Consider the following 57,671-nt stretch of genomic DNA (forward strand, 5'->3'; position numbering starts at 1 on the left):
CGTCCATAATCTCGTTTGCCAGTCTCTCTTCCTGGGTCTTCTCGCCTCTCTTACGGGAGAACATGGTGATCCAGCGAAGTGCAAGAGTCTGACGTCTCTCCGGCTTAACCTCGATCGGCACCTGATAGGTAGCACCACCGATACGTTTTGCCTTAACCTCCAGAACAGGCATGATGTTGTTCATAGCCTCTTCGAAGACTTCCAGAGCCGGCTTGCCGCTCTTCTCTTCTACACGGTTAAATGCACCGTATACGATTTTCTGTGCAACACCCTTCTTACCATCAAGCATGATGTTGTTGATCAGCTTGGTTACAACCTTGTTGTTGTATAAAGGATCTGCTAATACATCTCTTTTCTGAATATGTCCTTTACGTGGCACGTTACTTCCCTCCTTAATTATAGAAATTAATTCATAGGTACTCACATGTTTCCATAAAAATGTGTTCGCGCACGGTTCTATCTATTCCTGCAACCACAGGCAATATCATCCCGGCACTAACTACTTTTACTTACGTTAGTGGTACTACTAGTGTAAGCTGTTACTTATTATTTCTTCTTAGCGTCTTTCGGTCTCTTAGCGCCGTACTTGGAACGAGCCTGCTTTCTGTTGGCTACGCCTGCGGTATCAAGAGTACCTCTGATGATGTGGTATCTGGTACCCGGAAGGTCCTTAACACGGCCACCACGAATTAATACTACGCTGTGCTCCTGTAAGTTGTGTCCCTCGCCCGGGATGTAGCTGGTTACCTCGATACCGTTAGAAAGACGTACTCTGGCGATTTTACGAAGTGCAGAGTTCGGCTTCTTCGGGGTTGCAGTCTTAACTGCGGTGCAGACACCTCTCTTCTGCGGAGAAGAAGTGTTGGTTGCACGCTTCTGTAAGGAGTTGTATCCTCTCTGCAGAGCCGGTGCGGTAGACTTCTTTTCTGCGGTCTGTCTTCCCTTTCTCACTAACTGGTTGAATGTTGGCATTCCTTTCACCTCCTGTGATATTGTCTGTTGGTTGCTGTAATTCTTTTCAGCTTTTTGCGCATCAAAAAATCCTGCGATTTTCGCACGCCATGTCATTATATCCGTTTGATGATAGCATGTCAAGGATATTTTTGCAATTTCTCGCCTGTTTTTCTTTATATTTAAGCCATTTGTTGTTACTGTTCACGCGTTGCGCAAACAGCAACGGATTTTTCCGATGCTTCGCATTCCAAATCGGCAAAATCTGCTGCCACCACGATATCATACGGCATTTTCAGTTCAGAAAATGCCTACCCGTGTACAGTAACCATTTGTTCCATTCATTTTCCCCACACATATTTTCGGACAGCCCGGAATAGAATAAAGCAATCAGAGTATTCCCTAAAGGAGAAGTTTTATGCTGCCATCCCGCCCGAAAGCTGTTCTGATCTCGCTTGTTGCGTCCTATCTTTTATCTGCCCTGCTTTTATTCATCCTGACCTTTGTTTTATACAGGCTGAAACTGAAGGAGTCGCAGATTGCACCCGCGGTCTATGCCCTCTATGCCATCTCCTGCTTCGCGGGCGGGCTGCTCTGCGGCAAAGCGCTGCGTACCCGGCGTTTTTTCTGGGGGCTTCTCACCGGAGTTCTGTATTTTCTGGCGCTCTTTACGGCATCCCTTCTGCTGCGCCACGGGCAGGTACCAGAGCTTTCCCGGATGCTTCCGGTACTGGCCTGCTGCGCGGCAGGAGGCATGGCAGGAGGAATTTTAAGCTGATGAAAAAGAAAGGGATGCAGCAAAGCTGAACCCGGTATGTTCCGGGACCAGTTTGCTGCATCCTCTTCTTTTTTACTGTTTTATTCGTGTTCTCCGTCTTTTTCCTTCTCTCCATCCTCCGACTCTTCCGGATGATGAATCTGAATGCGGATTTTTCCGATCCGGTTTTTATCCATCTCTTCTACTTTTAAATGAAGATTCTCGTAATCAACTTCCTCGCCTTCCTCCGGCAGATGGTCCAGCAGGCCGATCACCAGTCCGCCAATGGAATCATAATCCTCAGATTCCAGTTCCAGGCCCAAGCGGTCATTCAGATCGTCCAGTTTGGCTGAACCATTCACCAGATATTCATCCGGCGCAACTTCCTTTACGTCATCCTCCTCATCCTGATCGTACTCATCGCGGATCTCACCGACAATCTCCTCCAGCATATCCTCCAGAGTAATAAGACCGGCGGTGGCACCGTACTCATCCAGTACAATGACAATATTGTTGAAGGTTTTTCGCATCTCCAGCATCAGCTCGGCCGTCTTCTTGTATTCGTAGGTATAAAGCGGCTGGCGCAGATAATCACGGATGGAAAAATTCTTTTCCTTTTCATGATCAAACAGAATAAAATCCTTCATATTCACAATGCCGATGACATTGTCCGTATTTTCCTCGTAAACCGGGATACGGGTAAAGCGTTCATTCTGGAACAGCTCCATGAGCTCATCGAAGGTTGCGTTTACATCTACCATGACCATATCGATACGCGGCACCATAACATCCTTGGCCACAGCATCCCCGAAATCGAATACGTTGTTGATCATCTTCTTTTCTTCGCTCTCAATAACGCCTTCCTCATGGCTTACTTCCACGATCGTCCGGAGCTCATCCTCTGTTATGGGATCCTGCTTTTTGTTGGGGTCTACACGCAAAAGGAAGAGAACTCCCATGGACAGCTTATTGACAATGAAGATTACCGGAGTCAGAACCACCATCAGCACATGGATGGCACCTGCATAAGCAAAAGAGATTTTCTCCGCATACAGCGTGGACATAGTCTTTGGCGTGATCTCACCGAATACCAGGATCAGCAGCGTCAGCACGCCGGTGGCTACGCCAACCGCCGCATTGCCAAACACGCGCAGGGTCAGGGTTGTCATCAGGGAAGAGGCTGACAGATTCACAATGTTGTTGCCAATCAGAATGGTGCTGAGCATCTTGGCCGGATCTTCGATGACGGCCGCCACCATGGCTGCACGCTTGTCACCGCTCTCTGCCAGAGTACGCACCCGCATCTTGTTTACCGTAGTCAGGGCAGTCTCCGCCGAGGAGAAAAACGCTGACAGCATCAGCAGGATCAAAACCGCCGCCAGTTGTATGCCCGTACTGTCTCCAGAATCTAACATAGAAATATTTCGCTCCTTTTATATTTTCATTCGATTTTACATGGTTTCACGACTGCTGTCAACAGGAGTTTTTTCCGGCAGCATACCCCGGATTTCCTTTATGAACTCCGCTCCGAACAGGATGCCGGAGCCAAGAAATACAAAGATATCCCCAAGATTGAAGACTACCTTCTTCAGTTTTCCACACTGAATGCTGAAATAGTCCACCACATAGTGTCGGATCATGCGGTCATAAAGATTGCTGACCGCGCCGCCAAGAATAACAGCAATGCCGAATTTCTGTACGGTTTTTCCTTTCTGCGGAAGGATCGCAGCCAGAAAACCGGCCAGTCCTGAGATCACCGCCAGCGGCAGCATCCGCACAAGCTCTGCATGCTGCTCCAGAAAGCCGAAGGGAAAACCGGCGTTGTGATTCCGGTACAGCAGGATTTTTCCTTTTGTATGCGGCAGCGGCTTCGGGAAATTCTCCGGTTTTTCCCGGTCAATCAGCCATTTGATGCCAAGGTCCAGTGATGACAGCGCCGCGATGATTCCTGTATAAAGCATAGACACATTCCTCCTGATTTCCAGATATTCTCTCAATTGCGCAGGTGGCAAATTACTGCGCAGCTATTCTTATTGTACTATCAAAACGGAACGCCGTCAAACTGTAACCTGTTCGTAACTGTTCAGTACCATCACACTTACACCTGTTCTGATGTTCCTTCATATATTATCAGAAAAAAGTTCCGGGAGTTTTCATGATCCCCTGCAATGTTTCCCCTGCCTCGGAAGAGATTGCCGATTTCATCGTTCGGTATTCCCCGCGGGCTGTAGATTCCCTCTACGAGCTGGCCCAGACCCGGTGTGTCAATCTGGTGAGTCAGGAATACGCCATTGTCCACGCGCCCCTTTCCGGCGTCCTCCCTTTAAGTTTTACGCAGCACACCTACTCCGCCATTCCAAAACTTTACGGACTACAGGATACCACGGCCCTGGAAGCCACCGGAATCCTTCCGGTCTTTTCCCAGCCAAATCTCATGAGCACCGGCCAGGGCATCCTCATCGGGATGATTGACACCGGGATTGATTATACAAACCCGCTGTTTCAAAACCCGGACGGCACCAGCCGGATCCTGCGGCTCTGGGATCAGACTATTGAAAGTGAAAATACCCCGGAAGCTGTGGCCGGATTCCAGCCGTTTTACGGCACCGTCTACAGCCAGGAAGACTTAAACCGCGCCCTGGCCTCCGAACAGCCGCTGGAGCTTGTGCCCTCCACTGATACCAGCGGGCACGGAACCTTTCTGGCCGGAGTTGCCGCAGGCCGTCAGATTCAGAGTCCCACCACGTTTTCCGGTGCCGCCCCGGACGCCGCACTGGCAGTGGTACGGTTAAAGCCGGCCAAGCAATATCTGCGGGAGTTTTTTGCCGTTCCGCCAGATGCAGACGCTTATCAGGAAAATGACATCATGGCTGCCGCAGCTTTTCTTTTAGGCGTAGCCGGGCAGTACCAGATGCCGCTGGTGCTCTGCCTTGGCGTCGGCACCAGTCAGGGAAGCCACAGCGGAATCTCTCCCCTGGCCATGCAGCTGCAGGCCTTAAGCGGCACCCGCGGTTTTGCCTGTGTCACCGGTGCCGGAAACGAGACCGGATTCCGGCATCACTATTTTGGAAATCTTTCTCCTGATCAGGAATATGAGGATGTGGAGCTGCGCGTAGCGGATTCCACCTCCGGTTTTTCCATGGAGTTGTGGGCTGATGTTTCAGAACTTTACACGGTAGGCTTTGTCTCTCCCTCCGGAGAAGTGATTGAGCGGATTCCCATGACGGTAGGCCAGGAAACCACGATTTCCTTCCAGCTTGACGCCACCCGCATTTTGATCAGTTATCAGATTACCGAATCCTCCTCCGGACGTTTTTTAGCTTTTCTGCGTTTTACCGGCCCGGCCCCCGGCATCTGGCATATCCGGGTCTATCCCACGCTGTTTGTCGCCGGGCAGTTTCATATCTGGCTCCCCATGCAGGGATTTCTCACAGAGGACACCGGATTTCTCCGGCCGGACCCGGACATCACCATCACCGATCCCGGCAACGCGCCGCTGCTCTTAACCGTCAGCACATACAACCACGTTACCGGAAGCCTTTACATCCACAGCAGCCGCGGCTTCACCGCCACCGGACAGATCAAGCCGGATTTCGCCGCTCCCGGCGTGGAGGTGCAGGGACCAGGGATTCCGCCTGGCACTTCCCGCCTGTCCCGGCAGACCGGTTCCTCCGTGGCCACCGCCATCACCGCCGGAGCCGTGGCCTGTCTCTTCTCCTGGGGATTCACCCAGGGAAATGACACAACCCTCACCAGCATTTCCGTAAAATCCATCCTTATCCGCGGGGCAGAACGAAAAGAAGCGTTCCGCTATCCCAACCGGCAGTGGGGATATGGAACGCTAAATCTGTACCAGGCATTCCTGCTGATGCGGGAATAAAAATATTGAGACGGATTCAATAAAAGATCCGGAAGTGAAAGAGACCGCTTTCCTATATTTTCACATATCCGTTGTTTGCTTGCTCTCACAACACGTGTTCGCCTGCATCGGACTACATCCGCTGCATTCGGACACGTGTGTTCAAGAGGCAAACAACCAGATATGTGGAAAATACCGGAAAGCGGTCTCATTCACTTCCTGCTTCATTGGCTCCGCTAGAGATAAAAAACCACGCAAGCGCAATGTATTGGTTTAAACCTCTTACGTTTGCTTGCCATAGGATACCTGAAAAAACGGACACATCAAGGTTATAACAAGCGCTTACGCGACCTTGACGTGTCCGTTTTCTCCAGATATGGGCTAATCAAGCAATCATCCGAAGAGGCTCTGCAGGCACATAACTGCCGCCCTGGTCAGTATCCTTCCGGTCATAGCCTTTATTATCCTAACAAGACCAATACATGCCTGCAGCCACTATTCTTTTCGTAGCGCAGCCAATAAAGCAGGGCGTGCGGGGAATTGGATTCTGGAATTTTCCGCATATCCAGGTGTTTGCATCTTGAGCACACGTGTCCGAATGTGGCGGATGCTAATCCGACACAGGCGAACTCGTGTCAGCGAAAGCAAGCAAACAACGGATATGTGAAAATGTAAGAATTCAATTCCCCGTACGCCCGGACTCTTTATTAGTTCCGTCTCAATATTGTTGTTAGTTGGTTTCACCGGCCGGTTTGGTTCCCAGGGTAATCTGAACGGTACGCTCTACATACTGTCCATCCTCCAGGGACTGGACGGTTAAGTTCACAGTGTCACCGCCTTTGTAGTAGGTCAGCATATCTTTCAGATCTGCCATGGTGCGCACGGTCTGACCGTCAAACTTGGTGATGATATCTTTCTCTCTTAAATCGGACTTGGATGCTGCGCTGTCCTCTACAATCTTGTATACATAAATACCTCTCGGCATACCATACATACTTGCTGCGGTCTCATCAATATTCTGACCCTGGATTCCCAGATAACCCTGATCTGCCTCATCGACTGCGACACGGGTCTTCTTGTTCATCAGCTCGTTGATGATGTCCTGCGCCTGAGAGATCGGGATAGCGTAGCCCATTCCCTCTACCTCAGTGGAGGAATACTTGGCTGCGTTGATACCGATAACCTCACCCTTCATATTTAAAAGAGCGCCGCCACTGTTGCCAGGGTTGATGGCCGCATCGGTCTGGAGCAGGGTACGGCTGGTCTGATCCTCTGCCTTCACTTCACGATTTAATGCACTGACATAACCTACGGTTACGGACTGACCATAACCAAGGGCATTACCAATGGCAATGACGCCCTGACCAACCTTTAATGCGTCGGAATCACCGAGGGTTGCAACCTTGATCTGACTCATGGTGTCGGACGGGATATCCTTTAACGGGATGGCGATAACTGCCAGATCGGTTTCGGAATCAGTACCTTTGATGGCTGCACTGACCTGTGAATTATCAATAAAAGTAACCGTCAGCTCCTTAGAATCCTCAACTACATGATTATTGGTAACAATCAAAAGCTCTTCGTCGTTCTGGCCGACAATGATGCCGGAACCGCTGCTCGGAACCTCTACGGTCTGGCTCGGTCCAAACCAGGTCTGCTGCTGCATAACCATGGTGTTGTTAATGGCAACAACGGACGGCATAGCCTTCTCTACAATAGAAGAAACATCGGTCTGGATTGCGGAAGTAACCGGTGCTCCGGCTGTGGTACTGCTGTCTTCCTCATCAGACTGTGCTACCTTTACCTGGGCCTGCGTCTCAGTCTGGCCAATCGTGGTGTACTGACCCTTCAGGTACTCACCCGCCGTATCTACTGCAAACATGGTGCCACCGGCTACTGTACCAAAGAGGACTGCTGCCGCGGTAACACCGGCAATCTTTCCTGCCATGCTGCGGCCGCTTCGTTTTGTGTGTTCCGGTCTCTGGTGGGAAGCATGATGGAACTCCGGTCTGCGCGGTGCCCAGCCTCCGGTCGTATGATGCTGCTCCTGTGTCTGAGCATCTCCCTGACGGCTGCTGTCCTGAGCGGAAGCCTGAGCGTTCCAGGAAGCTGCTCTGTCCTTATCTGCAGTCTGGCTGTTCTGTGTGTTCCAGGCTGCTGCCCCATTCTCACCGGCTGCCCGGCCGCTGTTCTGCGGAGCGGACTGCCATGCGCTGCTGCTCTGGCTGCTTCCCTGCGGAGCGGACTGCCATGCGCCACTGCTCTGGCTGCTTCCCTGCGGAGCGGACTGCCATGCGCTGCTCTGGCTGTTATCCTGCGGAGCGGACTGCCATGCGCTGCTGCTCTGGCTGCTTTCCTGTGTCAGATGCTGCTCACTTCTGACCTCCTGGTTTTCTTCCTTACGGGATGCTTCACTGCGGTATTCCATATGTTCATCGTTGCGGTCATTGTAACCAGCTTCCGAATAATCGTTTCTGTTTTCTCTGTCGTTTTCGTACATAATGATGATCTCCTTTCCGTACTTCTTTTCCTTAACTCTGTAAAGAACTTTAGCAGAGAAATGTGTTGCAATTGTGTTCCCTTTTCAATTTAATTGTGAACTCCTCACCAAATAAAAAGAATATTCACGAAAGGTCCGAAGCAGGTCGGGGTGGTATCCCGCTGCGCAAAATATAAGTGCCGTGTTCGGACGATGTGGCTGACAGCCGTTTGCGGATAGTCGGACAAGATGTCCGCCTCCCGAAAACGTCAGTCGCCACATAGCCGGACACGTTGCACTTATATTTATGCTACGCAGGATACCGCCCCCGCCTGCTTCTGCTTTCCTGGCTATTTTACGGTAATAAAAAACACAGCCAGAATAGTACTGGTAAAAGCTGGAAATCATGGCTTTTATCAGTACCGTTCTGGCTGATTTTATTTCTCTCTTAGCGGAGGCAATACAGTAGAAGCCGGTTATCCCGGCATTCCGCGGAACATAAATATGGGTATACGTGTCCGGCTATGCAGCGACTGGTGTTTGAGGTAGGCGGACATCTTGTCCGACTATCCGCAAACATCTGTCAGCTGCATCGTCCGAACACAATACCCATATTTTGCGCAGCGGTATGCCGGGATTACCGGCTTCGGACCTATATTGCTATTACTTTTAAATTGTTATTTTTACTGTCCCGGTGCTGACACTGGTCCGGAGCCGGAAGAAGAGCTGCTTCCGTTTCCGCTTCCGGACGGTCCTCCGGATGAAACATTTCCGGAGCCTGCGCCGGTCGGCGTTGTGGAACTGCTTCCCGGATGAGATGCTGAGCTGGTCGGTGACGTACTGCTGCTTCCCGGATGAGATGCTGCTGTCGGTACCGTACTGCCGGAACCGGATGTCGTACTCTCACCGGTGCTGCCCGGATGAGATGCTGCCGTAGTCGGCGTTGTACTGCTTCCCGGATGACTTGCCGCGCTGGTCGGTGTCGTAGTGCCTGCATGGCCTGAGGAGGTGGTCTCCGTGCTGCTTCCCGGATGGGATGCAGAAGTGCTCTCCGTGCTGCTTCCCGGGCGGTCCGTTACCTTGGTATCCGCAATTCCGGATTCACTGGCCGAACTCTCATTATTCTTATGGTTATTGCGGCTTTCGGACTCTTTCAGATTTCCATCTTCATCCGTCTCCGCCCCTGTTGTAGCGCTGTGGCTGCTGGAAATGGTCTCACCCTTTACCAGGAAGCCGTCTGCGTCAGTCTCGTATTTCACATACTTGCCGTCCGCATCGGTCTCCATCTTAAGCTTTTTGCTGACCTTTTTGCCGTTTTTGTCATACTCGTATACGGTCTGGTACCCTTCCTCATCCTTGGATTTTTCTGAGGATTTTGTAGAAGCAGCGGTTGTCTTCTGCGGCTGTACCACACCGCCGCCAGTTCCGACATTACCGACAAACTGGCCTTCTTTGTAGATGCCGGTATCCGAAGAAATCTTTGCGCTGATCTTCTTTACCGTGTCGGACGGAGTATACGCCTCATCGCCAAAGAGAAATTTATGCAGTTCGATGACGTTGCTCTCCAGGGTAGCCGGAACAACCACTGCCCCCTTCTTACCCATGTTCGCGTCGCCGCGTGCCTGCGGGAATCCGGTAGTCTCACCCAGATGGAACTTACTGATATTCCGCGCGTTGCTTACCAGGTCATCTACACCAACACTGGTAGATACCTGCGGGAATACCGTTCCGATCAGGGTATACAGAGTCTGGAAGTCAGCCTTCTTGGATTTCTCAAAGGCCTGTGCAATAATCTTACGCTGACGCTCGGTACGCGCATAGTCGGTATCCATCAGTCGAAGTCGTCCGTACGCTACAGCCTGAACACCATCCAGATGGTTCATGCCTGCGTGGGTCAGCTGGCGGGAACCAATACCGGTTGCCTTTACGGTCTCTGTGATGAAGGAGTTAATATAGAAGAACTCCGCCTTGCTCAGCTCAATGTCCACACCGCCCAGAACATCAATGGCATTGGCTACTGCTTTCCAGTTAAAGGTCATGTAGTCCTGGATCTGCAGATCCAGGTTGCGGTTCAGGGCTTCGACGGCCTGCTTCGGTCCGCCTACAAAGTAAGCCTGGTTGATCTTGCTATAGGCCCCCTTATCGTTGATATTTAAGTAAGAATCACGGTATACCGATACCAGCTTGATCTCGCCGGTATCCCGGTTGATGTTGCAGAGGATGATAACATCCGAGTTCGTGGATTTCTCGATCGAGTTGTCACGGGCATCGACGCCGAAAATGGCGATGGTCCAGTAGCCCTTCATATTCTCTTCCGCGTCCACCGCAATGTCGTTTGTCTTGATCTCGCTGATCTGGAAATCTTCGGAGCGCTGGATCTTCGACATCATGCGGGCCATAAAGGCATAGCTGAAAATGGCTACCAACGCGATACACTCTGCCACAATCATGGCAATGATACGGCGTCTGCGCTTTTTCTTTGCCTCGCTCTGTCCAAAATCAGAACGGCCGCCGCGCCGGTCGTTTCCGCCGGTCGTTCTTCCGGCTGCTGCCTTCCGTACCGCACGGCTGCCTGCGGTTTCCCGCGCTGCACTGCTGCGTATATCGGAATCGCAAGCTCTGTTTCCGGTATTCTCCTGCCCCAGATCTGCACGTACTGCGCTGCCTCTGCGGCGGGAAGTGCCTCGCCCGCGTCCCATCTCCATCTCATCCAGCATATCCGGCGCATAGCTCCGGCTCACAGGCTCCTGACTGCTTTCCCTTTTCGGCTGCTTCGGGATCGCATGGATACGGGAATCTCCCATCACGTCCAGCTCCCGCTCTGCTGCTTCCTGGCGTTTTCTCTGGCGGCTCTCCCAACGCTCCCGCTCGGACGCGTATCCGCCCTCCTGCCCGGAAGAGCCATACGCTGCCGTATCCCGCATGCGTGGGTTGCGTCTGCTTCTCCGCTCTGTACTGCGCTCTAACTCATCGTCAAAATCGTGACTCATGTTTTGTACCTCATTCTCATTCCTGCCTGCTCCGGCGACCGGGTCAATAGGCGTTCTTATTAATAAAGCCTTTGAAAAATGTCAGAAACAATATCTTAAAATCAAATCCCAAAGTCCAGTTTTCAATGTAATAAAGATCGTGCTCGATCCGCTTGGTGATGGAAGTATCGCCACGGTAGCCATTCACCTGCGCCCACCCGGTCATACCCGGACGTACCTGATGCTTGATCATGTAACGTGGGATCTCTTCCTTGAAGCGTTCTACAAAATATGGACGCTCCGGCCTTGGTCCCACCAGGCTCATGCTGCCAAACAGCACGTTGAACAGCTGGGGCATCTCGTCGATGCTGGTCTTGCGGATCACCCGGCCGATGGTGGTCACCCTTGGGTCGCGCTTCGTGGTCCATTCACTCTTTTCTTTTTCCGGTGCCTGCACCTCCATGGAACGGAACTTGTACATCTTAAAAGGACGGTTATGCAGTCCCACCCGCTCCTGACAGTAGATCAGCGGTCCCGGAGAGGTCAGCTTGATCAGGATAGCCGTAAGCAGCATGACCGGCGAAAACAGGATCAGGGCCACAATGGCACCAAAAATGTCGATTGCCCGTTTCATGGCCGCATTCAGCGGATCATTCAGCGGGACACGGCGGATGTTGATGACCGGAAGCCCCTGCAGATCCTCTGTATAAGGCTTTGTCGGGATCACCTTGTTGTAGTCCGGAATAAACTTGGTGTGCACACCGGACTTTTCACAGACCGCTACGATCTGCTCCAGACCGCCGTACTCCTTCAGGCTTAAAGTAATGGCAATCTCGTCCAGACGGTTCATGTCCAGGATCGGCTTTAGATCCTTCATGGTTCCAATGACCTTGATACCGCGGTAGTCATAGCCCCACGGCTTGTGGTCATCCAGAATGCCCCGTACCCGGTAGCCCCACTCCGGATTGGCCAGCACGCGGTCAATGTAGCCTTCTGCCGCGCGGCTGTAACCCACCAGAATAATATGTTTCTGATTGTATCCCTTCGCGCGCATGGAACGCAGCACGGTACGGATCAGGTTTCGCTCCAGCGTCTCCGCTGTAATGTTGGTCAGGAAGAAGCCGGCCATCAGTCTGGCTGAGAATTCCCTCAGGTATGGATTTTTTCTTCCTAAATAGAGGATTGTTCCAAAGAGGAACAGTCCGATGATATTGGCCTTGCAGATGTTGGCAAATTCCTGTCGTCTGCCCTGCACCCGCTTTGGCGTAAACAGATGAAAGACTGTATACAAAAGCAGATAGACCGGTATGATCACCACCAGGACCCGCATATAAAACCAGGTCGGCAGGATACCAGCCTCCAGATCTGCTCCAAACAATCCACTTTTCAGTGTAATAAACCAGCTGAATACATAGGCGGCCGCGATCACCAGTGCATCCAGAAGCACATGCAGCCGGTTCAGTCTGGTCTGATTATCTTTTATCATATGGTCCACCTTTATCTCTGAACTGCCGTTTTATATTACCCAGACAGCAGCGGATTTGCCGATATTCCGCCAAAATGGCAGTCTTCCGGCATCATAATGGAATCGTAACGATTATACACGAATTTTCTGGATCAGTATATTAAATTTCTATTAACTTTTTGTCATACCAGCCAGTTTCTTCCGGATCTGGCGTCTGGAAAACTCGTAAATGTAAAGCGCCGCGCCGTAAATCAGTTCCCACTCAATGGCAAGATAATTAGGAAAATCTTCCTTCCGGTATGGAACCTTCCGGGTCTTTTTCACGGTTTTGATACCCTCAAGCACTCCGGCCACATAGTCCTTCTCAAAGCCGAGCTTCTTAAAGAAGAAATACTTTCCGGCAATTCCGGCGACAATGGGGAGACTGTTCACCAGAAGCTGCGGAGCCGGCATGTTCTTATAATTTAAGTACACGTTGTTGCGGGCTGCCAGCTTCACCTTAAAGGAATTGTACTTAGAGCCGCTGGTGCCGCTTCCCACATGGAACACCTTCGCAGACGGACAGTATAAATTATAGTATCCCGCAATCTTGGCCCGGTATCCCACATCGATATCTTCCAGATAGGCAAAATGCATCTCATCGAAATAACCGATTTCCTCAAAGACCTCCCGGCGGTAAATTGCTGCTCCGGCACAGGCAGAAAAGATATGGCACGGACGGTCATAGCGTTCGATCTCCTGTCCCACGCCCCGCTGATACGCCCAGCCCATGATGCTGTACATATCGCCGCCATCATCCATCAGTTCCTTATGGTAAAGCTGGATCATCTTCGGACTGACGGAAAATATCTTCGGAGAGCTTTCGATTGCCTTTAACAGCTCGCCCACATACTCCGGCTCTGCCTCGGTATCATTGTTTAACAGAATCACATAGGGCGTTTTCGCCGCCTTAATTCCCACATTCACCGCGCCGGAAAAGCCAGTGTTGGTCTCCAGAAAGAGGGAAGGAAGTCCATGCTCCTTCAGCCATTCCACGCTGCCATCGGTGGAGCCGTTGTCCACCACCAGCAGCTCAAAATCACGGCAAAGCTGCTTATCCAGGGCAGCCATACAGGGCTCCATGAATTTTAGGCCATTATAGTTTGGAATCACGATCGTAACTTTTTTCATGTGTCTTCCTCCCGCCTACTGCTCTTTGATCTCAGGCAGCTTGTACGGCTCACCAATCTTCTCTTTTAAGAGATCTCTCAGGGAGAAATCGGACTTGCGCAGTGTCAGGTTCGGGTTGTAGTACGGATCACCATTCTGCAGAATGTCCGGCCAGCGTTTTGCTACCAGCGCCCACTCACGGTTGAAGCGAGCCACCTTCTCCGGTGTATCCTCAAGGCCGCGGGACTTGGACTCATAATGATGCATCACCGCGTACGGCGCGTAAACCACCAGATAACCGGCTGCCCGCACCTTTAAGCAGAAGTCTACATCGTTGAAGGCCACCGCCAGCTCTTCCGTCAGGCCGCCCACCTCCTCAAACACAGATTTCTTCACCATCAGGCAGGCCGCGGTCACAGCGCTGTAGTCCTGGGCACACATAGCCCGGTGGAAGTAACTGTTCTCCGCCTCATGAAGGCCGATAAAGGTGTGGCCCGCCACGCCGCCAAAGCCGATCACCACACCTGCATGCTGAATGGTATCATCCTCATAAAGCAGGCGCGCTCCCACAATGCCGACCTCTTTTCTCTGGCAGAAGCCCAGCATCTCCTCAAACAGGCGCGGGGCAATGATCTCGGTGTCGTTGTTTAACAGCATCAGGTACTCGCCCTTCGCGAAGGCTGCGCCAAAGTTATTGATGGCGGAATAGTTAAACTCCCTCTCCCAGCGCACCACCTTCACCTGCGGGAATTCCTTCTGGATCTTCTCGTAGTAGGCAAAGGTTTCCTGCTCGGTACTGTTGTTCTCCACCACAATAAACTCCAGGTTCTTATAGGTGGCCCGCTCGATGATAGAGCGGATGCAAAGATCCAGATCCACGCTGTGATCCTTGTTCGGAATGATCACGGACACCAGCGGGTCTCCCTGGATGTGAAAGGTGGTATGGTAAATGCCGTAATCCACACCCTTCTCCACCTTCTCTGCCGGAATACCGCAGCGCTCATAATGAGCCATGATGGCTCTTGCGCCCGCCTCAAAGGCGTACAGCTTGCTCTCCGGGTTGCTGGCGGTGGATTCCTGATGACAGCGCCAGTGATACAGCACCTTCGGAATATGACAGATTTCCTTTGCGTTCTCGGTGCAGCGGAAGATAAAATCATAGTCCTGGGCACCGTCAAACTCGTGCCGGAAGCCGCCCACCTGATCTAACAGAGTCCGTTTTACCACAAATAAATGACAGATATAGTTGACGCTGGTTAAGAGATCCGGGTTGAAATCCGGCTTGAAATGCGGATCGAACAGCGCGCCGCCGTCCATATCCAGCTTATCCTCATCGGAATAGATCACGTCGCAGTCCGGGTGCCCGTTGATGGTCTTTGCCACCTCATAGAGCGCATGCTCCGGGATGGTGTCGTCATGGTCAGCCAGAATGATGAAATCTCCCTTCGCCATCCCGAGGGCCGCGTTGGTGTTGCCGGAAATACCAAAGTTATCTCCCAGCTCCGACACATGGAAGCGGCTGTCCTTCTTGGTGTACTCTGCCATGACGCGGCTCACAATCGCGCCCTCACCCTTCGGGCTTCCGTTGGCCACGCATACCTCCCAGTTTCTGTAGGTCTGGGCCAGAATGGAGTCTAGCATCTCCCGCAGATACTTCTCCGGAGTCTTGTAGGCCGGAATGACGATGGACAACAGCGGCTCATACGCGAACCTTGTCTCCCGCTGGGCAGCCAGCTCCTCCTCCTTCGGACGGGTCAGCTCATACCACTCGCCATAGTCGTAGTCGTTATCGAGTCCCTGCAGCTTGTGGCGGGATTTTAAGAGCAGGGCCTTTAAGCCGTGCTTCTTTCCAAACTCCAGTGCCACATGCACCGTCTCCATATTCATGAGGTCTTTGATCTTTTCCATGCGCTTGTGCGCCACGCTGGCGCGCTTTGCGATCAGCTCCTCATTGTATTTCACCCGGGCGGTCCTGCCGTCGCAGCGGATGACCAGCCAGTAATCTGCGCCGCGCTCGTATGGGAACTGAATGTCAAAACCATAATCCCGGTCATAGACCTGTTTGTAATAGATCTGGCTCACATCATCCCGGCGGGTTGCCACGCATTTGATCTCCAGCGGCTTTTTATTCTGGTCCAGGACCTCAAATTCCGCTTTGGACTCCGGTGTTTTTCCGATGACCCATCCGTTTAGCTGGATGGAATTTTCCCGGATCCTTACCACATCAATCTTGTATTTCATGAAATTATTTCTCCTCGAAGTTCAGACGTTCTTCTTCCACAACAAGCGGACGGTGCATCACGCGCTGGTTAATGGAGAGTACATATTCGCCCACCATACCAATGAAAAAGATCTGCACTGATCCCAGAAACAGCATACCGATGAGCATCGGTGCCATGCCTGCCGGAAAACGGTCCCACCAGATCAGCTTCATCACCAGATAAGCTACAGCCACCACCATACTTAAGAAAGCGCTGATGGCACCCACAAAGGTTGCCAGGCGCAGGCCTGCCTTCGTATAAGAGGTTACGCTGAGCATAGCCGCGTCGTACAGGCGGTAGAAATTGTTGTGGGTCTTTCCGGCCCGGCGCTTCGGCTGCTCATAAGGAATCTCCTTACGCTTATAGCCAAGCTCCGCCACAATGCCCCGCAGGAATGGGGTCGGATCATCCAGCTTCCGCAGCACCTCGATAAAATCCCGGTCATAAAGCCCGGAGCCGGTAAAATGCTCGATCTGCTCCACGTCAGAAAGCTTCTTGATGGTCTTATAGTAGAAGCTTCTAAGGGCATACATGATCTTGTTTTCCTTGCTGCTGGTCTTAATGCCGATGACGATCTTGTAGCCCTCTTCCCAGGCCTTCACGTATTTCGGAATCATGTCCACCGGATCCTGGAAATCTGCCACCATCTCAATGACACAGTCTCCGGTCACCTGCAGCATGCCGTAATACGGAGAGTTGAACTGTCCGAAATTGCGGGCATTGAAGATGGCCTTGATCTTCGGGTTCTCCGCGCAGAGTCTGCGCAGGATCGGGCGGGTGTCATCGGTTGAATCGTTGTCAATGAACACCAGCTCGTAGTCGTACTGGGGCAGATCCCGGGTCAGGGTCTCCAGCACCGCTTTGCTGATGGCCTCTACATTTTCCTGTTCGTTGTAGCAGGGGATCAGCACACTGATCTTTTTCATAATTGTATCCTTCCAAAGTTGTATATTTCATGCAGACATGCGCGGCCCCGTCCGGGACCGGTAACGCCTGTTGTTCCTTATCAAAGCATCCTCCGGATTCCCTCCGCAAAGGAGACCTGCTCCTTCCAGGTACCGCCGGTCAGCTTCTTCATATTTTCATTGACCGGGCAGATGGAGAGCGCGCCCTCCTTCGCCTGGACAAAGCTTCCGTATTCCAGATTTCCGCTTCCGCCGCAGAGACTGTGGATCTCCTCCACAAAATCCCGCAGCACCCGGGTGTCCTCCGAAGCCACGTTCACCGCATGGCACTCGCCCCGGTGGCTGTCACTGTAGCGATACAGTTCCACTACGGCGCGGGAGGCATCCTCAATGTCCATAAAATTCCAGCGGTGGCGGCAGGCGCTTAAGGAGACGGTTTTCCCCTCCGGCAGTTCCCGGGTCAGCGTGGAAATGATGGACCACGGATGGTCCCCCTTGCCGTAAACACTAAAAAACCGCAGATGGTAATACGTCATCTGCATCTCCTGGCACTTACTTTTAGCCTGCTCGTAAAACGCGAGCTTTGCTTTTCCGTATTCGTTGACCGGATGGCATTCCATAGACTCCTCCATGATGCCATCTGAAGTGATACCATACTCCACGCGGGAACCGGCATCCATAAATATCCTGCATCCCAGAAGCTTTGCCGCCTCAATGCAGCGCAGGGAACCATCGATATTGGTTTTCTGCACCTCGAAAGAATCGATTTCCTGACGGTTCACACCGCGCCACGCAAAATGTAAAAACGCGTCGGCATGCCCGATCTGCGGCACACATTCCACTGCCTCATCCATCTGCGCCGGAATCCGGTGCAGATGCTCATGAACCGGAAGACACTCCGTTTTCTGAGACTCGGGACGCACCAGGCAGTACACCTCGGCCCCCTCATCCAGAAAACGCTTTGCCACATGGCTTCCAATAAAGCCGGTGGCTCCGGTCATTACGATCCGTTTTCCTGAAAGCTCTGTCATATCTCCTCCATCATTGCGTCTTCTCCGCGAATTTAGATCTGCCGCGAATTTCCGCCCGTGTTTCTATAAGTGTTCAATCCGGTTGGTGCGAAGCGTCATGGTCTCCACCTTTCCGCCGAACCTTGTCTTTATGATTCCCGCAATCTCATCGGTATAACCCGGTGCCACAATCAGAATCGCGTCTACCGGTTCTTCAAAATAATGATCCGGGGCCATGATCGGCACATGAGAAGCCGGGGCAAAGCGTCCCTGCTTGAATGGAGCGGAATCAATGATGTAAGCCAGGTGTTTCCCCAGTTCAGACGTTGACGCCAGAGTAAAGCCCTGATGACTGGCACCCCACATGGCAAGACGTTTGCCTTCCCGGGCCAGACGCTCTGTCAGAGCGCGCACCTCGGCAGTTACAATCTCATAGCCTTCCGTCAGAGGGGCGATGATGCTGACACCCGCACCTTTCGCGCCGGCATCTGCATCCGTCTCCGGCATTGCCATCTTTCTCACAACCATGGACAGCGTATCCCGGTTGATCATCTCCTCCTCCAGCACCTCAAAGCCGCAATGGTTTAGCAGTGCCCTCAGCGTATCAAAGGTGTAATAAGCAATGTGGTCGCGGATCAGCTCGTAGTAGCTGCCCTTTTCCAGAATGTATTCCAGACTCGGCACGGTCACAAGTCCCATGCCGTCCTCCGCCAGATTGTTCCAGATGGCCTTTAACATGATATCCGGTCTTGGCTGATGCTCTAAAAAGTTAAAGGATAAGAATACATCAAAGGGCTTTTCCGGCACACTCCAGCCGCTTTCCGGGAGCATAGATGCCTCCGGTGAATGCCCGAAGCGCTGGTCTTCCCGCTCCGGAAACTCTCTCCAGACGCGAAGTCCTTCCTTCCGGGCCATCTCCACCAGGTCCGCCTTGTGCTCCATACCGTAGATTTCCACCGGAAACTCCTGTAAGAATTTCAGGAATTCGCCCCGTCCGCAGCCCGCCTCAAAGAAGGTCTTTCCTTCCAGATGATAAGTCTCGATCAGATGGCGGTACTGACTGGCGCGCAGCTCCCGCATGGTGGAAGAGCCGCCACCAGCCCGGATCACGTCGCGGTAATAGGCCACCGGCTCGCAGTCAAACTGAACCAGACCACATCCGCTGCACTGGCGCAGATGAAGGGTCACGCCCTCATCATTCTGTACTTCCTTCGCATCCGGGATGTCCTGGGCCGAAGCCGGAGCAGATGTTAACTCAAAGAGGCTTGTTTCCGGCAGGATCCCCCCGCAGGCTATGCAATGTTTCATAAATTCCCTCCGCAAATGTTCTGGCAGGCCGCCAGGATGTCTCCCGCAGGATCCGGCTGATATCCGGCATCAGATCTGCCGGCCCCTCCGCATTCTGCGGCCGTTCTCCATAGCTGTAGCTTCCCTGGCTTCCGCACAGGGCATACATTTCCTCAATGTAGCTTCGAAGCGGCCTGGTATCGCTGCTGCCAATATTGTAGACACCGGCCGGAGCTTCCGTAAGCAGGGAGACAAGGGCCGCTGCCGCGTCATCAATATAAAGAAAATTCCAGTTCTGCGTACACTCCCCAAGCTTCATGCTGCCACCCTCGCAAAAGGCGCGCAGGCAGGACTGAACCAGGGACCACGGGTGATCCCCCGGACCGTACACGCTGTATATCCTCGTATGAATATACTCCATATTCTTCTGTTTGCAAAGTATTTTCGCTTTTTCGCAAAAATCTACCTTTGCCTTGCCATATTCAGACACCGGATGGCAGGGCGTGTCCTCTGCTACAGTCTGGTGCCAGACTCCGTACTCCGCCTGGGATCCGGTAAATAAAAAGCGGCGGCAGCCAAGGGCTGCTGCTGCCTCCACCGCATCCAGGGCGTAGGTGACATTGCGCTGCTGCACATCCCGCTTTGTGCGGTTGTCACTGCCCGCGCCGTCCCAGCCGATGTGAATCCAGGCATCTGCCAAAAAGCCGTGAAGCGTCCGGATATCTGCCAGATCCAGCGGACAGATCGTCAGAAGACCGTCTGCTTCCCCGCCTGCCAGCTTCTCCAGATGCTTCATATTAGACGAAGCGGGGCGGACCACCGCAAAAACCTGGTGCCCCGCCTCCATTAATTTTTTCACTGTTGCCGCGCCGATAAAGCTTGTGGCGCCTGTTACTACAACCTGCATTATTTTATCCTCGGAATGATCATCAGTTTGTCCATCTCCTCATCCGGAAGGAATGGGGAAAGATCCTCAAGCGGCGGAGATACCAGGGTACCGTCCGGCAGACGCTTTGCGGAGGACTTTGGCTCAAAGTTCTGGTCTGTGGTTACATAGAATTCGCAGATCACCGGTCCGTCCATAGCCAGGGTCTTCTCAACCGCCCCAGCCACTTCTTCATTGTGATGTGCCACCACATAAGGATAACCGTAAGCTGCTGCCAGCTTCTCCATATCCGGGAAGCTTAAATCATGGCTGTCCACGCCGATTCCCACAAGCGGCTCACCAAAGAAGTTTTTCTGGGTCTGGCGGATGGAATGGTAACCACCGTTATTGATCAGGAAAATCTTGATCGGCATCTTGTGGTGGATGATGGTCTGCAGCTCCTGAATGTTCATCTGAATGCTGCCCTCACCGGTCAGCAGGATAATATCATGTTTACTGTAGCCGTCCCCCTCAAACTCCGGATCATGGGCCGCCATACACGCGCCGATGGCTGCCGGAAGGTCATAACCCATGGAAGCAATGGCAGAGTTGGATAAGAACCGCTGCCCCTTCTTCATGATGTAAGCGTGTCCGCCTACCACGCAGGCAGAACCGTTGCCGACTACCGTGATCTGGTCCTCGCCCAGGCGGCTGCTGAGTGCCTCCACCACTGCGTAAACATTGGCCTCCCGGGTCGGATCCGGTTTTAACTGTTCCTTGCGGATGGTCGGATATTTCTCCCGGTACATGCGGCAGGTCTCGCTCCAGGTCATGCCCGGCAGGCCCTCGCCGCCGTCAAATACCGGCTTTTTGTCATATTCTTCCCGGAGCACTGCTGCCATGGTTTCCATGAGATCCTTTGCGTCTGCGTGAACCGGCATATCCACATGAACGCTCGGCTTCTTTAACTCCTCCGGGTCTACATCATTCACGATCACATAGGCCTCTCTGGCCCAGGTCTTGTAATTATAGCCAACCTGGCGGATGCTTAAGCGGCTTCCCACGGAGAATACCAGGTCGCTGTTCTGTACAGCCAGGTTGCCTGGGCGGTCGCCCATGTTGCCTGGTCTGCCCACATACCACGGACAGTCATCGTACATGCAGTCATTGGCGTTCCAGCCAACCACCGCCGGAATGCCCAGTCCGTCTGCCACTTCCATGAAAGCGTCAAAGGCTCCGGCAATGCGGATTCCGTTTCCGGCATACAGAACCGGACGCTTTGCCTTCCGGATCTTCTCGATGATCGCTCTTGCTGTTTCTCTGGAAACTGGAGCCGGAAGTACCTGACGGTGCTCGCCCTTTCCGGCATAATCCTCCGAAATCGCGTGCGGCGGCTCTACCTCACTGGTTCCTTCGGTACCATGTACACCGGCCAGAACTGCTTTCTTTTCTTTTTCCTCCGTAGCTCCGGCAAATACTGCCGCGCCGGAGGTATGATCCATGCCCACGGTATGCAATGCCCAGCCGGTACCGCCTGCCTCATAATCCGCGGCGTCAAAGCCAGCCAGCTGCTCCGTGTCTACATACGCGCCCTGTACATCCAGCGGGATGTCCAGCCAGGTAGGGCCCGGACGTCCGGAGGTTGCCAGGTAAAGCGCCTTTTCCAGACAATAGCGGATACGAAGCGGGTCAATGACCATCTCACTGTACTTGGTCATGCAGTCAATCGATTTGACAATATCGAATTCCTGGTCTCCCATCGCGCGGATGCCCACGCCGGACCAGCGGGCGGTCGTGTCATAACGAACCTGACCGGATAAGATGAGCATCGGGATGGAATCCAGCCAGCCGCCTACCACGCCGGTGATGGCATTGGTGCCGCCAGGGCCTGTCGTCACGCACAGTGCTCCGATCTTGTTGTGGATTCTCGCATATGCCTCTGCCGCAATGGCGCAGGCCTGCTCATGGTGCTGATACAGGCAGCGCAGTCCTTCCTGATGGCCCAGCGCGTCATTCAAATGCATGGCGCCTCCCCCTGTAACCGTAAAGACCTGATTGATGCCTGCCTCCACCAGTTTCCCGGCAATGTAGTTGGATACTTTGATCTTCATTGGGAATCTCCTCCTGTTATGTTTTGTATAGTCCTGTGCGGTGCTTTTGCCGCTTTGTTTTCTATTCAATGTTATTAGTATACCATACATTCCCTTATCCTGCATCCAGAAATCTTGACTGGCAGCGCATGCCTCCATTTCCAGTAACCTTCACTTTTCAAGACGCATGGAATCCGCTATAATCTGCACCGTAATGCAACTGCGGATTCTCGGCCAACTTTCCACAAGCAAAAAGGAGAAATAAAAAGTTATGAACAAACATTACAAATTACTGGCTGTATTATCCACCGCGGCAGCAATGTCAGCGGCAACCCCTGCACTTGCCCTTTCCATCCCGGGAAGCGTTTCCACCGTACTGGCGGCAACCGCCGGCTGGCTGAATGAGGACGGCGAGCTCCGCTACAAAGACAGCGAGGGCTACTACCTGACCGACTCCTGGAAAAAGAAAGACGGCGAGTGGTATTACTTAAACGAAGACGGCTTTATTTCCCGTTCCAGCAAGATTGATGAATATTATGTAAACGAGGAAGGACGCCGTGTCATGAATCAGTGGGTCAGCGAAGCCAATGAGGACGAATGGGATTCCGAGGCTCCGGATACTTACTGGTACTACTACGGAAAAGACGGAAGAAGCGTTATCTCCAAATGGCAGGAGATTGACGGAAAGAACTACTATTTTAATGATGAAGGCCACATGCAGACCGGCATGCTGGAGTTAGACGGTGCCACCTACTATCTGGGCGAGGAAGGCGACGGTGTTAGGAAGACCGGCTGGATTGAGCTTGAAAATGAGGATGAGGATCTGGACCAGGACAGCGTATGGCATTTCTTTGACAACAACGGACGCATGGTCGTGAACCAGATTGACCGCAAGATTAACGGTTCCTACTACACCTTCCAGAACGGAATCCTGCAGACCGGATGGTTCCGCCTGCCGGAGACTGCACAGACCCAGGACACTGCAGCAGACGCTGATGCCGGGAACGCAACCGCGTCCAACGCAGACACTGCTTCCAACGAAAACAATTCCGGTTCCGCGGCCACCCAGGCTGCCCCGGCCATCGCCTCCTACCAGTTCTATGAGGAGAACGGAAAACGCGGAAACGGCTGGTACCAGATGGAAGGCGCGCCGGAGATCAGCGAAGACGGCGAAACCTTTATCTTCTATATTAAAAATGGCCGTCCATACTACGCGGAAAACGGCGTACAGGTCTTTACCGTAGACGGAAAACGCTTTGGCTTCAATGAGCGGGGCGAACTGCAGACCGGCCTCCAGAGCGTAATTACCGAGGACGGGCAGACCGCAAACTACTACTTTGGCGATGACGGCGTAATGAAAACCGGCAAGCAGACCATCTACGATGAGGATCTCGGTGAAAACCAGACCTGGTTCTTCTACACCGACGGCGGAAACAAGGGCCGCGGCTTCCACGGCGTGCGCGACAACAATGTCTATGTACAGGGACTGCGTCTGGACGCGGACCGTGACCTGCGCTACGCGCCGGCACAGTTAGACGGCGTATCCTATCTGGTAGGAACAAACGGCTCCATTCAGAAAGCATCCTCCTCTTCCAAATCCGTGACAAAACCGGAGCTTGGAAATGGCTTCAAGGATGTAAAAGATTCCAACGAGAAAACCTGGACCGTTGATGTAAACGGAATCATTCAGGAATAACACTTTACACAAACGAAACCTAAGTTTTCATCCGTTCAAAATGATATCAGGGCCGTACCCATTTTCTCGGGATACGGCCCTGCTTTTTTCTTTCATAACATTTTTCTTACGATTCCACCGATTTCCTTACAATACCGCCGTGCCCCTTGTCAGTGCAGACAGCGGCTGTTATAATAAATTTGCAGAGAGAGAAAGGATGATCACTATGAAGAAAAAAGCAGGACTCACCCTCATCTTAACCATCCTGTGTTTTCTGATGAGCGCATTCCCTGCCATGGCAGGTGAGTGGCACAAAACCGCAGAAGATCAATATCAATATATTAAAGACGACGGCACCAAGGCCACCGGACTCCTGGAACTGAAGGACGGCACCTACTATCTTGACGATAAGGGCAACCGTAAAACCTCCTACTGGCTGCGCTACAAAGGCGACTGGTATTTCTTCGGAGAGGATGGTCAGATGGCCACCGACACCTGGGTCGATAACTATCATGTTGGTGAAGACGGACAGATGGATAAGATGCGATAAGAGAAAATAAAAATCAGCGGAAGCGCCTCACATGGCACATCCGCTGATTTTTATTTTAGTCCTGAATATCAAAAGTCATATAGGTATCAGCCGGGATATCGGTCTCGTACATTGGCTCACCATCAGACTCATAGGCGCTCTTCTCGTAAATCTTTAAGTGCGTCTCGCGGTCCTGGAAGAAGCCGCCGAAGGTGTCCGCACCGGACTCTCCGTAGTTGTAGTCCTGAACAGCGGCCTCATCGTTGATGCTCTTAAGAACAGCATCCGCATACTCTGCGGCATCTTTTCCACTGGTACCGTCCTTTACCACAACGGTAACATCGATCAGGGCTTTGTCCTCATCAATGGTAAAGTCAATGGAATCCGCCATCGGGTAATCATCCTCATCCAGACAGATCTCATTCACCTCTTCATGGAACTGGTCCATATCCAGCTCAATGTTGTTATAGACGTTGAAATCCGGTTCTTCTGCCTCACTGGCATCCGGCTGAACGATGTTGCTCTTGGTACATCCACTTAAAAGCAGCATGCAGCCGCAAGCCACAAGCAATGCTCTTTTTCCCATTTTCATCATGATTTATTCCTCCTGTAAAACGTAAAGCAGATAACATTATATACGAAAGCCACTGGTTTGAACAGCAACTTTCGAAAAATGTAAAGATTTTTCACAGATTCATCACGGCAGCCTGCCTTATCTTCCGCTCAGAGGCTCCTATCCCAGTACGATCAGTCGGGCTACGGCCAGCGGGTCATCCTCCGGGAAGGACTGCATACACACCAGAATGTCACGCACCTGCTGCCCGTCCATCCCCAGCATGGAGGCAATCTGATCTGCCGGATGCCCGGTTCCGGAAAGCTCCCGGATCTCTTTTACCTGCGCAGCCATTGCTTCCAGCTGCTCCGTGAGGCTGCTTCCATCCGCCAGACCACTCTGGCCTTCTGCCGTCTCCTCCTCCAGAAAATCCTCCAGACGCAGTTCTTTCTTCCCTGTATCTTCTTTATAATATGCTTCGGACAGTTCCCAGTCCTCTGCCTGTCCTGCTGTTTTCTGATCCTGCATCATTTCTCCTCCGTTTCTTGACTTATGCAGTCCAGTATAGCATATGTTTTCGCAGAATACAAACGGAGCGCCGCCAAATGAATTTCGTTTCATCTGATGACACTCCGTATTCCTTTATCCTTCCATCTGCCGTCCTAAAAATCCGGCCGCGGTGGAAACCAGCTTCAGCTCTGCCTCTCCCGGCTTTGCCTTTGGATCACGACTTAAAAGAGCCACAGCCCCGATGGGATCTCCCTCGCAGATGATCGGCACAATGACCTCTGCCGTCACACCGTCCATCTCTTCCCCGGCCACCGTGATAAACTCCCTGGCATCTTTTTCCGCCACAACGGTTTCCCGCTCATGAATAACCTGCTCTAACTGCTTGCTGATCATCTTCTGCAGCATATCGCGCTTCGGCCCGCCGGAAACGGCAATCACCTGATCCCGGTCTGTAATGCAGACCAGCATTCCGGTGGACTGCGCCATGGCCTCCGCATACTGCGTGGCAAACGCGGTCAGCTCCACCATAGGAGAATACTTTTTTAAAATAATTTCCCCCTCACGGTCCGTAAAAATCTCCAGTGGAGTTCCCTCACGCACCCTCAGTGTTCTTCGTATCTCCTTCGGAATCACGACACGCCCCAGATCATCGATCCTTCTCACAATTCCTGTAGCTTTCATAGTGCTCCTCCTGCATAATTTCCATATCGTGTGTCTTATGGATAGTATGCGGAAGACTTCAAAATTTATACACCATCACAATCCAAAACTAATAGCTGAGCTGAATGATCTGCCCCAGGAGCGTCCGGGCAAGCTCCATCATGGCAGCGCAGTCCTTCTGCTTATTTCTGCGGTCCACATATAAGAAATACGGCTGCTCCGCCATCACAAAGCGGAGTTCATCCCCATAGGAAGCCACCAGCTCCGGAATCCCGGCTGTATCCAGCTTCGCGTTCTGGTACATGGTCAGGCGGATTTCCTGGCGGTTAATGCGCACCTCGGTCACATAGGCCTTGTGTCCCATGGCCTTTAACAATGCCACCTGCAAAAGATTGGCAACCGCCTTCGGGATATCACCAAAGCGGTCCATCAGCTCATCCTGCATATCCAGATATTCTTCTTCATTCTCAATGCCGGAAATGCGCTTATATACATCCAGCTTCTGATATTCATTCTTAATATAGGAAACCGGAATGTAAGCATCCACATCGCACTCCACCGTGGTCGCGAAATCCTCCGTCTCATCCCGGCGGCCCTGAATGGCCTGCACAGCCTGATTTAACAGCTTGCAGTACAAATCGTAACCGACCGCCTCCATGTGCCCGTGCTGCTCCGCGCCCAGAACATTGCCCGCGCCGCGGATCTCCAGATCCCGCATGGCAATCTTCACGCCGGAGCCCAGCTCCGTAAACTCGCGGATGGCCTGCAGGCGCTTTTCTGCCTCTTCCTTTAACAGCTTGTCGCGCCTATACATCAGGAACGCATAAGAGGTACGGCTGGACCGGCCCACACGGCCCCGCAGCTGATACAGCTGGGAAAGTCCCATGCGGTCCGCGTCCTGAATGATCATGGTGTTGGCATTGGGGATATCCAGTCCTGTCTCAATGATGGTGGTGGATACCAGCACGTCAATGTCACCATTCACAAAATCCAGCAAAATCTGCTCCAGCTTATGCTCCGGCATCTGCCCGTGGGCATAAACTACCGTGGCATCCGGCACCAGCTCCTGCACATGATGGGCCACCTCCTCAATGTCCTTCACGCGATTGTATACATAGTAAACCTGACCGCCCCGGGCCAGTTCCCGGTTCACGGCCTCCCGGACCATCTCATCGTTGTGCTCCATAACATAGGTCTGGATCGGCACACGGTCCACCGGCGGCTCCTCCAGCACGCTCATGTCGCGGATACCAACCAGACTCATGTGAAGGGTTCGTGGGATCGGCGTCGCCGTTAAGGTCAGCACATCCACATTTTCCTTCATCTGCTTGATCTTCTCCTTGTGAGCCACACCAAAACGCTGCTCCTCGTCAATGATCAGAAGCCCAAGATCCTTAAACTTCACATCCTTGGAAAGAACACGGTGGGTGCCAATCACAATGTCCACCTGCCCTTTCTTTAGGTCCTCGATGGTCTTTTTGATCTGCCCCGGCGTGCGGAACCGTGACATGAGCTCCACACGCACCGGAAAGTCCTTCATACGCTGCACAAAGGTATTGTAATGCTGCTGCGCCAGAATGGTGGTCGGCACCAGGTACACCACCTGCTTGCTCTCCTGCACCGCCTTAAAGGCCGCCCGCAGCGCAATCTCCGTCTTGCCGTAGCCCACGTCACCGCAGATCAGGCGGTCCATGATTCGGCGGCTCTCCATGTCGCGCTTGGTATCTTCAATGGCAGTCAGCTGGTCCTCCGTCTCATCGTAGGGGAACAGCTCCTCAAACTCCTGCTGCCACACCGTATCCTCGCCGTACTGGTAGCCGCCAAGCTCCCGCCGCGCCGCGTAAAGCTGCACCAGATCCTTCGCAATCTCCTTAACCGCCGTCTTGACCTTCGCCTTCGTGCGGTTCCACTGCTCACCGCCCAGCTTATTTAGCTTCGGTGCCTTCGCGTCAGAGCCTGCATACTTCTGAATGCCATCCAGGCGGGTAGCCGGAAGATACAGGCTTCCGTTGTCCGCATATTCCACCTTCAGGTAATCCTTGATGACACCGTCCCGCTCAATCTTCTCAATGCCGCGGTAAATACCAAGGCCGTGGTCCTCATGCACCACATAGTCGCCCACCGACAGCTCGGTAAAGCTCTGGATCTTCTTGCCCTCGTAGGAGGTCTTCTTGCGTTTGCGCTTTTTCTTCTCCTTGCCGAACATATCCCCTTCGGTGATGACCGCAAACTTGATCTGCGGATAGGCAAAGCCCCGGTGCAGATTGCCAAAGGTAACCAGGATCTCCCCCGGCTGCACCTCCCGGCTCTCATCGTCCGTGCAGAAGGCGCTCAGATCGTACTCCCGCAGATCCTCCGCCAGACGGCTGGCACGGGTACGGGAACCGGATAAGAGAATCACCCGGTAACGCTCCTTCTTCCAGCCTGTCAGGTCTTTAATCAGCATCTCAAAGCTGTTCTGGTAGGAGTTCATATTCCGGACATCAAAAGAAAACCGCGCTTCCGTGGTCATGCCCGGAAGCTTCTGCTCCAGGCCGGTCAGATAGACGGTATCTTTCCGCTGGGCCTTGGCCAGGATCTCCCGCACCGGATACAAAAGTCCGGTCTGCCCCGGAAGCAGATAGCCCTTCTCCAGACGGTGCTCCATACTCTCCCGGAATTCCAGCTCCACCGCCTCCCCCTGCTCCTTTAAGCGCAGCGGCTCATCCAGAAAGATCATGCTCTGTTCCGGGTCAAAATAATCCAGAAACGAAACTGTTTCCTTATTAAAATACGAAATCCAGGCATCCAGTCCGGTCTGTTTCCAGCCTTCCTCGATGCCCTCCGTCAGTTCCTTTACAATTCCGGTGATGCGGTATGCTTCCTCGGTGTTCTGCTGTGATCTCAGCTTCTCCGCAAAGCTCTTCGCCTCGCTGCGGATCCGCTCCACGCCCTCCTTTGCCTGCTTCTTTGTCAGCACGATCTCCGTAGCCGGATAAATGTCAATCTCATTCAGCTGCTCAATAGAACGCTGGCTCTCCAGGTCAAAGGTGCGGATGGAATCCACCTCGGTATCCCACAGCTCGATACGCACCGGAAGCTCCTCCGTCAGCGGGTAAATGTCCAGAATACCGCCCCGCACGGAAAACTGGCCCATGCCGTCCACCTGAGGCATACGCTCATAGCCAAGCTCCGCCAGGCGGATCTTCCATGCTTCCAGATCCAGCTCCTGACCAGTCTCCAGGTGAAGCACCTGCTCCCGCATGCAGCTTAAAGGAAGCAGATGATCCATCAGGCCGTCCATGGTGGTTACCACCACGCCGCTCTCATCCTCCATGAGATGGCGCAGCACCTGCAGCCGCTCTCTCGTGATCAGGTTGCCGTGGATATCCGCGCTGTAAAACAGCAGATCCTTCGCCGGATACAGCCAGACATTGTCCCGGAAACAGCCAAAATCATCGTAAATTTCTTTGGCCCTTGCATCATCATAGGTTACCACCAGCTTCCATGGCCGGTCCGCCATGGTCTCCTGCATCAGGTGCACCTTCTGGGAGTCCAGACAGCCGCTGACCTGTACCGGCCCCTGCTTCTTCTTCAGGCTCTGCTGCAGCTCCTCAAACTCCGCAAGCTCTGTAAGTGGATTTGCAAATCCCCTGCTCATAATACCTTACTCCGCTTTCTTTTTCGCGTTATAGTGGTTCATGGCCCGCTCCGCTCCGGTGGTCATCATCATGACCGCAGCCTCAGCCGCCTCGCCAAACGCCTCATCCATAATCTTCTGCTCCTCTGCGCCAAAACGGCTCAGCACATAATCTGCCAGATCCATCTTCGGCGGCTTCGCGCCCACACCCACCTTGATGCGTGGAAACTCCTGGGTTCCCAGGTGCGCGATAATATTCTTAATGCCATTATGCCCGCCGGCGCTTCCCTTTAACCGGATGCGCAGCTGCCCCGGATCCAGGCTGATATCATCATAAATGACAATGATGTCCTCCGGGTCGATCTTGTAATAATCCACCGCCTCGCGGATGCTCTCGCCGCTCAAGTTCATGAAGGTCTGGGGCTTTACAAGAAGCACCTTCTCCCCCTCGATCACACCCTTGCCGCACAGTGCTTTGTGCTTGCGGTCGCTCACATCAATATTATATTTGTCCGCCAGCACATCAATCACTGAAAAGCCGACGTTATGTCTCGTTTTCTCATATTCCCGTGTGGGATTGCCAAGTCCTGCAATTAAATACATCTTTTTATCCTTCCTTTTCCTTAGACCACTCCTGTATCCGGGTGATATAAATCTCCCGCACCGCCCTATTCGGAAGGGCCAGACGGTAAACACTATTCACTGGTTTTCCGACCCATGTCAAATAACCGATTAGAAGCAGCGCACTCCATAAATTGTCAATGCTCTGATCAATTTCATCATATGTTAATTCCAGACATATTTCTTTTTCCACGGATTCCCCTGCAATCAGTCGTTCCATTTCATCACGCGTTGTCTTATCTGCCCTGTTCACAAACCGCTTCACCAGATCATTCCCGCTGGTATTGATCCAGTAGGATTGCGGCTGCGCCCCCGGTTCTCCGCGAAGCCTGTCCACATGATTGATCACATCCCAGGGACAATAAACATCTGCACCGCCAATATGATATCCATCGTACCATTCTTTTGTTTCCGCCTGATGTTCTTCCAGGTGATACGTCTCCAACAATTCTGACACTTCCTGTTCCGTAAAGCCAAATTGTTCATCAAAACGGGCATCCGTAATAGAAAGTACTTTAAAATTATTCAGTCCTGTAAAAATACTTTCCTTCGATACCCGCAGGCATCCCGTCAATACCGCAAACTGCAGCGCATCATTGGTTTTCAAAGCCTGTCCGAATAGTCCACGGATCAGGGAAACCATTTCCTTATAATAACCATGCTGGAATGCTTTGTCCAGTGGAACATCGTATTCATCAATCAATATTATTGTTTTCTGTCCGTAATGCCTGTACAAAAGCTGTGACAGTAGCTGCAGACTGGACACAAGAATTGTCTCATCCATAGTATAACGCCCATGGTCAAGCGAACTCAGGGCCTGATATCTGCTTTTTTCATTTTCAGAAAGCTTTTTGCTATCTGACAAAAATAAAAAGCGCTCCGCTTCCGCAGCAACCAGTTCTGTCAGGCGATACTTTGCATCTGCAAAAGTAAGACCATCCACATTCTTCAAAGAAAGAAACACCACCGAAAACTTTCCCATATAGGTATTGCAAAGTTCCTGATTCTTTGAAATGTCCAACCCGTCAAACAAAGAACGATCTGCTCCAATTTCAAAAAAGCAGCGGAGCATACTCATATTCAAAGTCTTTCCAAAACGGCGCGGCCTGGTAAACAGATTCACCTCTCCCCACTGTTCCAGAAGCTGCTCGATCAATGTGGTTTTATCCACATAATAAAATCCATCTTTCCGGATTTTCTCGAAGCTGTCTACCTCCACCGGCAATTTTAATAATGACGATTTCATGGCTCACATTCCTTCCTATGCTGCTTTCTGTAAACATGGTTTTTATGAATATAGAATAGCAAAATTCGGAATGTATTGCAATGAGAACGCTTCGACAAACTTTAGGGTACCAGAAAAGCGCCGGGAGCATTTCGCTCCCAAGCGCTTTCGCTGTATTACTTATGGCTGAAAACGATTCCATTACTTATCATCTTCGCGTTTCTTGCTGACTGCCACGAATGCCGCGAGCATCATGCTGGACAGGAAGAGTACCAGTCCGCTTGCTCCGCTCTGACCGGTCTTCGGAAGTGCCGCTAACGGAACGTCCTCATCATCGATCACAAGCAGATCAGCTGCTCCATCTTCGTTCGGCAGGTTTGCTAACGGAACTGCATCCGGGTCAATGGTTACGGTTGTTGCTCCTGGGCCGCCGGACGGTGTAGAACCGTTGTCTCTCGGGCCAGAAGAACTTCCGCCACCTCCAGAGGAGCTTCCGCCACCTTCGCCGCCATTATTGTTATTGCTGTTACCAGTAATCTCTAAGCTTCCGTTTACATATTCAATATCATAGTTAGAAGCTTTTCCTACCGTAAACTTTGCATCTGACGGTACATTAGAAGATTTACCAGGCTGTAACTGAGAACCTGTTACTTTTACAGTTCCAATTACATCTCCACCTACAAGTCCAGTATTTTCAGTTGCTTTCTCCACGCTCCAATTACCACTAACAAGTACGGTTCCGTCATACTGTTTCTTATCACTTGCTGCCGTAATTGTTACCTTACGCGGATTAATTTTTAATAAACCAGTGTCTGTTGCATTTACTGTAAACTGTTCAGTTACATCCTGCCCATCACTGTCTTTTACAACTGCTGTTCCTACAATCGTGGTCACATAGCCATTTCCTGTAGGATCTACATCCGTTTCAGTTCTGCTGCAACTCAGGCCTTCTACAGTATAGGTCTTCCCTCCAAAAGTTAACTTATCATAAGTAACTCCGGATGCCGTCTTAGCAGTTCCATCGTATGTATATTCTCTATCCGGTGCATTTGCCGTAATCACATACTTGGTGCCACGATCTTTAACTTTAAGAGTTCCGTTTACATAGCTGATCTGATAGTTCGTTGCCTTGCCGCTTGTAAAGCTTGCTTCTGACGGTACGTTGGATGAGCTTCCCGGATATAACTGGGAACCAGTTACCTTTACGTCTCCAATCGTATCAGTTCCTACCAGGCCGGTAGTTTCTGTTGCTGCTTCTACACTCCAGCCTGCATTGGTAAGAACGGTTCCATCGTATTCCTTCTCATCACTCGCTGCCGTTACTGTTACCTCACGCGGGTTAATCTTCAGAAGGCCGGTATCAGTTGTATCAACACTAAACTGACTTGTTACATCATTGCCAGCACTGTCTTTTACAACTGCCGTTCCTACAATCGTGGTTTCATATCCTGCTGGATCCGCATCTGTCTCTGTTCTGCTGGAACTCAGACCTTCTACAGTATAGGTCTTCCCTCCAAAAGTTAACTTATCATAAGTAACTCCGGATGCCGTCTTAGCAGTTCCATCGTATGTATATTCTCTATCCGGTGCATTTGCCGTAATCACATACTTGGTGCCACGATCTTTAACTTTAAGAGTTCCGTTTACATAGCTGATCTGATAGTTCGTTGCCTTGCCGCTTGTAAAGCTTGCTTCTGACGGCACGTTGGATGAGCTTCCCGGATATAACTGGGAACCAGTTACCTTTACGTCTCCAATCGTATCAGTTCCTACCAGGCCGGTAGTTTCTGTTGCTGCTTCTACACTCCAGCCTGCATTGGTAAGAACGGTTCCATCGTATTCCTTCTCATCACTCGCTGCCGTTACTGTTACCTCACGCGGGTTAATCTTCAGAAGGCCGGTATCAGTTGTATCAACACTAAACTGACTTGTTACATCATTGCCAGCACTGTCTTTTACAACTGCCGTTCCTACAATCGTGGTTTCATATCCTGCTGGATCCGCATCTGTCTCTGTTCTGCTGGAACTCAGACCTTCTACAGTATAGGTCTTCCCTCCAAAAGTTAACTTATCATAAGTAACTCCGGATGCCGTCTTAGCAGTTCCATCGTATGTATATTCTCTATCCGGTGCATTTGCCGTAATCACATACTTGGTGCCACGATCTTTAACTTTAAGAGTTCCGTTTACATAGCTGATCTGATAGTTCGTTGCCTTGCCGCTTGTAAAGCTTGCTTCTGACGGTACGTTGGATGAGCTTCCCGGATATAACTGGGAACCAGTTACCTTTACGTCTCCAATCGTATCAGTTCCTACCAGGCCGGTAGTTTCTGTTGCTGCTTCTACACTCCAGCCTGCATTGGTAAGAACGGTTCCATCGTATTCCTTCTCATCACTCGCTGCCGTTACTGTTACCTCACGCGGGTTAATCTTCAGAAGGCCGGTATCAGTCGTGTCAACTCTGAACTGATTTGTTACATCATTGCCAGCACTGTCTTTTACAACTGCCGTTCCTACAATCGTGGTTTCATATCCTGCTGGATCCGCATCTATCTCTGTTCTGCTGGAACTCAGGCCTTCTACGGTGTACGTCTCTCCTCCAAAAGTTAATGTATCGTAAGTAACTCCGGATGCTGTCTTGGCTGTTCCATCGTATGTGTATTCTCCATCCGGTGCATTTGCCGTAATCACATATTTAGTACTGCGATCTTTAACTTCAAGAGTTCCGTTTACATAGCTGATCTGATAGTTCGTTGCCTTGCCGCTTGTAAAGCTTGCTTCTGACGGCACGTTGGATGAGCGTCCCGGATATAACTGAGAACCAGTTACCTTTACGCTTCCAATCGTATCAGTTCCTACCAGGCCGGTAGTTTCTGTTGCTTTTTCCACACTCCAGCCTGCATTGGTAAGAACGGTTCCATCATATTCCTTCTCATCACTCGCTGCTTTAACTGTTACCGGACGCGGCTTAATCTTCAGAAGACCAGTATGAGTTGATTCCACAATATATCTTCTGCTGTCATCAATCTTTCCAACCGCATTTTCCGTAAATGTGGACGCATACTCTGCTGCATCTGTTCCGTTTGCTACAGCTGTTATCCTACTGAATACTACTCCAGAAACAGAGCAGGTATAACCATGTACATTTTGTTCATTTCCATTATAAGTCTTCTCATCACTATTGGCAGTCAAAATTACGTTCTTATAATAGTAGAAATTAATAATATTGGCTTCGGAACCAAGCGTTAAAGACTGCGGTGTATTGATAGCCGTATAACCTTCAGCCTCAACAGGTACTTCATCATTTATGACATCACCAAAATGCTTACCTGTTACTGTTTTTGATTCTGCCACAGAAGTTGTAGTTCCTGCCCAATAATAATTTACTGTGTAGGATACTTCTTTCGGAGTCCACTTTGCCTTAAAAGTAACATTATTATCTGGCATCATGAATTTTTCATTAGCTACATAAACATGAGAATCATCATCCTGACGATCCCAGCCATTAAAATCATAGCCTGTTTTTGTCGGAGTTGTGCCAACTACATATACATTTGAATCTGCATTTTTAAAATATGTACTTGGAATATTCCAACTTCCACCATCCAAATCATAATTTACATTATATCCAGCAACATACTTTGCGTAAAATTCTTTATTCGCACGCATTGCATATGGGAAAGATATTACGTTACCTGTAAACTGCTCGTTATCATACCAACCTACAAATGTATAGGTAACGCCATTTTTTACTTTTGTATCTGGATAAGCTGCCACTGTAGTAGCAGTCGGTGCTGTTGTATCTCCGCTACGATATGGGCCAGACTGCTGTACTGATTGGAAACCAGTCTCGCCAGCATCTTCCACATAATAAATTGCATTGTAAAAATCTTTAACTACAATACGAACTTGACAATCAACATGCTTATCTGGATTAGAACTATTATTTCGTGAAATTTTATATGGTATTAACGTAATTGACTGAATATCATCTTTCGTTAACGTGACACCATTATACTTACTTTCAACACTTCTTTTATATGCATTAAAAATCGCATCCCAATGAGAACCATATTTGTTCTTATCAATAGTCCATGTGGATCCAGTAGATCCATCTGGCCATGTAAGAACTCTATGTGTCGGGCTATACATATTTTTTCCAGAATCTACCCAAGTGCCGCCGGTTACTGTAATAGTTCCTGTTCCGATGCACTCTCCCCATTGATCTCTAGCATTAGATTTAGGATCGCTAGTCGGTGTTTTTAAATAATAGAACAACGCCTTATCTGTTGACTGTGTCGCAGGTATTACCGTAATTTCTTTCGTTTCTGTATAAACTTTAGCATCAACAAAAGAAGTTGCATGCACCGTCACAATGGCGGTTCCAGGAGCAACTCCCGTCACATTTCCAGTATTATCCACTGTGAGAATTGCTGTATTCGAAGATTCCCATTCTAATGAAGAAGCTGCAGACCCTACTGGTTCTGTTTTTGCAGTCAACTTGATACTGTCAAATGCTTTCACCGTATCTTCACCGGTTAAGGTCACTCCAGTGATTGGATCTGCGGTAACGGTAATGGTCGCCGTATCCTCTCTAGGATTCCCGCCCCAATAATTATGATAAACATGGGTGATCGTTGCAGTTCCGACTCCAACCGCTGTTACCGTAGCAGTCTGTCCTCTTCCGGTCACCGTCAAAGCGCTCTCATTCGAAGATGACCAGCTTACATAATACCCGCTCTTGTCACTTTCAAGCGTCTGTGTCTGACCAATCTTCATAGTAGTATTATATTTTTCAATAGAAGCTGCCATAACACCACTCGATGCTGTCACCGCATAAATCGTAAAGTGCTCTGCCTTGAATCCAACTTCTTCTACAGCCTCACCCTCTACGCTCTGCTCGCTTACGCTCTCCAGCTTCAGCTCGCTGGCCTCTACTGCTTCTGCCTTTTCTGCAGTCAGCTGGGTCTTGCTGGTGTCGTCTACGGCTACGATCTCTACTTTGTCGGAGATCTCAGTCATTTCCTGAATCGGAGCGCCAGTGAAGGTTACGTCTACATAGCCGTCCTTGGACCAGCTGTTGCTGAGCTTCTCTCCATTATAAAGAAGGTTGATGTCGTATGCTAATACCTTGTTGAATTCCGCACCCTCGGACTCGCTTTCCATTTTCTCTTTGATGGTGTCGCCAAGTGCCTCGGTTACTTCGGTTGCGTCAAGCTCGGTGCCTTCCGGAATGATGCCTTCTTCTGCGTGCAGTTTGATGGTTACGCCATCGCTGCCCACATAGGATGCGTTGAATTCCGGATGTGCCACGTCTGCAGTCTCTTCCAGTCTTGCTACGATCTCCAGATCTTCGCTTACTTCTTCTACTGCGTAAACGTGTGCGTATTTCTCCAGGTTGGATGCGCTGGCTACGCCTGCTGCGTCTACTTCTTCCAGTTCCTCGCCGTTGGCGGTTACTTCGGTGATCTCATAACCCACCTGCGGGTCTACTGCGAAGTACAGGGTCTCGCCCTCGTTTACGGTATGAGCGCCCTTGATTGCTGCTGCGCCTACCGGGTCTACAGAGTAATCTACGTTGTACTGGCCTTCTACTGCTGCCTCGCCAACCAGATCTTCTGCCTTCACTGCATAGGCTCTTGCGTTTGCGCGTCCCCAGATGGTTACGGTGTTGTATGCCTTACCTGCCAGCTCGCCCATCAGTTCGATGGAATCGTCCTCCAGGAACTGCTCATCGCCATCAAAGTCAACTTCGCTGCTGTCACCATTGTTATCTGCCGGATTCTCAGCCGGAGCCTTGGTTTCGTCGTTTACAAGCTCACCGTCTTTGGTCTCGTCAGCCACGGTCTCACCGTCTGCGGTTTCATCTGCTGCGGTGGTCTCGTCTGCCTTAGACTCATCTGCTACGGTTTCTTCGGTCTTATCCTCAGCAACAGTCTCTTCTGCCTCGGTGGTCTCCGGAATAGCCTCGGTTTCCTTTTCCGGAACCTCAGCCTTATCCTCGGTCTCAGCCTCAGTTTCTTCCTCAGTGCTGTCTGCTAAGGTTTCCTCAGCCACTTCTGCGCTGGTGCTTACGCGGAATACTTCTTTTGCGGAGATGGATGCAGTTGCGCTTCCCTCTTCTGCCTGAAGCTCTTCCTCTGCTGCCGGTGCTTCGGTCTCAGGCTCAGCTGCTTCGGTTTCTTCTGCAGTCTCTTCAGCCTCTGCCTCGGTCTCCTCTGCTGCAGTGGTCTCGTCGGTCTCAGAAGAATTCTCAGCGCCGGTGGTTTCCTCGGTCTCGCCGCTCTCGGAAGCGTTCTCGCTCTCGGTTACGTCTGCCTTGGTTTCTTCCTCAGTCTCATCGGAACCGTTCTCAACAGTCTCAGAGGTTTCGCCTTCCGGCTTTACAACCTCTGCCTGCGGCTTCTTTTCATCGTCCACCATGGTGGTGCCGCTGTAGTCTTCCGCGTTCTCCACGCCCTCTGCATCTTCGATGTTGGTGGTGTTCGGATTTACGGTGACACGTGCAGTTTCATATCCACTTACGTTTGCGCGGAAGGTTACTGCCATGTCGCTCTCATTGATGAACAGGAATACCACATCGTCGGTACCTGCGTTGTAGAATACCTGCAGATCTGTATGCTCTGTCGCATAACTGCTGTCGATATCTACATCGAGCTGATATACCTTTCCGGCCTTGCTTCCTATTAACTTTTCATAGGAAGTTTTCAGGCTCTTCTGTTTTGCCTTCAGCTCTAATGAAGAAAAATCAAACACATCTCCGCTTTCCAGAGCGGTGCTGATCGCGTCTTCCAGTTCACTGCTGTCGAGCAGGAACAGAGAGCTTGTTTCTTCGCCTGCCGCAAACGCTACGGTCAGGTTCGTGCCAAAGTTGGTTACAACCATGGCTACGGTCAGCATAAACGCCACGATGCGTTTATACTCGTGCCTGATGACTTTTTTCAGGCCCAGTGTTTTCGCTTCGAGTCCTTTCATACTTCTCTCTCCTTTTCCCTTTATTTTGGCTATCTGAACGTGAATAAGAACGTTTTCCAGACAATGATTTCATTGTCATGTTCAATATACGCTTTGGGGCGTTACGTCAGCTGTTACTTTCCGCATTTTCTCTGGATTTTTTTCTCATTTCTTCCACATTTTATGCCCGTCTCTGCCCTTCTTAACGTTTTCTTAATTCTCGCTTTCCGGAACATGTTCTCCGGTATTTTCTGTTACCGGTTCTTCGGAGATTTCCAGCTCCTTGACATTCTTTCCCATGTTCTTTTTCAGGCTGTCTCCGGCAACAGCCAGAGCCGGTCTGCAGGCATAATAGACATCAATCTTCTTTCTCCGGTTTGCTGCCCGGAAATTCTTGCACACGCGGTCTGCCGCGATGTGGCATCCCTTCTGGTCTGTGCTGGTTACCAGTACCAGGAACTGGTTCTTGCCGTAGCGGGTATACAGGTCTGAGCGGCGCACGGAACGGATGATCGCGCGCTCCAGTCTCTGCCGTACCTCCTCCAGCTGTTCAGAGGATTCCAGCGGCTCGCCTTCCCGGTCAATAAGGGTAAAGAGTACCAGATGCGCTCTGGTATCTTCACGTCCCAGCACCCAGACAATGTAACGGTAAATGTCGATGAAGGTCAGGTAATCACAGCGGGTCGCGCCAAACACGTTGGGATCCGGTTTTAAGTGCTGCTGGATCTCCTCGATGTTATTCATCTCGTACTGGATCATGTTGCGGATGGCCCGGTAATGCTCCATCATCTCCTCTGACATGCGGATGCCATATTCCTGCTGGGATTCCTTGGCGATCTGCTCATAGTATTCTACCGCTGTCTGGTAATCCTTCATGGCGGTCAGGCATTCCAGCTTGACCAGCTGCCACTCCTCATAGGGATAGCGGCTGAGGGCCTGCTCGCAATAAGGGAGCAGCTCCTCGTAGCGGTTCTGTTTTTTCAAGAGTCTGGTGAGTTCCCGTAAGACCTTGAAGTAAAGCTCCTGATACTTCCAGTTCGCGGCAGATACCCAGTCATCAGCGATCATCAGCGGCAGGAACTCGCCCTTGTAAAGGCCGCAGGCCTCCTCCAGAAGCTCCACCGCTTTGACCGGGTCCTTTTCCTCCAATGCTGCCATGACCTGTTTCTGGAACACTTCTACGTCCAGCTCCACATCTACGTGATCCGCTGTCCACATATATACGCCGCCCTTTGTGGAGATATACTCTCCATCCGGCAATCCGGCGGCAATCAGGCTCTTTCTCAGGCGGAAGATCATGGCCCGCAGGGAATTGGCTGCCTGCTCGGTATCACTGTCTCCGTAAAGCTGCTCCAGAAGGCGGATCCGGCGGATACCCTCGCCTCTGCTGTAGATGAGAAGCATCAGCAAATGGAGCATTTTACTGCTGAGGCTCTTGCCCAGCAGAACCGGCTGCCCATGGTAAGTCATGCTGAAGCCTCCAAGCATCTGAATATAGATCACGTTTTCCATTACTTCTGTATGCAAATTATCATGTACTGTTGTCTTTTCCATAACGAATTCCTCCCTTGTGCCCTTAATATAGCAATCTTGTGCCCAAGATACAAGCACTTCGGCAGAATTGGTCAAACCTCGACAGAATTGGGATAAAATCAGGCCAAAAATGTAAAAAACGCCCGGCAGCAATTCTCTGCCAGGCATCTTCAGACTTTCATTATTTGTTTATGCCAGCTCTTCCTGCTGGTCCTCCAGTGCCGCGGTCGCGTAACGCTCCAGAATCACGGACTGGATCATATCGCGGGTTCCCGAATTAATCGGATGTGCGATATCACGGTACTCACCATCCGCAGCCTTGCGGCTCGGCATGGCAATGAACAATCCTTTCTCGCCTTCGATGACCTTGATGTCATGAACAACAAACTCGTTATCTATGGTAATGGAAACGATTGCTTTCATTTTCCCTTCTTTTTCGATCTTTCTCACTCTCACATCTGTTATTTGCATGTGGAAACCCCTCCCCCGTTCTTATGCGGCAGTCCGGAGACAGACGAAATGCCCACCCCGGTCAGCCGTCTGCGTGTTTTCATGATGTCATAAGCGAATACTCCACACTGTTACAGCGTATAGCGCTCATTCTTTTCAATAACAATCTTGATATCATCCGGCGTACCGATATAGGTGGTATTGGCACGGATCGTATCGCGGCTCTCTACGATGCAGTTCTCAATGACGGTATTGTCACCGATGTAAACATCGTTCAGAATGATAGAATTCTTGATCACGCAATTGTTTCCCACATATGCTTTCTTAAACAGAATAGAGTTCTCTACAGTTCCGTTGATGATGGAACCGCTGGAGATGAGACTGTTTTTAACCAGGGCACCCGGATTGTATTTTGCCGGTGGAAGATCATCCACCTTGGAGTATACATCCGGATATTCCTTGAAGAAGTAGTTGCGTACTTCCGGTTTTAAGAAGTCCATGTTGGTCTTGTAGTAAGAATCTACAGATGCAATGTTGCTCCAGTAGGAATCCAGCTTGTATGCGTAGATACGTTTTAAGTTCTTATAACGTACCAGGATATCGCGTACAAAATCCACACGGTCTTCTGCGGCGCAGCGTTCGATGAGTTCGATGAGCTGGCGTCTGCGGATCACATAGATACCACAGGAGATGGTGCTAGAGGTGGATACCATAGGCTTCTCGTCAAAGTCGACGATGCGGCCGTCATCGTTCAGTTTTACCTGGCCGAAACGGGTGATATCCTCTGTCTCTGGCATGTCCTTGCAGACTACGGTGATATCTGCCTTTTTCTCAATGTGATATTCCAAAACCTTGTTGTAGTCCAGCTTGTAGATACCGTCGCCGGCAGCAATGACTACGTATGGTTCATGACTGTTCTTTAAAAAGGAAAGGTTCTGGTAGAGGGCGTCTGCGGTGCCGCGGTACCAGTCGCTGTTCTCTGCGGTGATCGTCGGGGTGAATACATAAAGTCCGCCCTGTTTTCTTCCGAAATCCCACCACTTGGAGGAGCTTAAATGCTCGTTTAAGGAACGGGAGTTATACTGGGTAAATACTGCCACGTTCTGGATATGGGAGTTGCTCATGTTGCTGAGCGCAAAATCAATGCTGCGGTAGCTGCCTGCAACCGGCATTGCGGAAATCGCGCGCTTGTTGGATAATTCCCGCATTCTCTTACTGTTTCCGCCTGCTAATACAATACCAATCGCTTTCATCGTACGCCACCTGCCTTTATAATGTAGTCTCCGCTTGCCAGTGCCCCGTCGGTGTAATCCTCCAGAGTGGTGACGCCGGAAATTGCGGTATTTTTACCGATCTTGACATGGTCCGGGATCACGCTGTGCTCCCCAATGGTAACCAGGTCGAACTGGTAAACCTTCGGGTCGTATTTGCTCGGTGCGTACTCGCCCACACCAAGCTCGGAGCCCTCGCCCACCGTAGTATCCTCTGCCACGATCGCTTTGTTCACTTTTGCGCCTGCTTTGATATGACAGTCGCGCATGATGATGGAATCGTGTACCTCTGCCCCCGGCTCAATGGTAACGCCCGCGCCAATGACCGAGTTGGTAATGGTTCCGTGTACCTCGGTTCCCTCACCGATGATGCTTCGGTCAATCACCGCGTCTGCTGCCACATACTGCGGCGGGATGATATCGCTCTTGGTATAAATCTTCCAGTATTCCTCATAGAGGTTGAACTCCGGAATGATATCGATGAGCTCCATGTTTGCCTCCCAGTAGGAGCCGAGGGTTCCGACATCCTTCCAGTAGCCATTGTACTCGTAGGCAAAGATGCGCTCCTGCTTCTGATGGCAGTATGGAATAACGTGTTTACCGAAATCGCAGCCAGGCTCCTCAGACATGGCAATGAGGGCTTCCTTCAGTGCCTTCCAGCTGAATATGTAGATTCCCATGGAAGCCAGGTTGCTGCGCGGATGCGCCGGCTTCTCCTCGAACTCGGTGATACGGTTATTCTCATCGGTGATCACGATACCGAAGCGGCTTGCCTCTTCGATCGGCACCGGCATACATGCGATGGTGACATCTGCGTTATTTGCTTTGTGATATTCCAGCATAACCTCGTAATCCATCTTGTAGATGTGGTCGCCGGAAAGAATCAGAACGTAGTCCGGATTGTAGCTTTCCATGTACTCCAGGTTCTGATAAATGGCGTTCGCAGTACCGGTATACCAGTCACTGCCCTTGCTCCGCTCGTACGGCGGAAGAATGGTAACTCCTCCGACATTACGGTCTAAGTCCCACGGAATGCCAATTCCGATGTGACTGTTCAGACGTAATGGCTGATACTGTGTTAAAACGCCAACTGTGTCAACGCCAGAATTGATACAGTTGCTGAGCGGAAAATCGATAATTCTGTATTTGCCGCCAAACGATACTGCCGGTTTTGCGACTTTTTGCGTTAATACTCCAAGGCGGCTGCCCTGTCCCCCTGCCAAAAGCATGGCAATCATTTCCTTTTTAATCACGTTATCACCTCGCTGTAGTGTTTTCTTGTGCCTACTATTATACCACGCATTTCAGAGAAAGTGAACAAATAATTGTATTATTTTCAATATTTTTTGTACATTTTCCGACACTTTTTGCGTAATTTTTACATTTGTCAATATATGGTATATTGGGAATTGGGTAACACAATTTATGGATTTTGTCGTACTGCTTCCCGGGCAGAGCCGAAAATACGCGTATTTCGATATTTTTCTTGAATCACTTTATAAAATGAAGTATAATCTTGTTTAAGTATGCAAATAATGATATATCTGTTAAAAGATTGAAAAGAATGCAGATCAAAGGAGAAGTATTATGGATTTAGTTACTGTAAGAGAACTGTATAAAAATCGGGAAGCTTACCTGGATAAAGAGGTTTCCATCGGCGGCTGGGTGCGCAGCGTGCGTGCTTCCAAGGCCTTTGGCTTTATCGTAGTCAGCGACGGAACCTATTTTGAGACCCTTCAGGTCGTTTATCATGACAACATGGCAAACTTTGCCGAGATCAGCAAATTGAACGTAGGCGCAGCCATCATCGTAAAGGGTACCCTGGTTGCTACCCCGGACGCAAAGCAGCCATTTGAGATCCAGGCTTCTGAGGTTGCTGTAGAAGGCCCGTCCGCTCCGGACTACCCGCTGCAGAAAAAGCGCCACACCCTGGAGTACCTGCGTACCATCACCCATCTGCGTCCGCGCACCAACACCTTCCAGGCTGTATTCCGCGTACGTTCCCTGATCGCATACGCCATCCACCAGTACTTCCAGGAGCGTGACTTCGTATACGTTCACACCCCGCTCATTACCGGAAGTGACTGTGAGGGCGCAGGCGAGATGTTCCAGGTAACCACCATGGATTTAAACAACATCCCGAAGACCGAGGACGGTGCTGTTGATTTCACCAAAGATTTCTTTGCGAAGCCGACCAACTTAACCGTAAGCGGCCAGTTAAACGGCGAGACTTACGCCATGGCATTCCGCAACATCTACACCTTCGGACCAACCTTCCGCGCTGAGAATTCCAACACCACCCGCCATGCCGCAGAGTTCTGGATGATCGAGCCGGAGATGGCCTTCGCTGATCTGGACGACAACATGGAGGTTGCCGAGGGCATGTTAAAATATGTCATCCGTTATGTTTTAGAGCACGCTCCGGAGGAGATGGCATTCTTCAATAATTTCATCGACAAGGGCCTGTTAGACCGTTTGAACAACGTCGTAAATTCCGAGTTCGGCCGTGTGACCTACACCGAGGCTGTTAAGATCCTGGAGGAGCATAATGACCAGTTCGACTACAAGGTATCCTGGGGCTGCGACCTTCAGACCGAGCATGAGCGCTTCCTGACCGAGCAGATCTTCAAGAAGCCGGTATTCGTGACCGACTACCCGAAGGAGATCAAGGCCTTCTATATGAAGATGAACCCGGATGGAAAGACTGTTGCCGCAGTAGACTGTCTGGTACCGGGCATCGGCGAGATCATCGGCGGCAGCCAGCGTGAGGATAACCTTGAGAAGCTGACCGCGCGCATGGACGAGCTGGGCTTAAAGAAGGAAGATTACCAGTTCTATCTGGATCTTCGCAAATACGGTTCCGCGCGCCACTCCGGCTTCGGTCTTGGCTTTGAGCGCTGCGTCATGTACTTAACCGGCATGGGCAACATCCGCGACGTCATCCCGTTCCCGAGAACTGTAGGCAACTGCGAGCTGTAAATCAAATAATCCAATCCCTGCGTGTCGCTGACACGCTCCGGATTCGCAAAAACCTATGCGGGTATACTGTGCAGAACGAACTGCCGGCATACCCGCATTGCATTTTAAGGAGAACCCTATGAAATTTATTCACATTGCCGATGTCCACTGGGGCATGAACCCGGACAGTGACCGGCCCTGGAGCCGCGAGCGCGCCCAGGCCATCCGTGACAGCTTTGCGGAAGTCGTGCGGCAGGCCAGGCTGCGGGACGCGGACTGTCTCTTCATTTCCGGGGACCTGTTTCACCGCCAGCCGCTTCTTCGTGACTTAAAGGAGGTCAACTACCTCTTCTCCACCATTCCCGGTGTGCGGGTGGTCATCATTGCCGGAAATCACGACCGCATCCGCTCCAATTCTGCGCTGATGAGCTTTACCTGGTGTCCCAATGTCACCTTCCTCATGTCCGAAGAATTAAGCTCCGTCTACTTTAAGGACTTAAATCTGGAGGCGCACGGCTTCTCCTATCACACTGCTGAAATCAATGAGGCACGGTTAAACGGCATCAAAGCACCGGACGATGGCCGCATCCATGTGCTGCTGGCCCACGGCGGCGATGCCTCCCATCTCCCGCTGGATAAGGGGAACCTGGCCCACACCGGTTTTTCCTATGCGGCACTGGGACACATTCACAAGCCGGAGCTGGCACCGGATTTTTCCTACGCTTATCCTGGTTCCTTAGAGCCGCTTGACAAGACCGAGACCGGCCCTCACGGCATGGTGGTGGGCGAGATTCAGCCGGCATCCGGCCAGGTCATTTCCCTGGAATTTGTTCCGGTGGCGCGCACCCAGTACATTCCGCTGGTAGTCCATGTCACGCCGTCCACCACCAACGGCGAACTGTGTGACCGCATCACCGATGCCGTAAAAGAACGCGGCATGGAACATATCTACCGGTTCCGCATCCGCGGCATGCGTGACCCGGACATCACCTTTGACTTAGAGCCGTTAGAGCGCCGCCTGCAGATTGTGGAGGCGGTAGATGAATCCGAGCCACAGTATGATTTCTGCCAGCTGTTTGCGGAGCATCCCAGCGACATGATCGGTTTTTACATTCAGGCGTTCCAGAAGGAGGATCCCAGCCCGGTTGAGAAGAAGGCACTGTATTACGGGATCGATGCTCTGCTGCGCACAACAGACGAGAGGAGTTAATCATGCGGATACTGGATTTACATATTGACGGATTCGGCAAATTCCATGACCTCTCCGTCTCCTTTGACAAGGATCTGAACGTGGTTTACGGCAAAAACGAGGCCGGAAAATCCACCCTGCACACCTTCATCCGCTGCATGCTCTTCGGACTGGAGCGTGGACGCGGACGTGCAGCCCGCGCGGACCTTTACAGCAAATATGAGCCATGGCAGAACAAGGCCGTCTACGGCGGCCGAATGCGGGTAGAAAAGGACGGTGTCATCTACCGTCTGGAACGGAATTTCCAGAAGGATCAGAAAGCTTTCGTGATCGTGAATGAAACCGCAGGCAAAGAAATCGAGCCCACGAAAGGATTCATGGACTTTCTTCTGGGCGGACTCACAGAAACCGCCTACAACAATACCATCAGCATCGGCCAGCTCAAATGCGTGACCGAGGGCGGCATGGTAACGGAGCTTCGAAATTATATTGCCAATATGAATACCACCGGCAACCTGTCTTTAAATATCACAAAGGCCACATCCTATTTAAAGAACCGCCGGAAGGAATTTGAACGCCAGCTCACTCCAGAGGCAGCCCGCACCTACACCGCGCTGCTGACCGAGATCAAAAACATTGAAAAAGAGATTTCCGCGCCGGAATACGAGAACCAGCTCCAGACCTATCAGGATCTTCGTTCCCAGGTAAAGAACCAGCTTTCCGAAAAGCAGACTGAGCGGGAAACGCTTCTTCAGAAGATTGCCAAGGGGCGGCAGGCACTGGATGGAGCGCAGTTTACCGATGAGGCCTCCATCCACGCTTATCAGGAGAACGCCCGGAATACCTACGCCCATTATAAAGAGGTAGCCGACGCAGCCTCCCGCAGGGGGCGGTCCGTCCTTCCGGTCATTATGCTGGTGCTGGCTGTTTTCTGCGCGCTGGGAGCCGGAGCACTGGGATTTCTCAGCTCCCAGACCTTTGATCCGGTTGTTTTCGGAACCGGCGCACTAATCTCCGTATCCACCGGCGTGGCCCATTATACTGTGGGACTCATCTGCGCTTTGAGCGCTGCTGCCGTCTTCTTCTTTGCGGTGGGACTCATCTTCTTTATGAAGAACCACAGTTTAAAGCAGGAGCTTTCCATGACGGAAAAGCTGCTGCAGGAGATTTTTTCCCGCCATCTGGGAGATTCCTCCATTTCCGGGGAGGCCATGACTGCTTTTGAAAGCCGCATGGAAGAATTTGTCCGGTTAAGCCAGGTACTGGAACGCTCTGAGCAGTCTGTACAGGAGCAGGCATCCGAGATCAATGCGCTCCAGGCGAAAGAAACCGACTGTGACGATGCCATCTCCCGCCAGCAGAAGGCCCAGTGGGAGCTGGAGAAAAGGCTGGATCATCTGGCCCACTGCAAGGACCAGACGGAATCCTTAAAGCAGGTGCTGGCAGAGAATGATCGGATTCGCGAGGAAATCACCGCCATTGACCTGGCACTGGAAACCATGACGAAGCTTTCCGCCACCATCCGGGATTCCTTCGGACTATATCTGAATAAGACCGCTTCGGAACTGATTTCCGGCATCACTGGCGGCATCTACGACAGCATGAGCGTAGATGAAAGCCTGAACGTGTTCATGAACACCCGCACCCGCCTGGTCCCGGTGGAGCAGGTATCCAGCGGCACCATGGACCAGATCTACCTGGCCCTCCGCCTCGCCGCCGCCAAGCTCATCCAGCCGGAAGGCGATTACATGCCGCTGATCTTTGATGACAGCTTCGTGCTGTACGACGAAGACCGGCTGCGCACCGCGCTGAAGTGGCTGAAGAAGGCATATCCGGGACAGATCATCATCTTCACATGCCACCAGAGAGAAGCACAGATGATGACCGCAGACCAGATTGCGTATCATCTGGTGACGATGTAGAATTTCAATTTAAGTGAATAGCTAATAAGGTCCGAAGTTCAGGGCCTACTATGCAGAAACGCAGCACTAAGTGGAATTTTGTACTTCGTTCACTGCGCCGCCTATTGTCAGACCTGCGACCCAAACTCACACGCTTCGCGTGTTCAAACAAGGGTCTCCGGTCTGACGCTATGCTCGCTCACGAAGAAAATTCCAATGTGCTGCTAATTCTGCATAGTAGGCCCTGAACTTCTAGATTACTGGCTGCACCACAATATAAAACTCTACCTCTAAATAATTTTACTTCCGGCAAGAACGTGCCGGCAGCACCTCTTTGAATTGCTTGATTACCCTATACCTGGAGAAAACGGTCACGTCAAGGTCGCTTAAGCGCTTGTTATAACCTTGATGTGACCGTTTTATTCAGGTATCCTTTTGTAAGCAATGAAAAGTCTCGTTTTTAACTGTAATGGAGCCAGGAAAGCAGAAGCAGGCCGGGGCGGTATCCTGCGTAGCATAAATAGAAGTGCAACGTGTCCGGCTATGTGGCGACTGACGTTTTCGGGAGGCGGACGATCAGTCCGACTATCCGCAAACAGCTGTCAGCCACATCGTCTGAACACGGCACTTCTATTTTGCGCAGCGGAATACCACCCCGGCCTGCTTCGGACCTTTCGTGAATATTCTTTAAAAATTTTTACTGCCGCAGAATCGAAAAGTCTGGTGTATAGATCATATCATCTTTCGCTGCTTCCTTTTCCAGAAACATGATCATATAGATCGGATAATAGGTAATTTTATCTGCCGTGCTTACATTTTCATTGCATAGCACTATTCCCTGCGGAATATCATAGTTTTCCGCTGCCAGCACATTGCTCAGGGCCGCATGGCACAGTCATTTTTATCGCGCAATCCGTTTGTCCGTTTTTCCATAACTTTTTATGCTTATTTTGTCCGTTTTTCCAATAGATATTCACATATTTTTGTCCGCTTTTCCGCAAATTGTTTGTTTATAGTAATCAAGAAACCAGAACAGCCAATATAGCAGAAGTTCCGGGACCGTCATGCAGAACAAGCAGACACATTGGAATTTTCTTCATGAGCGAGCATAGCGTCAGGCCGGAGACCCTTGTTTGAGCACGCATAGCGTGCGAGTTTGGGTCGCAGGTCTGACAATAGGCGGCGCAGCGAATGAAGTACAAAATTCCACCGTGTTTGCGTTCTGTATGAGGATCCCGGAACTTCGGCCCTTTTTTGATACTGCAGATTCAATTTTAAAATACGATCCGGACCGTGGTTCCTTCCCCCAGCGCACTCTTTAACTCCACCTTCGCCTTATGGTAAATGGCTCCATGCTTTACAATGGAAAGTCCCAATCCGGTTCCTCCGATCTGGCGGGAGTGGCTTTTGTCTACACGGTAGAAGCGTTCGAAGATACGCTCCTGGTCATCGATCGGAATGCCGATGCCGTCATCTTCTACAGTCAGTACCGGATGGTCTTTGACGGTGACCACGTTGACTTCCACTTCGCCGAAGGGCTTGTTATACTTGATCGCATTGTCGCACAGGTTATAGATCATCTCATCGAGGATCTGTGGATTGCCGTTTACTACCGTTGGCTTTCCGGTGAGCATCAGGGTGATCTGATTCTTCCTGGCTACGTCCTGCAGGCGTTTTACCACATCAGACGCGAGCATATGCAGGTCTACCGGGCGCTTTTCCATCTGGACTTTTTCTTCGTCAAGCTGGGACAGGCGGATGATATCGCCTACCAGAGTGATGAGACGCTGGGCCTCCTGATAGATTTTTCCGGAGAAGCGGCCCATATCTGTCGGCTGAACCAGACCGTTCATCATGATCTCGGCATAGCCGGAGATGGAGGTGAGCGGTGTTTTCAACTCGTGGGAGACATTGGCCGTAAATTCCCGCCGCAGCTCTTCGCGGCTTTGCTGCTCGGTCACATCGAGAATGACTACAACCGCGCCGCTGCGCCCGTTGCTCTCTGCCACCGGGTTCGCGATAATCTGGTAGTGGCGGTTTCCTACATCCAGCATCTGCTCACAGTGAGTGCCTTTTAAAGCACCGTCTACAACCTGGCGGAAATTTTCTGAACGGTTCAGGCTGATGATGTTGAAATTCGCCTGGTGCCCGGTGTCAGCTGCATGGCCATGTGTTTCCGCGGTGCCAGTCTGCAGTCCTGCCCTCGCATTTCCTGCCTGACCATATCCATCCGCCTGCTCCACCGGAATTCCTAAAAGCTTCAGCGCGCTCTTATTATAGGACATCACATCGCCCCTGCTGTCTACCACAATAAATCCTTCCCGCATATTCTCGGTAATGGTGGTAAATTCTTCCTGCTTTTCCCGCAGGGTTTCCATCTGCTGCCGGATGGTTTCGTTTTGCTTTTCCAGTCGGCGTACCAATGGGGCCAGTTCATCGTAGACTTCACCGGCCTTTGGATCATCCGGATCCATCTCGTTAATCGGTGCCACGATCCGCTTGGTCTGAAATTCTGCCAAAATCAGAACACCCACCACGATCAGGATACCCATGGCAATCATGACCGGAATGGTATGTACTACCGTGGCCAGCGCGCTCTTTGTGGTGCTGGCTACACGGATGACGCTGCCATCGTCCAGACGTGCTACGTAATAGTAGGTCTGCTCGGCCAATGTGCGGGAAGTGCGGACACTCTCGCCCCGTCCGTTTTTCAGTGCTGCCGCGATTTCCGGACGGTCCTTGTGGTTTTCCAGGCTTTCGCTGTCCGCGAAGCTGTCATAAAGGACTGCTCCATCCGGGCTGACCCAGGTGATGCGGTTGACGCTGTTGCCGTCACCCCGGCTCTTTAAATGCGCAAGGTACTCTTCCCCAGACACATCCATAGCAGACTCCAGGTAACGCACCTCGGTCATAACGGACTGGCGCATCTGGGTCTGCAGATCCTGGCAGAGGAGCAGTGCTGTGATCAACGCAGATACTGCCATGGCAAGAAGAGCTACCAGACACAGGTTCCAGTAGATTTTTCTTTTGATTTTCATGTTTCAGACACCTCCAGCTTATAGCCGACTCCGCGGATGGTCTCAATGCAGCGGCTGGCCTCGCCCAGCTTCTGTCGTAATGTCCGGATATGGACATCCACCGTGCGGGTCTCTCCATCAAAATCATAACCCCATATTTTCGATAACAGCTGATCTCTGGTTAAAACCATGCCCTTGTTTTCCATCAGGTAACAGAGCAGTTCAAATTCCTTAAAGGTAAGAGTCACCGCATTTCCATCCACCGTAACCATATGGCGGTTTAAATCCACATGGATCGGGCCGGCATCACAAGTATCCGCACGCTGTTCCGGTTCTGTACGGCGCAGCAGTGCGCGCACCCGGGACACCAGCTCCATCATGCCGAAGGGCTTCGGAATATAGTCATCCGCGCCGCTGTCCAGGCCAACCACCTTGTCATACTCTGTGCCTTTGGCCGTCAGCATGATGACCGGGAGCCGTTTTGTGGGTCCGGCATCCCGCAGCTTCTTTAAGATGCTCAGGCCGTCCTCGTCAGGCAGCATGATGTCCAGGAGCACCAGGGACGGATATTCCTGCTTCATGGCATTCCAGAAATCTTTCGCGCAGGGAAACCCCTTTGCCGCAAGGCCCGTGGTCTGCAAAGTGTAGATTACCAGTTCCCGGATACTTTCATCGTCTTCAACCAGATAGATCATTTCTGTTCTCCTTCTATTCCAGATGGGTTCCCGTGATGGAATATTCCACCCATTCTGCAATATTCGTTGCATGATCTCCGATCCGCTCAAAGTACTTGGCGATCATCAGCATGTCAATGCAGAATTCACCCTGTTTTTCATCAATATTTCCGGAACCCAGCATGCCGATCAGTTCCTGTTTTACCTTTCCGAAAAGCTCATCGACCACATCGTCATACTGAACCACTTCTTTTGCGATGTTCAGATCACGCTTTACATAGGAATCAATGCTCTGGGTCACCATGCGCATGGTAGCGTCTGCCATATCACGGATATGAAGACGGCTCTTTGCCTCGCGGTCATCCACAAAGCCGCAGATCTCTGCAATATCCGATGCCTGGTCGCCGATTCGCTCCATATCAGAGATCATTTTCAGGGCTGAGGAAACCTGGCGCAGATCCTTTGCCACTGGCTGCTGCTGCAAAAGCAGCCGCATGCAGAGATTCTCGATATCGCGCTCCTTCTGGTCGATCTCATGATCGACTTTGTAAACCTCTTCCGCAAAATCCCCCTCTCCCATCAGGGTGCGGGATGCATAGGAAATGGCATCCTCGCAAAGAGCCCCCATACGGATCAACTCAACATTCAAAAGCTCTAACTGCTCATCAAATCGATTGCGCATATCAACCAAACCTCCCTGTAATGTAATCTTCTGTCTTCTTATTCTTCGGCATGGAGAAAATCTGCTCGGTCTCACCGAACTCGATCACTTCACCCAGCAGGAAGAAGGCGGTCTTGTCGGAGATTCGTGCTGCCTGCTGCATATTATGGGTTACCATGACGATAGTATAATCTTTTTTCAATTCTACTGCAAGGTCTTCGATCTTGGATGTGGAGATCGGGTCCAGTGCAGAGGTCGGCTCATCCATTAAAAGCACCTCCGGCTGTACAGCCAGGGCTCTCGCGATACACAGACGCTGCTGCTGTCCTCCGGAAAGTCCGAGGGCGCTCTTTTTCAGGCGGTCCTTTAACTCGTCCCAGATTGCCGCGTCACGCAGGGATTTCTCTACAATGTCATCGAGCTGCGCCTTGGAATGGATGCCATGGGTACGCGGACCGTAGGCAATATTGTCGTAAACGCTCATTGGGAAGGGATTCGGTTTCTGGAATACCATACCAACCCGTTTTCTTAGAAGGTTGATGTCCATGTCTCCGTAAATATCCTCACCGTCTAAGAGGATGCTTCCGGTGATGCGGCAGCCCTCGACCAGGTCATTCATGCGGTTTAAGGATTTTAATAAGGTGGATTTACCACAGCCGGACGGACCGATAAAAGCCGTGATCTCGTTTGCCTGGATGTTCAGATTGATTCCTTTTAAGGCTTTAAAATCGCCGTAATATAATTCCATATTACTGATTGTGAGCTTATCCATTTTGTTCTCCTTTTAAGCAGCCTTTCCGGACACTTTCTTTGCGATAAATCCGGATACTGCGTTGATGCAGACTACGATCACCAGCAGGACAACTGCGGTGGCGTAGGACTGGTTGGTATAAAGTCCCTCATTGGTCAGCACATACATGTGCACGGCCAGAGTACGGCCTGAGCCGAATAGGTTGGATGGAATACCTGCAACGGTTCCCGCTGTATACATCAGTGCCGCAGTCTCGCCTACAATACGGCCGACTGCCAGAATGATACCTGCCAGAATTCCAGGCACTGCGGATGGCAGAACCACCTGGAAAACGGTGCGGAGACGTCCGGCTCCAAGGCCAAAGCTTCCTTCCCGGTAAGAATCCGGAACAGCTTTGAGAGCCTCCTCCGTGGTTCTCATGATCGTCGGAAGGATCATGATCGCCAGCGTCATGGCACCTCCCAGGATGGTATAAGACCAGCCCAGTGCCACGGCAAATAAGAGAAATCCAAACAGACCATATACAATAGAAGGAATACCGGTCAGGGTCTCAGCGGTAATCCGCACGATGCTCACCAGCCGGTTTCCGCGCTTCGCATATTCTACCAGATAGATGGCTGCGAAAATACCGAGAGGAACTGCGATCAGCAGGGAAAGCCCTGTCATGACTACCGTGTTGACCAGCGCCGGCATCAGGGATACATTTTCTGTGGTGTATTCCCATGCGAACAGGCTCGGAGTCAGATAGGGGATTCCCTTGATCAGAATATATGCGATCAAAAACAGCAGTGTCAGCACTGTCAGAAGTGCGGAGACCGATACCAGAAGTAAAAGCACCAGTGACAGCGGACTGCGTTTATAGGATTTCAGCCGCTGACCAATGGTCTGATGGTTGATTGCCTGAATTTCCATATTTTTCTTTTCCATAGCTGCTTCCATTATGCATTCGCCTTTCTGCTGATGATTGAAAACGACAGGTTAATGATCAGAATGAATACAAAGAGAACTACCGCCGTGGCGATCAGCGCTTCCCGGTGTAAGTCCGTTGCATAGCCCATTTCCAGAACAATGTTGGCAGTCATGGTGCGGACACCTTGAAGGATGCCCTTCGGCATACGCGCCTGGTTTCCGGCTACCATGATGACAGCCATGGTCTCACCGATGGCGCGGCCCACACCCAGGATCACACCGGCCAGGATTCCGGATTTTGCTGCCGGGAGTGTTGCAAAAAATACGCTGCGCTCATGGCTGGCTCCCAGTGCCAGGGAACCCTCATAGTAGCTGGACGGCACTGCATTGATGGCAGATTCCGAAACACCGATGATGGTCGGCAGGATCATGATACCGAGCAGGATCGATGCGGTCAGCATGCTCTTTCCGCTTCCGCCAAAAAGCTGGGATACGACCGGCACGATCACCACCATACCGAAAAAGCCATATACAACCGATGGAATACCTGCCAGCAGATCAATCGCCGGTTTTACTACCTTATACACCGGCTTCGGACAGAATCTTGACATAAATACCGCCGTCAGGATTCCAATCGGCACACCAATGAGGACCGCGCCCGCAGTGACATAAATACTGCCGAGGATCATAGGCAGAATACCGAAGATATTGTTGCCCGGCTTCCACTTTTCACCGGCCAGAAACTGGAATATGCCAATCTTTCCGATGGCCGGAATACCGTTTGCGAAAAGGAAGACACAGATCATGGCCACACACAGAATGGATACGCAGGCACTCAGCAGAAACACCATATGCATAAGCTGTTCTTTCAGATTTTTCATGATTCTCACTTTCTTTCTGTTGCCGGGAGAAGAAATTACATCATATCCGGCATGCTTTACATAGAAACAGGGCCGCAGTGTTTTTTCGTCACGGGTTATATCCTGCCACAACGATGTCTTCCTGCTGCCCTGCTTCCTGTTTTTTCGTTTCAGTAGCGTTCTGGCAGACTGCTATTCACAGTCATGCTGTTTACTGAACATCTGCCCAGTCGGTGATCTCGCCGGTGAAGATGTCCTTCACGTTCTCGCTGGTCAGCTCGGCAACCGGGCTATCATTGTTGACTACGACTGCAATACCATCCATAGCGATGACAGTCGAGGTTAAGCCGGCTTCCAGTTCGCTGTCCTTTAAGTCTCTGGATGCCATACCGATATCACACACGCCCTCGATCGCAGAGGTCATACCGGTGGTAGAATCAGACTGCTGAACCTCGATCTCGACATCCGGGTTTACAGCCACATAAGCCTCTTTCAGCTTCTCCATAACCGGAGTTACAGAAGAAGAACCAGCTACAACAACCTTGCCCTTTAAGCCGGAAGCGGTGTAAGCGCCCTCATTGCCCTGGCTGATATAACCGTTGTCCTCAACAACCTTCTGACCATCCTCGCTCATGATGAACTTGATGAAATCAGAAGCAGCATCACTTAAGCCATCCTTGACTGCAATGTTGAAGGGACGTGCTACCTTGTACTCGCCTGCCTTGATGGCATCTACCGTTGCATCTGCACCATCGATGGCAACTGCTTTTACGGTATCATTTAAGGAACCCAGGGAAACATATCCGATCGCGCCCTTATTACCTGCGATGGTGGTCATCATAACGGAGGTACTGTTGGTGATCTCAGCATCCTCGGTGGTGTTGTCTACCTTCTCGCCAGCATCATTCTTGCTCTCAATGCCGAACAGCTCGATGAATGCGCCTCTGGTACCGGAACCATCCTCACGGGAAACTACGGTAATCGGGCCCTCTGCCTTGCCGCCGGCCGGCTCAGTGACCTCTGCCTTAGTGTCAGTCGCAGAACTTGCTGCCTCGGTCTGTGCCTCGGTTGCTGCAGCAGTCGTCTCTGCCGGTTTGCTTCCGCCGCATGCTGTCAGGCTCGCAATTGTCATACCCATTGCTAATACCATTGCTAATGTTTTCTTCATAATACGTTCTCTCCTCTTCTCTCTGTTTATGAATATTCTTTATTACGTTCTATGTTATCGTGGCTTTCATGTTCTCCATCTCTCAACCACAACTGCATTGTAAAATCCGAATGTAAAATCAAAAAGAGGGGGAATGTAAAATCGGTGTAAAATAGAATTGCTGCAAATTAACATGCGAATTTACTTGATAAGTTTGTAAGTATTACATATAATAAAAACAGAAAATGACGGGAGGTGAAATCATGCCGAATATTAAACCTATATCCGATTTAAGAAATTATACTGAGGTTTTAAAAGAAGTTCAGGAAGACCATCCTGTTTTTCTGACCCGCAATGGACGCGGCGAATTTGCCATTGTAAAAATCGAAGAATTTGATAAATTGAAAGCTGCTGTACAACTACTTGCCCATCTGGAGCAGGGGGAAAAATCAGCCCGTGAAAACGGATGGCTTTCTGCTGATCAGGTAGAAGCACTTTTGGGAGTATAACATATGTATCTGTTAGAATATACACCGCAGGCACTGCATGACTTGCAGACAATAAAAGCATACATCGAAGAAAATTTTGGTATGTCCGTTGCCAGCAATAAAATCAAAAAATTAGCATCAACAATCCGCCAACTAGAACTTTTTCCACATTCGGGACCGCCATTGCGCGACTTACTTGCTGTAGCCTCCGATTATCGTTATCTGGTTGCCGGTCCAAACTATGTGTTCTACCGCATTGAAAAACAAAGCATCAAAATAGTGCGTGTGTTAAATGAACAGCAGAATTTCATTCAAATTCTTTTTGGAATATCCAATTCTTCGGATTCCGATTCTTACTGGAAAGAATCATAAATTTCCACAAAATATTATAGGCCCGCGAAGCCGCATTTGCTGCGGCCTCATGGGCCTATAATTGCAAAACTAAACTAATTGTTTTTTATTGCTAACTGCTTTTGATAAGCAAAATCATCCTGAACAGCACGGAACTTCTCCTCATCATCCAGAAGATCATACACTGTTGCAGCTAGAATCTGGCTCCCCAAAGCGATGGCTCGGTATGCCTGCGGTGTCTTTCCCCAATCCAGATACTCCTGTGAATGGGAGGAACTTCCTTCTGGAACAAAAGCAACCCGAATGCATGCGCCAGGAATCTCATGCATAACATTTGCAAAATCTGTAGATCCTGTTTTTTCTCTATCCGGCTTACAATTTGGAGCATGATATAAAACGGCATTCTCCATGAGCAATGCATTCAATTTCTTTGCCGGAATTTTTCCTTCAATACGCTGATGATAACAAATATCACAAGTTGTCTCTGTCATCATGGACGCACCTCTGACAACCAGTTCAAACCGACGAATCAATTCATCCAGATAAGTGGAATCGTAAGAGCGCAGACCATATTCACCAGCAGCCTCCGCGGGTACAACATTCATTGCGCCTCCGCCATTAGAAATGGCATAATGCATCCGGCTATCCTCTCGAACATGCTCCCTCAAAAACTCAATTCCCTGAAAAGACAATAACATCGCATCCAGCGCACTGCGTCCAGCTTCAGGTTTCAACGCAGCGTGAGCACTCTTTCCATGGAAAGTAACCGTGGCACTAATCTTTGCCATCGATTTAATATCCGTCTGCGTGGCTGGACCCCCATGCATCATAAGCGCAATATCCAAATCTTTCAGATATCCTTCCTTCATCATGATCACTTTACCACCCTTGCCTTCTTCTGCCGGAGTTCCGTAAACAATCAAAGTGAAGTCCTTTTCTTTAAAGAGATGAGCCATGGCAGCTGCGGCTCCAAGAATTGCCGGTCCCTGCAACTGGTGTCCGCATGCATGCCCATTTGGAAGTGCATCATATTCACAGAGCAATCCGATTCTTGGTCCGTCATGACCCCAGTTATATTCTGCACGAAACGCTGTATTTAGAGAACCCAATCCACGTTG

Annotated in this window: 43 protein-coding genes (2 of these 43 cut by a window edge); 9 read left to right on the top strand and 34 right to left on the bottom strand. The window is 51.0% G+C overall.

The annotated features are described in order from the left end of the window. Both rpsG and rpsL read right to left on the bottom strand, forming a co-directional pair. A protein-coding gene (gene rpsG, locus DWY84_RS05075; protein ID WP_118531413.1) for a 30S ribosomal protein S7 crosses the window boundary here: on the bottom strand, window positions 1-379 show its 5' portion. Its footprint begins 92 nt before the window's first position; only the first 379 of its 471 coding nucleotides appear in the window; the start codon lies at window positions 377-379; its stop codon lies off the left edge, out of view. A gap of 167 nt (window positions 380-546) precedes the next feature. Beyond that, entirely contained in the window at window positions 547-972 is a 426-nt protein-coding gene (gene rpsL, locus DWY84_RS05080) for a 30S ribosomal protein S12 (protein ID WP_118531414.1), read from the bottom strand. Window positions 973-1,369: 397 nt separating this feature from the next. Here rpsL and DWY84_RS05085 point away from each other — a divergent pair, with 397 nt between their 5' ends. Then, window positions 1,370-1,729, top strand: a complete 360-nt coding sequence (locus DWY84_RS05085; RefSeq protein WP_118531416.1) for a TIGR04086 family membrane protein — start codon at window positions 1,370-1,372, stop codon at window positions 1,727-1,729. An 80-nt stretch (window positions 1,730-1,809) separates the two neighbouring features. Here DWY84_RS05085 and DWY84_RS05090 read toward each other — a convergent pair whose 3' ends face one another. Next, on the bottom strand, window positions 1,810-3,123 hold the full coding sequence (locus DWY84_RS05090) for a hemolysin family protein (RefSeq protein ID WP_118531418.1): 1,314 nt from the start codon (window positions 3,121-3,123) through the stop codon (window positions 1,810-1,812). Between the two features lie 36 nt (window positions 3,124-3,159). Continuing rightward, the gene (locus DWY84_RS05095) at window positions 3,160-3,669 is read right to left on the bottom strand and encodes a signal peptidase II (RefSeq protein ID WP_118531420.1); all 510 of its coding nucleotides are present in this window, start codon (window positions 3,667-3,669) and stop codon (window positions 3,160-3,162) included. Between the two features lie 194 nt (window positions 3,670-3,863). Between DWY84_RS05095 and DWY84_RS05100 the strand changes: the two genes are divergently transcribed. Then, a complete protein-coding gene (locus DWY84_RS05100) occupies window positions 3,864-5,588 on the top strand; it encodes a S8 family peptidase (RefSeq protein WP_118531422.1) in 1,725 nt (574 codons plus the stop codon). A gap of 709 nt (window positions 5,589-6,297) precedes the next feature. Here the strand turns inward: DWY84_RS05100 and DWY84_RS05105 are convergent. The 10 genes from DWY84_RS05105 to DWY84_RS05150 all read right to left on the bottom strand — a co-directional run bounded on the left by DWY84_RS05105 (window position 6,298) and on the right by DWY84_RS05150 (window position 22,068). Further along, on the bottom strand, window positions 6,298-8,067 hold the full coding sequence (locus tag DWY84_RS05105; RefSeq protein ID WP_243024764.1) for a trypsin-like peptidase domain-containing protein: 1,770 nt from the start codon (window positions 8,065-8,067) through the stop codon (window positions 6,298-6,300). Between the two features lie 662 nt (window positions 8,068-8,729). Continuing rightward, window positions 8,730-11,036, bottom strand: coding sequence for an LCP family protein (locus tag DWY84_RS05110; RefSeq protein ID WP_243024765.1), 2,307 nt, complete (start codon window positions 11,034-11,036; stop codon window positions 8,730-8,732). Between the two features lie 43 nt (window positions 11,037-11,079). Then, complete coding sequence (locus DWY84_RS05115; RefSeq protein ID WP_118531424.1) at window positions 11,080-12,501, bottom strand: undecaprenyl-phosphate glucose phosphotransferase; 1,422 nt, start codon at window positions 12,499-12,501, stop codon at window positions 11,080-11,082. A 150-nt stretch (window positions 12,502-12,651) separates the two neighbouring features. Further along, window positions 12,652-13,650, bottom strand: coding sequence for a glycosyltransferase family 2 protein (locus DWY84_RS05120; protein ID WP_118531426.1), 999 nt, complete (start codon window positions 13,648-13,650; stop codon window positions 12,652-12,654). A 15-nt stretch (window positions 13,651-13,665) separates the two neighbouring features. Then, a complete protein-coding gene (locus tag DWY84_RS05125) occupies window positions 13,666-15,870 on the bottom strand; it encodes a glycosyltransferase family 2 protein (protein WP_118531428.1) in 2,205 nt (734 codons plus the stop codon). Between the two features lie 4 nt (window positions 15,871-15,874). Then, a complete protein-coding gene (locus DWY84_RS05130) occupies window positions 15,875-16,816 on the bottom strand; it encodes a glycosyltransferase family 2 protein (RefSeq protein WP_118531430.1) in 942 nt (313 codons plus the stop codon). A gap of 80 nt (window positions 16,817-16,896) precedes the next feature. Further along, window positions 16,897-17,826, bottom strand: a complete 930-nt coding sequence (locus tag DWY84_RS05135; protein ID WP_118531432.1) for an NAD(P)-dependent oxidoreductase — start codon at window positions 17,824-17,826, stop codon at window positions 16,897-16,899. A 63-nt stretch (window positions 17,827-17,889) separates the two neighbouring features. Continuing rightward, window positions 17,890-19,113, bottom strand: coding sequence for a class I SAM-dependent methyltransferase (locus DWY84_RS05140; protein ID WP_118531434.1), 1,224 nt, complete (start codon window positions 19,111-19,113; stop codon window positions 17,890-17,892). Beyond that, a complete protein-coding gene (locus DWY84_RS05145; protein ID WP_118531436.1) occupies window positions 19,061-19,999 on the bottom strand; it encodes an NAD(P)-dependent oxidoreductase in 939 nt (312 codons plus the stop codon). Before DWY84_RS05145 ends, DWY84_RS05140 begins: the two co-directional genes overlap by 53 nt. Further along, window positions 19,999-22,068: a thiamine pyrophosphate-binding protein gene (locus DWY84_RS05150; RefSeq protein WP_118531438.1), complete on the bottom strand. Its 2,070-nt coding sequence runs from the start codon at window positions 22,066-22,068 to the stop codon at window positions 19,999-20,001. The genes DWY84_RS05145 and DWY84_RS05150 overlap by 1 nt, the downstream gene beginning before the upstream one ends. Before the next feature lie 250 nt (window positions 22,069-22,318). On the opposite strand from DWY84_RS05150, the gene DWY84_RS05155 reads away from it, so the two are divergent. Together DWY84_RS05155 and DWY84_RS05160 are read left to right on the top strand one after the other, a co-directional pair. Beyond that, a complete protein-coding gene (locus tag DWY84_RS05155) occupies window positions 22,319-23,743 on the top strand; it encodes a cell wall-binding protein (RefSeq protein ID WP_118531440.1) in 1,425 nt (474 codons plus the stop codon). 196 nt (window positions 23,744-23,939) lie between these two features. Continuing rightward, a complete protein-coding gene (locus tag DWY84_RS05160; RefSeq protein ID WP_147354279.1) occupies window positions 23,940-24,272 on the top strand; it encodes a hypothetical protein in 333 nt (110 codons plus the stop codon). Between the two features lie 55 nt (window positions 24,273-24,327). Here the strand turns inward: DWY84_RS05160 and DWY84_RS05165 are convergent, their stop codons facing one another. The 11 genes from DWY84_RS05165 to DWY84_RS05215 form a co-directional block, all read right to left on the bottom strand. Further along, a complete protein-coding gene (locus tag DWY84_RS05165) occupies window positions 24,328-24,846 on the bottom strand; it encodes a hypothetical protein (RefSeq protein ID WP_118531444.1) in 519 nt (172 codons plus the stop codon). Between the two features lie 138 nt (window positions 24,847-24,984). Continuing rightward, window positions 24,985-25,425 carry a hypothetical protein gene (locus DWY84_RS05170; protein WP_243024766.1) on the bottom strand — a complete coding sequence of 147 codons (441 nt, stop codon included), beginning with the start codon at window positions 25,423-25,425 and terminating at the stop codon, window positions 24,985-24,987. Window positions 25,426-25,446: 21 nt separating this feature from the next. Next, window positions 25,447-25,995, bottom strand: a complete 549-nt coding sequence (gene spoVT / locus DWY84_RS05175; protein WP_118531445.1) for a stage V sporulation protein T — start codon at window positions 25,993-25,995, stop codon at window positions 25,447-25,449. Window positions 25,996-26,083: 88 nt separating this feature from the next. Further along, window positions 26,084-29,614 carry a transcription-repair coupling factor gene (mfd, locus tag DWY84_RS05180; RefSeq protein WP_118531446.1) on the bottom strand — a complete coding sequence of 1,177 codons (3,531 nt, stop codon included), beginning with the start codon at window positions 29,612-29,614 and terminating at the stop codon, window positions 26,084-26,086. A gap of 6 nt (window positions 29,615-29,620) precedes the next feature. After that, the gene (gene pth, locus DWY84_RS05185; RefSeq protein ID WP_118531447.1) at window positions 29,621-30,196 is read right to left on the bottom strand and encodes an aminoacyl-tRNA hydrolase; all 576 of its coding nucleotides are present in this window, start codon (window positions 30,194-30,196) and stop codon (window positions 29,621-29,623) included. Window positions 30,197-30,200: 4 nt separating this feature from the next. Then, window positions 30,201-31,460 carry an AAA family ATPase gene (locus tag DWY84_RS05190; RefSeq protein WP_118531449.1) on the bottom strand — a complete coding sequence of 420 codons (1,260 nt, stop codon included), beginning with the start codon at window positions 31,458-31,460 and terminating at the stop codon, window positions 30,201-30,203. A 180-nt stretch (window positions 31,461-31,640) separates the two neighbouring features. After that, the gene (locus DWY84_RS05195; RefSeq protein ID WP_118531450.1) at window positions 31,641-38,414 is read right to left on the bottom strand and encodes a doubled motif LPXTG anchor domain-containing protein; all 6,774 of its coding nucleotides are present in this window, start codon (window positions 38,412-38,414) and stop codon (window positions 31,641-31,643) included. A gap of 192 nt (window positions 38,415-38,606) precedes the next feature. Further along, window positions 38,607-39,947, bottom strand: a complete 1,341-nt coding sequence (locus tag DWY84_RS05200; RefSeq protein ID WP_182434916.1) for a BTAD domain-containing putative transcriptional regulator — start codon at window positions 39,945-39,947, stop codon at window positions 38,607-38,609. 168 nt (window positions 39,948-40,115) lie between these two features. Next, window positions 40,116-40,397 carry a septation regulator SpoVG gene (gene spoVG, locus DWY84_RS05205; RefSeq protein ID WP_118531453.1) on the bottom strand — a complete coding sequence of 94 codons (282 nt, stop codon included), beginning with the start codon at window positions 40,395-40,397 and terminating at the stop codon, window positions 40,116-40,118. 110 nt (window positions 40,398-40,507) lie between these two features. Next, a complete protein-coding gene (glgD, locus tag DWY84_RS05210; protein ID WP_118531454.1) occupies window positions 40,508-41,629 on the bottom strand; it encodes a glucose-1-phosphate adenylyltransferase subunit GlgD in 1,122 nt (373 codons plus the stop codon). Then, window positions 41,626-42,900 (bottom strand): glucose-1-phosphate adenylyltransferase, encoded by a 1,275-nt coding sequence (locus DWY84_RS05215; RefSeq protein WP_118531455.1) that lies wholly within the window; start codon window positions 42,898-42,900, stop codon window positions 41,626-41,628. Before DWY84_RS05215 ends, glgD begins: the two co-directional genes overlap by 4 nt. 334 nt (window positions 42,901-43,234) lie before the next feature. On the opposite strand from DWY84_RS05215, the gene asnS reads away from it, so the two are divergent. The 3 genes from asnS (at window position 43,235) to DWY84_RS05230 (ending at window position 47,716) form a co-directional block, all read left to right on the top strand. Then, a complete protein-coding gene (gene asnS, locus DWY84_RS05220; RefSeq protein WP_118531457.1) occupies window positions 43,235-44,626 on the top strand; it encodes an asparagine--tRNA ligase in 1,392 nt (463 codons plus the stop codon). 118 nt (window positions 44,627-44,744) lie between these two features. Continuing rightward, entirely contained in the window at window positions 44,745-45,815 is a 1,071-nt protein-coding gene (locus DWY84_RS05225) for a metallophosphoesterase (protein WP_118531458.1), read from the top strand. Between the two features lie 2 nt (window positions 45,816-45,817). Further along, window positions 45,818-47,716 carry an AAA family ATPase gene (locus DWY84_RS05230; protein WP_118531459.1) on the top strand — a complete coding sequence of 633 codons (1,899 nt, stop codon included), beginning with the start codon at window positions 45,818-45,820 and terminating at the stop codon, window positions 47,714-47,716. Between the two features lie 676 nt (window positions 47,717-48,392). On the opposite strand, the gene DWY84_RS17360 is transcribed toward DWY84_RS05230, so the two are convergent. The 8 genes from DWY84_RS17360 to DWY84_RS05265 form a co-directional block, all read right to left on the bottom strand. Further along, window positions 48,393-48,566: a hypothetical protein gene (locus DWY84_RS17360; RefSeq protein WP_182434917.1), complete on the bottom strand. Its 174-nt coding sequence runs from the start codon at window positions 48,564-48,566 to the stop codon at window positions 48,393-48,395. A 403-nt stretch (window positions 48,567-48,969) separates the two neighbouring features. Next, window positions 48,970-50,733, bottom strand: coding sequence for an ATP-binding protein (locus DWY84_RS05235; protein ID WP_243024767.1), 1,764 nt, complete (start codon window positions 50,731-50,733; stop codon window positions 48,970-48,972). Beyond that, window positions 50,730-51,407 carry a response regulator transcription factor gene (locus DWY84_RS05240; RefSeq protein WP_118531461.1) on the bottom strand — a complete coding sequence of 226 codons (678 nt, stop codon included), beginning with the start codon at window positions 51,405-51,407 and terminating at the stop codon, window positions 50,730-50,732. The genes DWY84_RS05235 and DWY84_RS05240 overlap by 4 nt, the downstream gene beginning before the upstream one ends. A gap of 13 nt (window positions 51,408-51,420) precedes the next feature. After that, on the bottom strand, window positions 51,421-52,068 hold the full coding sequence (gene phoU, locus DWY84_RS05245; RefSeq protein WP_118531462.1) for a phosphate signaling complex protein PhoU: 648 nt from the start codon (window positions 52,066-52,068) through the stop codon (window positions 51,421-51,423). 1 nt (window position 52,069) lies between these two features. After that, entirely contained in the window at window positions 52,070-52,819 is a 750-nt protein-coding gene (gene pstB, locus DWY84_RS05250; RefSeq protein ID WP_118531463.1) for a phosphate ABC transporter ATP-binding protein PstB, read from the bottom strand. Between the two features lie 12 nt (window positions 52,820-52,831). Then, complete coding sequence (pstA, locus tag DWY84_RS05255; protein WP_243024768.1) at window positions 52,832-53,725, bottom strand: phosphate ABC transporter permease PstA; 894 nt, start codon at window positions 53,723-53,725, stop codon at window positions 52,832-52,834. Between the two features lie 11 nt (window positions 53,726-53,736). Then, on the bottom strand, window positions 53,737-54,588 hold the full coding sequence (gene pstC, locus DWY84_RS05260; protein WP_118531538.1) for a phosphate ABC transporter permease subunit PstC: 852 nt from the start codon (window positions 54,586-54,588) through the stop codon (window positions 53,737-53,739). Window positions 54,589-54,778: 190 nt separating this feature from the next. Then, window positions 54,779-55,735 (bottom strand): substrate-binding domain-containing protein, encoded by a 957-nt coding sequence (locus tag DWY84_RS05265; protein WP_118531466.1) that lies wholly within the window; start codon window positions 55,733-55,735, stop codon window positions 54,779-54,781. A 242-nt stretch (window positions 55,736-55,977) separates the two neighbouring features. On the opposite strand from DWY84_RS05265, the gene DWY84_RS05270 reads away from it, so the two are divergent. Both DWY84_RS05270 and DWY84_RS05275 read left to right on the top strand, forming a co-directional pair. Continuing rightward, on the top strand, window positions 55,978-56,223 hold the full coding sequence (locus DWY84_RS05270; RefSeq protein ID WP_118531467.1) for a type II toxin-antitoxin system prevent-host-death family antitoxin: 246 nt from the start codon (window positions 55,978-55,980) through the stop codon (window positions 56,221-56,223). A 3-nt stretch (window positions 56,224-56,226) separates the two neighbouring features. Beyond that, the gene (locus DWY84_RS05275) at window positions 56,227-56,574 is read left to right on the top strand and encodes a type II toxin-antitoxin system RelE/ParE family toxin (RefSeq protein ID WP_118531469.1); all 348 of its coding nucleotides are present in this window, start codon (window positions 56,227-56,229) and stop codon (window positions 56,572-56,574) included. Window positions 56,575-56,648: 74 nt separating this feature from the next. Here DWY84_RS05275 and DWY84_RS05280 read toward each other — a convergent pair whose 3' ends face one another. Beyond that, window positions 56,649-57,671: the 3' portion of a M20 family metallopeptidase gene (locus DWY84_RS05280; protein ID WP_118531470.1), read on the bottom strand. It continues 153 nt past the right edge of the window; 1,023 of the gene's 1,176 nt are visible here — the last part of the coding sequence; its start codon lies off the right edge, out of view; it ends in the stop codon at window positions 56,649-56,651.

The sequence above is a fragment of the Clostridium sp. AF27-2AA genome, from assembly GCF_003478505.1.
Lineage (GTDB): Bacteria > Bacillota > Clostridia > Lachnospirales > Lachnospiraceae > Brotaphodocola.

Coding starts and splice junctions, on each gene's coding strand:
- DWY84_RS05155 (WP_118531440.1), top strand. CDS start 22,319: ATGAACAAACATTACAAATTACTGGCTGTATTATCCACCGCGGCAGCA.
- DWY84_RS05240 (WP_118531461.1), bottom strand. CDS start 51,407: ATGATCTATCTGGTTGAAGACGATGAAAGTATCCGGGAACTGGTAATC.
- DWY84_RS05140 (WP_118531434.1), bottom strand. CDS start 19,113: ATGAAACATTGCATAGCCTGCGGGGGGATCCTGCCGGAAACAAGCCTC.
- pstC (WP_118531538.1), bottom strand. CDS start 54,588: ATGAAAAATCTGAAAGAACAGCTTATGCATATGGTGTTTCTGCTGAGT.
- glgD (WP_118531454.1), bottom strand. CDS start 41,629: ATGAAAGCGATTGGTATTGTATTAGCAGGCGGAAACAGTAAGAGAATG.
- DWY84_RS05105 (WP_243024764.1), bottom strand. CDS start 8,067: ATGTACGAAAACGACAGAGAAAACAGAAACGATTATTCGGAAGCTGGT.
- DWY84_RS05195 (WP_118531450.1), bottom strand. CDS start 38,414: ATGAAAGGACTCGAAGCGAAAACACTGGGCCTGAAAAAAGTCATCAGG.
- DWY84_RS05090 (WP_118531418.1), bottom strand. CDS start 3,123: ATGTTAGATTCTGGAGACAGTACGGGCATACAACTGGCGGCGGTTTTG.
- DWY84_RS05130 (WP_118531430.1), bottom strand. CDS start 16,816: ATGAAAAAGATCAGTGTGCTGATCCCCTGCTACAACGAACAGGAAAAT.
- DWY84_RS05170 (WP_243024766.1), bottom strand. CDS start 25,425: ATGAAACGAAATTCATTTGGCGGCGCTCCGTTTGTATTCTGCGAAAAC.
- spoVT (WP_118531445.1), bottom strand. CDS start 25,995: ATGAAAGCTACAGGAATTGTGAGAAGGATCGATGATCTGGGGCGTGTC.
- DWY84_RS05135 (WP_118531432.1), bottom strand. CDS start 17,826: ATGACAGAGCTTTCAGGAAAACGGATCGTAATGACCGGAGCCACCGGC.
- DWY84_RS05115 (WP_118531424.1), bottom strand. CDS start 12,501: ATGATAAAAGATAATCAGACCAGACTGAACCGGCTGCATGTGCTTCTG.
- spoVG (WP_118531453.1), bottom strand. CDS start 40,397: ATGCAAATAACAGATGTGAGAGTGAGAAAGATCGAAAAAGAAGGGAAA.
- DWY84_RS05225 (WP_118531458.1), top strand. CDS start 44,745: ATGAAATTTATTCACATTGCCGATGTCCACTGGGGCATGAACCCGGAC.
- DWY84_RS05165 (WP_118531444.1), bottom strand. CDS start 24,846: ATGATGAAAATGGGAAAAAGAGCATTGCTTGTGGCTTGCGGCTGCATG.
- DWY84_RS05190 (WP_118531449.1), bottom strand. CDS start 31,460: ATGAAATCGTCATTATTAAAATTGCCGGTGGAGGTAGACAGCTTCGAG.
- DWY84_RS05230 (WP_118531459.1), top strand. CDS start 45,818: ATGCGGATACTGGATTTACATATTGACGGATTCGGCAAATTCCATGAC.
- DWY84_RS05120 (WP_118531426.1), bottom strand. CDS start 13,650: ATGAAAAAAGTTACGATCGTGATTCCAAACTATAATGGCCTAAAATTC.
- DWY84_RS05150 (WP_118531438.1), bottom strand. CDS start 22,068: ATGAAGATCAAAGTATCCAACTACATTGCCGGGAAACTGGTGGAGGCA.
- rpsL (WP_118531414.1), bottom strand. CDS start 972: ATGCCAACATTCAACCAGTTAGTGAGAAAGGGAAGACAGACCGCAGAA.
- asnS (WP_118531457.1), top strand. CDS start 43,235: ATGGATTTAGTTACTGTAAGAGAACTGTATAAAAATCGGGAAGCTTAC.
- DWY84_RS05110 (WP_243024765.1), bottom strand. CDS start 11,036: ATGAGTCACGATTTTGACGATGAGTTAGAGCGCAGTACAGAGCGGAGA.
- DWY84_RS05270 (WP_118531467.1), top strand. CDS start 55,978: ATGCCGAATATTAAACCTATATCCGATTTAAGAAATTATACTGAGGTT.
- DWY84_RS05095 (WP_118531420.1), bottom strand. CDS start 3,669: ATGCTTTATACAGGAATCATCGCGGCGCTGTCATCACTGGACCTTGGC.
- DWY84_RS05235 (WP_243024767.1), bottom strand. CDS start 50,733: ATGAAAATCAAAAGAAAAATCTACTGGAACCTGTGTCTGGTAGCTCTT.
- DWY84_RS05275 (WP_118531469.1), top strand. CDS start 56,227: ATGTATCTGTTAGAATATACACCGCAGGCACTGCATGACTTGCAGACA.
- DWY84_RS05265 (WP_118531466.1), bottom strand. CDS start 55,735: ATGAAGAAAACATTAGCAATGGTATTAGCAATGGGTATGACAATTGCG.
- DWY84_RS05200 (WP_182434916.1), bottom strand. CDS start 39,947: ATGGAAAAGACAACAGTACATGATAATTTGCATACAGAAGTAATGGAA.
- pth (WP_118531447.1), bottom strand. CDS start 30,196: ATGTATTTAATTGCAGGACTTGGCAATCCCACACGGGAATATGAGAAA.
- pstA (WP_243024768.1), bottom strand. CDS start 53,725: ATGGAAAAGAAAAATATGGAAATTCAGGCAATCAACCATCAGACCATT.
- DWY84_RS05145 (WP_118531436.1), bottom strand. CDS start 19,999: ATGCAGGTTGTAGTAACAGGCGCCACAAGCTTTATCGGCGCGGCAACA.
- DWY84_RS05160 (WP_147354279.1), top strand. CDS start 23,940: ATGATCACTATGAAGAAAAAAGCAGGACTCACCCTCATCTTAACCATC.
- DWY84_RS05125 (WP_118531428.1), bottom strand. CDS start 15,870: ATGAAATACAAGATTGATGTGGTAAGGATCCGGGAAAATTCCATCCAG.
- phoU (WP_118531462.1), bottom strand. CDS start 52,068: ATGCGCAATCGATTTGATGAGCAGTTAGAGCTTTTGAATGTTGAGTTG.
- pstB (WP_118531463.1), bottom strand. CDS start 52,819: ATGGATAAGCTCACAATCAGTAATATGGAATTATATTACGGCGATTTT.
- DWY84_RS05085 (WP_118531416.1), top strand. CDS start 1,370: ATGCTGCCATCCCGCCCGAAAGCTGTTCTGATCTCGCTTGTTGCGTCC.
- DWY84_RS05100 (WP_118531422.1), top strand. CDS start 3,864: ATGATCCCCTGCAATGTTTCCCCTGCCTCGGAAGAGATTGCCGATTTC.
- mfd (WP_118531446.1), bottom strand. CDS start 29,614: ATGAGCAGGGGATTTGCAAATCCACTTACAGAGCTTGCGGAGTTTGAG.